Origin of the sequence: Microbacterium luticocti DSM 19459 (assembly GCF_000422405.1) — a bacterium.
Lineage (GTDB): Bacteria > Actinomycetota > Actinomycetes > Actinomycetales > Microbacteriaceae > Microbacterium > Microbacterium luticocti.
This window is the reverse complement of the sequence record NZ_AULS01000014.1, coordinates 1-57,671: the sequence shown is the minus strand read 5'-3', so window position 1 is coordinate 57,671 and position 57,671 is coordinate 1. Positions and strand designations below refer to the sequence as shown.

Annotated in this window: 44 protein-coding genes (1 of these 44 running past the window's edge); 18 read left to right on the top strand and 26 right to left on the bottom strand. The window is 72.7% G+C overall.

Going from position 1 to position 57,671, the window contains the following annotated elements:
* Positions 1–722: the 5' portion of a Gfo/Idh/MocA family protein gene (locus H577_RS0110995; RefSeq protein ID WP_029145987.1), read on the bottom strand. The gene continues 481 nt to the left of window position 1, outside the view; only the first 722 of its 1,203 coding nucleotides appear in the window; it begins with the start codon at positions 720–722; its stop codon lies beyond the left edge, outside the window.
* Between the two features lie 202 nt (positions 723–924).
* Between H577_RS0110995 and H577_RS16245 the strand changes: the two genes are divergently transcribed.
* The 4 genes from H577_RS16245 (at position 925) to H577_RS0110975 (ending at position 5,379) form a co-directional block, all read left to right on the top strand.
* The gene (locus tag H577_RS16245; RefSeq protein WP_051191974.1) at positions 925–2,178 is read left to right on the top strand and encodes an ABC transporter substrate-binding protein; all 1,254 of its coding nucleotides are present in this window, start codon (positions 925–927) and stop codon (positions 2,176–2,178) included.
* A 175-nt stretch (positions 2,179–2,353) separates the two neighbouring features.
* On the top strand, positions 2,354–3,223 hold the full coding sequence (locus tag H577_RS0110985; protein ID WP_029145986.1) for a carbohydrate ABC transporter permease: 870 nt from the start codon (positions 2,354–2,356) through the stop codon (positions 3,221–3,223).
* Positions 3,220–4,050 carry a carbohydrate ABC transporter permease gene (locus H577_RS0110980; protein WP_029145985.1) on the top strand — a complete coding sequence of 277 codons (831 nt, stop codon included), beginning with the start codon at positions 3,220–3,222 and terminating at the stop codon, positions 4,048–4,050. Before H577_RS0110985 ends, H577_RS0110980 begins: the two co-directional genes overlap by 4 nt.
* 81 nt (positions 4,051–4,131) lie before the next feature.
* The gene (locus H577_RS0110975; RefSeq protein ID WP_029145984.1) at positions 4,132–5,379 is read left to right on the top strand and encodes an alpha/beta fold hydrolase; all 1,248 of its coding nucleotides are present in this window, start codon (positions 4,132–4,134) and stop codon (positions 5,377–5,379) included.
* A gap of 15 nt (positions 5,380–5,394) precedes the next feature.
* Here the strand turns inward: H577_RS0110975 and H577_RS0110970 are convergent, their stop codons facing one another.
* The 4 genes from H577_RS0110970 to H577_RS0110955 are packed head-to-tail and all read right to left on the bottom strand — an operon-like array spanning position 5,395 to position 12,138.
* Positions 5,395–6,570: a MalY/PatB family protein gene (locus H577_RS0110970; RefSeq protein WP_029145983.1), complete on the bottom strand. Its 1,176-nt coding sequence runs from the start codon at positions 6,568–6,570 to the stop codon at positions 5,395–5,397.
* 53 nt (positions 6,571–6,623) lie between these two features.
* Entirely contained in the window at positions 6,624–7,646 is a 1,023-nt protein-coding gene (locus H577_RS0110965; protein ID WP_029145982.1) for a zinc-binding dehydrogenase, read from the bottom strand.
* A gap of 1 nt (position 7,647) precedes the next feature.
* Positions 7,648–8,268, bottom strand: a complete 621-nt coding sequence (locus H577_RS16240) for an NAD-dependent epimerase/dehydratase family protein (RefSeq protein WP_051191973.1) — start codon at positions 8,266–8,268, stop codon at positions 7,648–7,650.
* Between the two features lie 9 nt (positions 8,269–8,277).
* Positions 8,278–12,138, bottom strand: coding sequence for an FUSC family protein (locus tag H577_RS0110955; protein ID WP_029145981.1), 3,861 nt, complete (start codon positions 12,136–12,138; stop codon positions 8,278–8,280).
* 123 nt (positions 12,139–12,261) lie between these two features.
* Here H577_RS0110955 and H577_RS0110950 point away from each other — a divergent pair, with 123 nt between their 5' ends.
* The 3 genes from H577_RS0110950 to H577_RS17965 all read left to right on the top strand — a co-directional run bounded on the left by H577_RS0110950 (position 12,262) and on the right by H577_RS17965 (position 14,656).
* Positions 12,262–13,431 (top strand): trans-sulfuration enzyme family protein, encoded by a 1,170-nt coding sequence (locus H577_RS0110950; protein WP_029145980.1) that lies wholly within the window; start codon positions 12,262–12,264, stop codon positions 13,429–13,431.
* 86 nt (positions 13,432–13,517) lie between these two features.
* Positions 13,518–14,204 carry a hypothetical protein gene (locus H577_RS0110945; RefSeq protein WP_036284780.1) on the top strand — a complete coding sequence of 229 codons (687 nt, stop codon included), beginning with the start codon at positions 13,518–13,520 and terminating at the stop codon, positions 14,202–14,204.
* Positions 14,201–14,656 (top strand): amino acid transporter, encoded by a 456-nt coding sequence (locus H577_RS17965; protein ID WP_211217924.1) that lies wholly within the window; start codon positions 14,201–14,203, stop codon positions 14,654–14,656. The genes H577_RS0110945 and H577_RS17965 overlap by 4 nt, the downstream gene beginning before the upstream one ends.
* A 115-nt stretch (positions 14,657–14,771) precedes the next feature.
* Here H577_RS17965 and H577_RS0110935 read toward each other — a convergent pair whose 3' ends face one another.
* Positions 14,772–16,394 carry an AMP-binding protein gene (locus H577_RS0110935; protein ID WP_036284775.1) on the bottom strand — a complete coding sequence of 541 codons (1,623 nt, stop codon included), beginning with the start codon at positions 16,392–16,394 and terminating at the stop codon, positions 14,772–14,774.
* A 102-nt stretch (positions 16,395–16,496) separates the two neighbouring features.
* On the opposite strand from H577_RS0110935, the gene H577_RS0110930 reads away from it, so the two are divergent.
* Together H577_RS0110930 and H577_RS0110925 are read left to right on the top strand one after the other, a co-directional pair.
* Complete coding sequence (locus H577_RS0110930) at positions 16,497–17,321, top strand: LuxR C-terminal-related transcriptional regulator (protein ID WP_029145977.1); 825 nt, start codon at positions 16,497–16,499, stop codon at positions 17,319–17,321.
* A 101-nt stretch (positions 17,322–17,422) separates the two neighbouring features.
* Positions 17,423–18,196, top strand: coding sequence for a thioesterase family protein (locus H577_RS0110925; RefSeq protein WP_029145976.1), 774 nt, complete (start codon positions 17,423–17,425; stop codon positions 18,194–18,196).
* Between the two features lie 169 nt (positions 18,197–18,365).
* Here the strand turns inward: H577_RS0110925 and purB are convergent, their stop codons facing one another.
* Complete coding sequence (gene purB, locus H577_RS0110920) at positions 18,366–19,739, bottom strand: adenylosuccinate lyase (RefSeq protein ID WP_029145975.1); 1,374 nt, start codon at positions 19,737–19,739, stop codon at positions 18,366–18,368.
* 98 nt (positions 19,740–19,837) lie between these two features.
* Positions 19,838–20,341, bottom strand: a complete 504-nt coding sequence (locus H577_RS0110915; protein ID WP_029145974.1) for a low molecular weight protein-tyrosine-phosphatase — start codon at positions 20,339–20,341, stop codon at positions 19,838–19,840.
* 315 nt (positions 20,342–20,656) lie between these two features.
* Between H577_RS0110915 and H577_RS0110910 the strand changes: the two genes are divergently transcribed.
* Together H577_RS0110910 and H577_RS0110905 are read left to right on the top strand one after the other, a co-directional pair.
* Complete coding sequence (locus H577_RS0110910; RefSeq protein WP_029145973.1) at positions 20,657–20,920, top strand: hypothetical protein; 264 nt, start codon at positions 20,657–20,659, stop codon at positions 20,918–20,920.
* A 186-nt stretch (positions 20,921–21,106) separates the two neighbouring features.
* Positions 21,107–22,603, top strand: coding sequence for a hypothetical protein (locus H577_RS0110905; RefSeq protein WP_029145972.1), 1,497 nt, complete (start codon positions 21,107–21,109; stop codon positions 22,601–22,603).
* Between the two features lie 292 nt (positions 22,604–22,895).
* On the opposite strand, the gene H577_RS0110900 is transcribed toward H577_RS0110905, so the two are convergent.
* Positions 22,896–23,363: a bifunctional nuclease family protein gene (locus H577_RS0110900; protein WP_245570387.1), complete on the bottom strand. Its 468-nt coding sequence runs from the start codon at positions 23,361–23,363 to the stop codon at positions 22,896–22,898.
* A 372-nt stretch (positions 23,364–23,735) separates the two neighbouring features.
* Positions 23,736–25,013, bottom strand: coding sequence for a M18 family aminopeptidase (locus H577_RS0110895; protein WP_029145970.1), 1,278 nt, complete (start codon positions 25,011–25,013; stop codon positions 23,736–23,738).
* A gap of 490 nt (positions 25,014–25,503) precedes the next feature.
* Between H577_RS0110895 and H577_RS17960 the strand changes: the two genes are divergently transcribed.
* Complete coding sequence (locus H577_RS17960) at positions 25,504–27,693, top strand: protein kinase domain-containing protein (protein WP_211217923.1); 2,190 nt, start codon at positions 25,504–25,506, stop codon at positions 27,691–27,693.
* A 296-nt stretch (positions 27,694–27,989) separates the two neighbouring features.
* Here the strand turns inward: H577_RS17960 and H577_RS0110885 are convergent, their stop codons facing one another.
* From H577_RS0110885 to H577_RS17850, 13 genes are all read right to left on the bottom strand, one after another.
* Positions 27,990–30,452 (bottom strand): transglutaminase-like domain-containing protein, encoded by a 2,463-nt coding sequence (locus H577_RS0110885; RefSeq protein WP_156876632.1) that lies wholly within the window; start codon positions 30,450–30,452, stop codon positions 27,990–27,992.
* 34 nt (positions 30,453–30,486) lie between these two features.
* Positions 30,487–31,653, bottom strand: a complete 1,167-nt coding sequence (locus H577_RS16220) for a DUF58 domain-containing protein (protein ID WP_211217922.1) — start codon at positions 31,651–31,653, stop codon at positions 30,487–30,489.
* 724 nt (positions 31,654–32,377) lie between these two features.
* Positions 32,378–33,370, bottom strand: a complete 993-nt coding sequence (locus tag H577_RS0110875; RefSeq protein WP_051191972.1) for an AAA family ATPase — start codon at positions 33,368–33,370, stop codon at positions 32,378–32,380.
* On the bottom strand, positions 33,367–36,798 hold the full coding sequence (locus H577_RS0110870; RefSeq protein ID WP_029145966.1) for a fibronectin type III domain-containing protein: 3,432 nt from the start codon (positions 36,796–36,798) through the stop codon (positions 33,367–33,369). Before H577_RS0110870 ends, H577_RS0110875 begins: the two co-directional genes overlap by 4 nt.
* A gap of 23 nt (positions 36,799–36,821) precedes the next feature.
* The gene (locus H577_RS0110865; RefSeq protein WP_029145965.1) at positions 36,822–41,165 is read right to left on the bottom strand and encodes a type VII secretion EssC family protein; all 4,344 of its coding nucleotides are present in this window, start codon (positions 41,163–41,165) and stop codon (positions 36,822–36,824) included.
* 283 nt (positions 41,166–41,448) lie between these two features.
* Positions 41,449–41,718: a hypothetical protein gene (locus tag H577_RS0110860; RefSeq protein ID WP_084516143.1), complete on the bottom strand. Its 270-nt coding sequence runs from the start codon at positions 41,716–41,718 to the stop codon at positions 41,449–41,451.
* A 57-nt stretch (positions 41,719–41,775) separates the two neighbouring features.
* Positions 41,776–43,242 carry a TrbL/VirB6 family protein gene (locus tag H577_RS17070; protein WP_051191971.1) on the bottom strand — a complete coding sequence of 489 codons (1,467 nt, stop codon included), beginning with the start codon at positions 43,240–43,242 and terminating at the stop codon, positions 41,776–41,778.
* 161 nt (positions 43,243–43,403) lie between these two features.
* Positions 43,404–43,682: a hypothetical protein gene (locus H577_RS0110850; protein ID WP_029145963.1), complete on the bottom strand. Its 279-nt coding sequence runs from the start codon at positions 43,680–43,682 to the stop codon at positions 43,404–43,406.
* A 1,014-nt stretch (positions 43,683–44,696) separates the two neighbouring features.
* Positions 44,697–45,536: a hypothetical protein gene (locus H577_RS0110845; RefSeq protein WP_245570386.1), complete on the bottom strand. Its 840-nt coding sequence runs from the start codon at positions 45,534–45,536 to the stop codon at positions 44,697–44,699.
* A 282-nt stretch (positions 45,537–45,818) separates the two neighbouring features.
* Positions 45,819–47,477 carry an alpha/beta hydrolase gene (locus H577_RS17065; protein ID WP_051191970.1) on the bottom strand — a complete coding sequence of 553 codons (1,659 nt, stop codon included), beginning with the start codon at positions 47,475–47,477 and terminating at the stop codon, positions 45,819–45,821.
* 413 nt (positions 47,478–47,890) lie between these two features.
* Positions 47,891–49,018 (bottom strand): hypothetical protein, encoded by a 1,128-nt coding sequence (locus H577_RS0110830; protein ID WP_029145961.1) that lies wholly within the window; start codon positions 49,016–49,018, stop codon positions 47,891–47,893.
* Between the two features lie 71 nt (positions 49,019–49,089).
* Positions 49,090–49,386, bottom strand: coding sequence for a DUF503 domain-containing protein (locus H577_RS0110825; protein ID WP_029145960.1), 297 nt, complete (start codon positions 49,384–49,386; stop codon positions 49,090–49,092).
* Between the two features lie 4 nt (positions 49,387–49,390).
* Complete coding sequence (locus H577_RS17850; protein ID WP_169566294.1) at positions 49,391–49,558, bottom strand: hypothetical protein; 168 nt, start codon at positions 49,556–49,558, stop codon at positions 49,391–49,393.
* Positions 49,559–50,024: 466 nt separating this feature from the next.
* Between H577_RS17850 and H577_RS17845 the strand changes: the two genes are divergently transcribed.
* The 5 genes from H577_RS17845 to H577_RS16200 all read left to right on the top strand — a co-directional run bounded on the left by H577_RS17845 (position 50,025) and on the right by H577_RS16200 (position 53,289).
* Positions 50,025–50,603, top strand: a complete 579-nt coding sequence (locus H577_RS17845; RefSeq protein ID WP_169566292.1) for a hypothetical protein — start codon at positions 50,025–50,027, stop codon at positions 50,601–50,603.
* The gene (locus tag H577_RS16205; protein WP_156876631.1) at positions 50,597–51,430 is read left to right on the top strand and encodes a hypothetical protein; all 834 of its coding nucleotides are present in this window, start codon (positions 50,597–50,599) and stop codon (positions 51,428–51,430) included. Before H577_RS17845 ends, H577_RS16205 begins: the two co-directional genes overlap by 7 nt.
* A 40-nt stretch (positions 51,431–51,470) precedes the next feature.
* A complete protein-coding gene (locus tag H577_RS17665; RefSeq protein ID WP_156876630.1) occupies positions 51,471–51,992 on the top strand; it encodes a P-loop NTPase family protein in 522 nt (173 codons plus the stop codon).
* A gap of 82 nt (positions 51,993–52,074) precedes the next feature.
* Positions 52,075–52,617, top strand: coding sequence for a hypothetical protein (locus tag H577_RS17660; RefSeq protein WP_156876629.1), 543 nt, complete (start codon positions 52,075–52,077; stop codon positions 52,615–52,617).
* Between the two features lie 123 nt (positions 52,618–52,740).
* Positions 52,741–53,289: a hypothetical protein gene (locus H577_RS16200; RefSeq protein ID WP_156876628.1), complete on the top strand. Its 549-nt coding sequence runs from the start codon at positions 52,741–52,743 to the stop codon at positions 53,287–53,289.
* A gap of 215 nt (positions 53,290–53,504) precedes the next feature.
* On the opposite strand, the gene H577_RS0110795 is transcribed toward H577_RS16200, so the two are convergent.
* From H577_RS0110795 to H577_RS0110780, 3 genes are all read right to left on the bottom strand, one after another.
* The gene (locus H577_RS0110795; protein ID WP_029145957.1) at positions 53,505–54,713 is read right to left on the bottom strand and encodes a M20 metallopeptidase family protein; all 1,209 of its coding nucleotides are present in this window, start codon (positions 54,711–54,713) and stop codon (positions 53,505–53,507) included.
* A gap of 2 nt (positions 54,714–54,715) precedes the next feature.
* A complete protein-coding gene (locus H577_RS16195) occupies positions 54,716–56,173 on the bottom strand; it encodes an MFS transporter (RefSeq protein ID WP_051191967.1) in 1,458 nt (485 codons plus the stop codon).
* Positions 56,174–56,555: 382 nt separating this feature from the next.
* Positions 56,556–57,149: a TetR/AcrR family transcriptional regulator gene (locus H577_RS0110780; protein ID WP_029145956.1), complete on the bottom strand. Its 594-nt coding sequence runs from the start codon at positions 57,147–57,149 to the stop codon at positions 56,556–56,558.
* A 332-nt stretch (positions 57,150–57,481) separates the two neighbouring features.
* Here H577_RS0110780 and H577_RS0110775 point away from each other — a divergent pair.
* Positions 57,482–57,671, top strand: a 190-nt coding sequence (locus tag H577_RS0110775; protein ID WP_029145955.1) for a transposase, incomplete at its 3' end; no start/stop codon positions are given.

Genomic DNA, 57,671 nt, shown 5'->3' with positions numbered 1-57,671 from the left:
GATCCGCCGGCGGCCACCTCGAACAGGGCGGTCGCGTTCGAGACGTCGTTGTCGAACATGCTCACCGCACGGTCGAACACCCCGTCGCCGCGGGTGTCGCGCACGCCGACGCCGACGGCCTTGGTGACGTGGGTGTCCCACGCGCCGAGCACGCCGCCGATCGAATGCGTCGGGTACAGCAGCGGCGGGTAGCTGGCGGTGCGCTTCCAGTCCTCGCCGCCACTGAACCGGTAGGCGTCGTAGAAGCCGAGGTCCATGTCGTGGATGTAGTCGCCCTCGGCGTAGAACAGGTCGCCGAACGCCCCCGCGGCGACCTTGTCGCGGGCCAGCACCGTCGCCGGGTTGTAGTAGCTGGTCTCGCCCATCATGTAGGTCAGGCCGGTCTCGGCCACCGCCTGCACGATCGCGCCGATCTCGTCGACGGTGATGCCCATCGGCACCGTGCAGTACACGTGCTTGCCGGCGCGCAGCGCCCGCAGCGCGAGCGGGCCGTGCGTCCAGCGCTGCGTGAAGATCGCCACCGCGTCGATGCGACAGTCATCGAGCATGTCGTCGAATGAGCGGATGGTGCCGTCCAGCCCGTGCACCGCCACCAACCGGTCGGCCCGGGCCGGTATCGTGTCGGTGACCCACACCCCCGATACGAGCGGATGACGCCGGAACAGGGGCGCGAAGGAGTCGGCGAACTGCCCGGCCCCGACGAGCCCGATCGTGAACGGCATCTGCGCTCCTTCCGGCGGTCCTCCGCGACCGTCACTCCAGCATCCCGCCCCCGGTCTACGCGCGTCAAGCGTCGTCGCTGATCGGTAAGATCACGATTCGGTCGCAGGACGGGTCGGGGCCTTGTGAGGAACATGTTACGCGGGTAGATTCCTGCTCACAGGCAGACACGAGCACGAGCTCACGATCACGAGGGAGTGGGACATGAGCGCACGCGGGCCGGTGACGGCGCTGGGCGCCGCGGCTGTGGTGGCCGTGGCCGGGCTGGCGTTGGCGGGATGCTCGTCGGGTACGACGCCCGGCGGCACGGCGAAGCTCGAGATGCAGACCGGGCTGGGGTCGGCCGATCCCACGCTGAAGGTGCTCACCGACATCACCAAGACGTGCACGCCGGACGGTGTCACCATCGACCTGGTGCCGATGACCAACACCTACGAGGCCGACATGAAGACGCGGATGGCCTCGGGGGACCTGCCCGACATCTGGTCGACGCACGGCTGGTCGCTGCTGCGCTACAGCCGGTTCCTCGAACCGCTGAACACGCAGCCGTGGGCCAAGAACGTGAATCCGGCGCTGAAGCCGGCCATGTTCGACAAGGACGGCAAGTTCTTCGCCTTGCCGCTGAACACCGACCTGGCCGGCATCCTGTACAACAAGCAGACCCTCCAACAGGCCGGGGTCGACCCCACGACGCTGACCACGTGGGATGCCTTCACCGATGCGCTGGCGACCCTGGGGAAGGCGGGGGTCACCCCGATCTCGTCGTCGTCGAAGGACTCGTGGATGGCCGGCAACATCGCCGACTTCATGGCCTCGGGCGCGTTCACCGACAGCGACCTGACCCAGTTCACCAAGGGCACCTTCGTCGCCGGCGGGTACACCACGATGCTCGACCGCATCTCGACGTGGGCGAAGGCGGGCGATTTCAACCCCGACTTCAGCTCGATCACCATGGACGAGATCGGCAAGTCCCTCGGCACGGGCAAGACCGGCTTCGTGTTCGTGCAGAATTCGCTTGTGAACACCGCACTGCAGCAGAACCCCGATGCGAAGATCGGGTTCATCCCGATCCCCGCCTTCGTCGGCGACCCGTACTTCGTCGGCGGTGAGGGCACCGCGTACGGCGTGTGGAACAAGAGCCCGCACAAGAAGCAGGCGCTCGAGTACATCGACTGCCTTGCCAAGCCCGACAACATCTCGAAGCTCGCGCAGGCGCTGGGCGCCATTCCGGGTCTGACCGACGCGACCAGCGACCTGGGGGTGCTGCAAGACAGCTATGACACCCTCGTCAAGCCGAACACCTACCCGCTCAAGCCCTACTTCGACCGGGTGTACCTGCCCAACGGCATGTGGGACACCATGGTCACGACCACCGGAGCGGTCATCTCGGGACAGTCCACGCCGAAGCAGGCGACGAGCCAGATGGGGCAGCAGTTCTCGTCGCTGTTCGGCCAGTGACCGCTGGGGGCGGTGACGTGTGGCGGGGCATCGGGGGGCGCCCCGCCACACATCCGGCGAGGGCGGGACGGTGACGGCGGTCCCGCCCCGCATGCTGCGCGCGGCGGGGGGCACGGGTGCGTCCCGTGGCGCGGGCGGCGGTCGCCGGCGTCGGGGGCGGGATGCCGCGGGCCCGGTGTTCGTCAGGCGTCGCGCGAACCTGCTCTACCTGCCGGCGGTGGCCGTGTTCGCGGTGTTCACCGTGTACCCGTTGGTCAACGGCATCCTCATCTCGTTCACGAAGTGGGACGGCTACAGTCCGACCCGCACCTTCGTCGGGGTCGACAACTACCTGCACATGCTGTCGGACCCGCTGGTGGGCTCGGCCCTGGCGAACACGTTCGTGTACGGATTCGGGTCGACGATCCTGCAGCAGGTGATCGGGCTCGCGTTGGCGCTCGCACTCGACCGGGCGATGCGCGGGCGCAACCTGGCGCGGGCGATCATCTACCTGCCGGTGCTGGTGTCGCCGGTGGTGATGGGCACGATGTACTACCTGCTGTTCTCGTACTCGTACGGCGGGCTGAACGACATCGTGGTGGGGCTGGGCGGCCAGCGGGTGGCCTGGCTGAGCTCGGCGCCGGCGGCGGTCACGATCATCGTGCTGGTGAACTCGCTGCAGTTCGTCGGCATCTCGATGGTGATCTACCTGGCGGGGCTGCAGTCCATCCCGGTCGCGTACTACGAGGCCGCGCGCCTCGACGGCGCCGGAGCGTGGCGGCAGTTCACCGGCATCACCGTGCCGCTGCTGCAGCCGGCCTTCGCGACAAGCGTGGTGCTGAACCTGATCGGCGGGCTCAAGCTGTTCGACGTCATCCGGGTGATGACCGGCGGCGGCCCGGGCTATGCCACCGACTCGATGTCGACCCTGATCTCGAAGTTCTACTTCGACAACCAGAACGCCGGGTACGCGTCGGCGGTGGGCGTGGTGCTGTTCTTGATCATCGCCGTGTTCACGCTCGCACTGAACGCGTACTTCAACCGCCGGCGGCTGGAGATCGCATGAGCCGGCCGGCACGTCACCTGGGAACCGTCGGCATCGTCGCCGGCCTCGTCGTCGCGTGCGCGCTGCAGCTGATTCCGTTCTACATCACCCTCACCACGGCGCTGAAACCCCGTACCGACCTGTCGTCGCAGTGGCTGTTCCCCACCCGGGGCGTGTACTGGCAGAACTTCCAGACCGCGATCGAGGACGGCGGCATCCTGCGCGCCATCGGCAACAGCGCGATCGTCACCGTGGCATCCACGGTGCTCATCTGCCTGCTCGGCGCGCTCGCCGCCTACCCGCTGGCGCGGCGGGCGACCCTGGGCAACCGCCTGGTGCTGGGCGGGATCATCGGGCTGATCATGATCCCGCCGCTGAGCATCCTGGTGCCGGTGTACACGCTGATGGCCGACCTGCACTGGGTCAACACCTACTGGGGCGCGACCGCGCTGATGGTGGCGGCGCAGCTGCCGCTGAGCATCTTCTTGTACGCGAACTTCATGCGCAACCTGCCGCTGTCGATCGAGGAGGCCGCCGTCGTCGACGGGGCCGGCGTGCTGCAGGTGCTGTTCCGGGTGGTGTTCCCGATGCTCAAGCCGGTGACGGCGACCGTCATCATCCTGACCAGCGTGTCGGTGTGGAACGAGTACGCGCTGAGCGTGTTCATCCTGCGCGACCCCGACGTGCGCACCACCGCCCCGGCGATCGGCACGTTCTTCGCCAGTCAGGGCAGCGACCCGAACGCCGCCGCGGCGGCGGCGCTACTCACCGTCATCCCGGTGCTGGTGGCCTATCTGGTGCTGCAGCGGTACTTCATCAAGGGCATGGTCGCCGGCTACGAGAAGTGAGGGCCACCCCGGGCCCGGGGCCCGGCTCGGGGCGGCTCAGCGCGCGGCTCGGGGCGCGGGGCGGCTCATAGACTCGAGGGCATGGCCGTCACCACCCGTCGCATGCAGGACCTGACCGTCGAAGACCACACCCTGACCGTGCCGCTGGTCTGGGGCGACGACGCCGATCCGCGCACCCTCGAGGTGTACGCGGCCGTGGTCGCGCGTTCCGGTGGCCAGGACCTGCCGTACCTGGTGTTCCTGCAGGGCGGGCCGGGCTTCGAGGCGCCGCGCCCGTACCACGCGCCGGCGGCGCCGTCGTGGCTCGACGCCGCCCTCGAGCACTACCGCGTCGTGCTGATCGACCAGCGCGGCACCGGCCGGTCCACGCCGATCGGCGACGCGGACCTGGCCCGTGGCACCGACGAGCTCGTCGAGTACATCACCCATCTGCGGGCCGACGCGATCGTGCGCGACTGCGAGGCGGTGCGCGAGCACCTGGGCGCATCCACGTGGAGCGTGCTCGGGCAGTCGTTCGGCGGGTTCACGACGCTGGCCTATCTGACGACGGATGCCGCATCCCTGCGCGAGGTGTTCTTCACCGGCGGCCTGTCGGCCGTCGGCCGCCATCCCGACGAGGTCTATGCACTGACGTACGACAAGCTGCGGGACGCCTCGACCCGCTACTACCGGCGGTTTCCGCACCACCGTGACACGGTGCGGCAGCTGGCCGACCTCGCCGCCGACGGCCGGATCATCCTGCCCGACGGTGAGGTCGTGTCGGTGTCACGGCTGCGGTCGCTGGGCATGCTGCTGGGCAGCAACGACGGCTGGCAGAAGCTGCACGCGCTGCTGGAGACCTCGCCGCACACGAACGCGTTCCGATACGACCTGGCCGACGCGCTGCCGTTCAGCCCGCGCAACCCGCTGTACTACGTGTTCCACGAGACCAGCTACGCCGACGGGTTCGCGACGCGCTGGTCGGCCGACCGGGTCGAACCCGACGACTTCCGCGACGACGTCACGCTGTTGACCGGTGAGCATGTGCGGCGGGAGTGGCTCGACACCGTGCCCGGATTCGGTCCGTGGCGCGACGTCGTGCTGGCGCTCGCCGAGCACGACTGGCCGAAGCTGTACGACGCCGACCGGATCGCGGCATCCGATGCCCACGGAGCGGCGGCCGTGTACGTGAACGATCTGTACGTGCCGGTGGAGTTCTCGCTTGAGACCGCGGCGCTCATGCCCGGCGTGACGCCGTGGGTGACCAGCGAGCACGAGCACTCCGGGCTGCGCGAGGGCGACGTGCTGCCGCACCTGTTCGACCTCGCGCGCGGCGCGCGGGTGCGCTGACCGGCGCAGCCGGGCTCAGCGCGCGGCCAGGGCCTGGCCCATCCGTTCCACGGCGCGGCGCAGGATCGGCCGCGGCGTGGCGAGGTTGAATCGCACGCAGCCGGCGCCGACGTCGCCGCACAGTGCCCCATCGGTCGCGGCGACCCGTGCCTGCTCGAGGAAGAACTGCGTCGGATGGTCGCCGAGTCCCAGTTCCCGGCAGTCGAGCCAGGCCAGGTAGGTGCCCTCCGGGGGCAGATACACGGCGCCGGGCAGGTGCTCGGCGACCAGGTCGGCGAACATGCGCCGGTTGCCGTCGAGGTAGCCGATGACGTCGGCCAGCCAGCCGCGCGCGTCGTCATAGGCGGCGACGTTCGCGACCAGGCCGGGGTTGCTCGCCCCGTGCTCGGCGCTCTGCGCGCGCCGGCTGGCCGACCACACCTCGGCATCGGATTCCGAGCTCAGGATCAGCTGTGCGCACTTGAGTCCGGGCAGGTTCCACGCCTTCGACGCCGACGTGGCCGTGATGGTGTGGGATGCCGCGGCGTCCGACACCGACGCATACGGCACGTGCGATGCCCCGGGGTAGACCAGCGGCGAGTGGATCTCGTCCGAGAACACGCGCGCGCCGTGGCGGGCGACGACCTCGGCCACGGCGAGCATCTCGTCGCGGGTGTAGACCTTGCCGATCGGGTTGTGCGGGTTGCAGAACACGAGCAGGCCGCCGCCGGCCGCGAACGCCCGGTCGATGCCGTCGAGGTCGAGGTGCCAGCCGGCGTCGTCGCGCAGCATCGGAACCTGGATCACCTCGCGGTCGTGCGCGGCCGGAATGGTCAGGAACGGCATGTAGGCGGGTGTGGGCAGCACGATCGCGCTGCCGGGCGCGGTGAACAGGTCGATCGTGGCCGACAGCCCCGACAGCACGTCCGCCAGCGGGCGCACCCGTTCTGTGGGCAGATCCCACCCGTACGCGTCACGCTGCCAGTCGGCGCAGGCCTGCGTCATCCGGCCGGTCAGCCCCGCCGGGGGATACCCGAACAGGCCGTCGTCGACCCAGGTGTGCAGGGCGTCGCGGATCTCGGGCGCGACGCCGAAGTCCATCTCGGCCACGAACGCGCCGGTCGCTTCGGGGTAGGCCGTCCACTTCAGGCCGCCGGCGCGGCGCAGGTCGTCTTCGGTGATGGCGTCGAACGCCGTTGCCAGGGAGGTCACCTCCCTATGATCGCCGGTCGGACCGTGTTCTGTCGCGTTGCCGTCGTCGCGCGTCACGGCTGCAGCAGCACCTTGATCGCGCGGCGCTCGTCCATGGCGCGATAGCCGGCGGCCACCTCCGACAGCGGCAGGGTCATGTCGAACACCTGGCCTGGGTCGATCTCGCGCCGCTGGATGCGACCGATCAGATCGGGCAGGTAGCGACGCACCGGCGCGGGGCCGCCGAACAGGTGCACCTCGCCGTGGAACAGCATGTCGCCGGGCAGCGACACCCCGTGCGAGACCCCCACGAAACCGACGTGTCCGCCCGGTCGGGTCGATCGGATCGCCTGCAGCATCGACTCCTGCGTGCCCACCGCCTCGATCGTCGAATGGGCGCCCAGCCCGCCGGTGAGCTCCTTGATCCGTTCCACGCCCTCGTCGCCGCGTTCGGTCACGATGTCGGTCGCCCCGAACCCGCCCGCCAGCCGTTGCCGGTCGGCGTGCCGGCTCATCGCGATGATCCGCTCGGCACCGCGCACCTTCGCCGCCAGCACGCCCAGCAGCCCCACGGCGCCGTCGCCGACCACGACCACGGTCTTGCCGGGGCCCGCCTCGGCCGCCTCGGCGGCGAACCACCCGGTGCCCAGCACGTCCGACGCCGCCAGCAGCGACGGCAGCAGCTCGGGCTCGGCGCCGCCGGGCACGACCACCAGCGTGCCGTCGGCCAACGGCACCCGCAGCCGCTCGGCCTGCGCGCCCAGTGCGCCCATCGGCACGGCGTGCACGCAGCGGGACGGGTATCCCTCCCGGCAGATCTCGCACGTGCCGTCCGACGCGAAGAACGAACCGACGACCAGATCGCCCGGTGCCACCGTGCGCACGTCCTGGCCGACCTCTTCGACGACCCCGACGTACTCGTGCCCGATCGGGCTCGGCCGCCGGATCGTGTTCGCCCCGCGGTACGGCCACAGGTCCGACCCGCACACGCACGTCGCGCTCGTGCGGATCACGGCATCCGTCGGCTGCTCGATGCGCGGATCGTCGCGTTGCTCGTAACGCACGTCCCCGGGTGCATGGATCACGGCACCGTACATGTCAGTCCTCCGTCCCCGCGGCATCCACCCGCCGCGTGCCGTCGTCGGTGATCTCGAGAATTCCGGATGCCTCATCCAGCGCTGCGACCGTCGCCTGCGCCGCCGCGTCGATGTGCACCGCCGGCCCGTCCGGCGCGGCATCGGGATGATAGGTACCCGGGCCGTAGAACTGGCCGTAGCGCAGCACCACCCCGCCGGCGGCCAGCACTGCGCGTTCGAGTTCGTCCACGGCATCCTGCGCCGCGCCCGGCGCCATCGGCCAAGCCACGCTCTGCGCGAGCAGCCGGGTCGCACCGGCTTCGGCCGCGGCGGCGACGAGGTTGTGCGTGCCCTCGACCCGGATGCGTGCATGCCGTTCACGGAATGCGTCGATCCGGGCGGGGTCGTCGGGCAGGTCGGTGAGCTCGTGCACCACCACGTCGGGGGCCAGCTGCACCACCGCGGCCGTGAGCGCGTCGGCGTCGAACGCATCGCACACCACCGGTGTGGCGCCGGCCGCACGCAGCCCCTCGGCGTGGGCGGGGGTGCGGGTCAGTCCCGCCACCTCATGCCCGGCGGCGATCAACAGAGGCACGAGGCGCCGACCGATCACTCCGGTCGCACCGGCGACGAACACGCGCATATGCCGAGGCTACGCCCGTGTCGGCGTCGGCGTCGCTCCGGCCATCGCGGCGACCGTGCCCGGCGCCACCGCGTCGATCAGCGCGAGCAGCGACTGGTTCACCCGGGCGACGAGCACGAGCACCGCCTGCAGCGCTCGCGGGGCATCGGGTGTCGCGGGCGGCACGACCGCGGCATGCAGCCGCACCGGCAGGCCGCCGCCGAGCACCGCCAGCGCCGCGTCGAAGTTCTCGAGCGTCGCCGTCTGGATCGCGGCCCAGTCCGCCCCCGAGCGCTGGTCGGCTGGCAGTGCCGCCAGCGCGCGCACCAACTGCCGGCCGTGGCCAATGAGGCCCCACAGCGCGGCCAGTTGCGCCTCGATGCCCGAGCTCTGCAGCGACCCGGGGTTGTGCCGCAGCGGCCGCGCCAGCCGTTCCAGCGCGGTCAGCCGCTGGGAGAGGTCGCGCTCCTGTGCCGCCAGATCGGGAGGCGAGGCCGCCGGTGCGGGGGTGCCGTCGGGGGTGTCGGCCTTGTCGGAGGTCGAGGGGACCGCCATGCTGGGGTGGTCGGCCGGTGTCACGGTGTCGGCGCGGTGAACCGGTGTGGCGGCCGTCGTACCGGGGTGGTCGACCGGTGCGGCAGTGTCGGCGCGGTGAGCCGATGCGGCGGTGTCGGCGCGGTGAGCCGATGCGGCGGTGTCGGGGCGGTGAACCGGTGCGGCGCCGGGGTCGGTCACCGGCGCCACGGTGTCGGCCGGGGGTTCGGCTGCCGCATCCGGCGTCGTGCCGGGCAGGCCGGCGAAGGATGCCGCGGCCACCTCCCGCGCGCGGGCCACGATGCCCGCCATGCCCTGCAGCACCCGCGCGCGGGTGCGGGTGGGCAGCACCAGCGTCGACACCAGCACCGCCACGATCGATCCGATCGCGGTCTCGACCACGCGCACCTGCACGGTCTCGGTGGTCAGTGTGCCCAGCAGGTCGTACAGCGTCGCCAGCAGCAGCGTCATCCAGAACGCCGTCCACGCCGGCGACGACGCCCGCAGATACGACATGAAGAACACGCTGACCACCATCAGCGGCAGCGCGACGGCCGGCTCGTGACCGGCGTAGATCGCCAGCCCGAACGCGAACGCCGACCCGACGATCGTCGCGCCGATGCGCTGCCACGCCTTCACCCGGGTCTCGCCGTCCGATCCGCTCAGCACCTGGAACGCCGGCATCGCCGCCCAGTACTGGTGGCTCGACGACACGAACCCGCCCAGCCACAGCGCCAGGCCCGTCGACAGCATCGCCTGCACGGCCTGCCGGTACCCGCCGAGTGCGCGGGGGGTGGATGCCACCGGCCCGCGCGACGCGGTGCCGGCCGAGCCGGTCTCGTGCCCGGCGGCGGCGTCACCCGGCATCGCGGACGCGGTGGGGGCATCCGCCGGAGTCTGCTCGTGCCCGTCGGCCGCGTGCCCGCCGACGTGCGCCGATGCGGCTGCGCGGCCCGTGGCATCCGCCGCCGCACCCGAACCCGCCACACCCGAACCGGTAACACCCGAACCTGCCACACCAGAACCCGCGGCACCCGAACCCGCGGCACCCAAACCCGCGGCACCGGAGGCCGCGGCGCCCGATGCGGTCGTGAGAGCCGGCGAACCCGCGGCCGCGTGGCGTGCCGCCAGGGCCGCCTCGTCGGCGGTCTGAGCGCGGTGCAGGCTGTCGGCGGCCGCGCGCAGCTCGGCGATGGCCACGAGGACGCGACGGGCCTCGCTCGACCAGCCCTGTGTCGCCGGCACCGCGTGTGCGGCGGGCGCGTCCCGTCCCGACAGCGTCCGCAGATGCTGCTGCACCTCGAGCAGCTCGGCGGCCAGCCGCGCCCGATGCTCGACCGTGATCGAGATGCTCGCCGCGGCCGGCACGAGGCCGGCGAGCGTCTCCATCGCCAACTGCAGGTCGACCACCCGCACCCGCAGCGTGAAGCCTCGCGCCGACGACAGGTCGGTGGCATCCGCGGTGTCGATGTCGGCGCTGAGCGCACCGATGACCCGTCCGATCGCCCCCAGCTCGGCGCGCAGCACCCGCACCAGGCGGCGGTCTTGGCGACCGGTCGAGACCAGGTCGATGAGTGTGTCGAGTGTGATCGCGACCCGCTCGTACAGCGACGAGATGCCCGCGGTGATGCGCCGCCCGGCCGACGGCCCCGGGATGAAGCCGGCCAGCCACGAGCAGACCACACCGACGCCGATCGCCAACAGCGCCCCCGGCGGGTGCGGCGCGCCGAGCCCCAGCAGCAGGGTGAAGTAGTACGACACGAACGCCAGCTGACCCAGCCCGCCGACCCAGGCTCCGAACCGGCGCACCCACACCGCGAGCCCTGCCGCCACCGCGAGCAGCAGCAGCGACGAGATCGGGTCGCGGGGCAGCAGGATGCCGCAGAGCACGCCGATGGCGGCCGGCACCGCGGCGATCAGCCCGCGCCAGCGCGGACCACCGCCCACGCCGTGCGTCACCGGTGCCGAGAACAGTGCCACCACGGCGGCGAACGAGGCGACGTGCGCGGGGTTCGCGCCGATCAGCGGCGCCAGCCCCAGCGCGGCGCCGATCGCGACGGCCACCGCCGCGAGCGTGGTGAGCGCGCCGGCCAGGCGCTGCCCGCCCGGGTCGAGGAACAGGCTGCGCCGGCGCAGCCACCCGGCCAGGCGGCGGACGGGTCCGCGCAGCGCGGTGCGCATGGTCGGGGTGGGCGTGGCGAGCGCGGTGGCGGCGTCGTCGCGGGCGATCGGCTGGTAGTCGAGGTCACGGCTGACCGCGACCAGGAACGCCTGTGCGCGGTACGCGAACGGCAGCCAGGCGCGGTACCGGTCGTAGGCCGCCGCCTCGCCGTCGGGCTCGGCGTGAAGCAGTTCGCCCATGCGGTGCTGCACGGTGAGAAACCGCACCACCCACGGGTCGGTGCCGACCGTCGGCACGGCAGTCGGCCCGGGTGCGGCGAACCGCGCCGCCGCGGCGGCGAACGCATCGGCGTCGACCGGATCGGGGACGGCCGGGCTCGCCCACCCCAGCTCGCCCTGCAGGTGGTCGCGGAACGCGTCGAACGCCTGCACCAGGCGCACCAGTGCCGGTTCGCGGGTGACGTCGGCGCTGCCCGGCACGCACCAGCGCAGCGCCCCGATCGTACCGGCGGTCATCGACACCGCGTACGGCAGCGAGAACTGGTCGCGTCCGCTCTGGAAGTAGTACGCCGACCGGTTCTGGGCCAGCCCGTCGTCGTAGGCGTTCAACGCGTCGAGGATCGCGCCCAGGTGTGCGTCGAGCCCGCGCGCGGCGCCGTCGGGAAAGTAGGGCAGCAGCGTGTCGACCGGGTCGCCCACCCCGTGCCCGGGGGTGAAGAAGTTCGCCACGAGCGCGCGCAGCGACCCGATCACGCCGAACACGTTCCACAGGAACGTGATGATGATCGACATCAGTGCGATCGAGGTGAGTGCCTGGAACACCATGACCAGCCGCACCGGCACCGAACCGGGGCTGACCCCGTCGACGCCGACGGTGGCGAACTGACCGACGCTGATGTAGAACGCGCCCCAGAAATCGTGCGGCACGGTCGTGCCGCGCGCGAAGGCGCCGGGGGTGTCGAGCAGCCCCAGGTATACGAAGGTGAAGCCGACCACGATGCCGGCCACCCACCAGGCGATCGAGACCAGCAACAGGATGCCGGTGACCTGGCGCAGCACGACGGGTCGCCATCGCCGCCCCACCCGGCGGGTGAACGCGCGCAGTCCGATCCACACGCCGCGGATCAGCCCGTGCGCGGCCAGCCCCGCCTCGTCGTAGTTGAGGACCGTCAGGAACATGTCCACAAGCGTGAACAGCAGGAGGGCGACCCCCAGCGTGATCCAGACGAGATCCATGGCGCCACACTATCCAGCGACACGCCCGCACCCACCGGGCGCGCGCCGCCGGCGGCACAGATCCGACGCGGCATCCCACACCCCTGCTTTGCGCGGCACCCGCTTCAGGGGCAGAGTAGCCACATGCCCCTGCCCGAGCCACATCTGGACACCATCGCCGTGCACGCCGGTCGTGCAGACCTCGCCGACCTGGGCGTGCACGCCCTGCCGATCGACCTGTCCACCACCAACCCGCTGCCCGACGTCGACTCCGGCGGTGACTCGTACGAGTCGATGGCCACCGGCGGCCATCCGCTGCCCGCCGGCGGCATGGTGTACGCACGGCTGTGGAACCCGACGGTCGCACGGTTCGAGTCCGCGCTCGCCGAGCTCGAGCACGCCGAGGCGGCGGTGGCGTTCGCCAGCGGCATGGCGGCGACCACCGCGGCGATCCTCGCGCACACCGGAACCACCGGCAAACGGCACATCGTCGCCGTGCGGCCGCTGTACGGCGGCACCGACCACCTGCTCGACATGGGTCTGCTGGGCACCGAGACCACCTACTGCGACGAAGCCGGGGTGGCCGATGCCGTGCGGGACGACACCGCCCTGGTCATCATCGAGACGCCCGCCAACCCCACCCTCGACCTCGTCGACATCGCCGGCATCGTCGCCGCGGCCGGCGACGTGCCGGTGCTGGTCGACAACACGTTCGCGACCCCGGTGCTGCAGAACCCGATCGCACACGGTGCGCGCATGTCGCTGCACAGCGCGACCAAGTACATCGGCGGTCACGGCGACGTCATCGCCGGCGTGATCGCCTGCGACGAGCAGACCGCGGTCGCGCTGCGGTCGGTGCGCGCGATCACGGGTGCGCTGCTGCATCCGCTCGCCGCGTACCTGCTGCACCGCGGGCTGCAGACCCTGCCGCTGCGGATGCGCGCCCAGCAAGCGTCGGCGGCGCGCATCGCCGCGTGGCTGGCCGAACACCCTGCGGTGCAGCGGGTGTACTACCCCGGCATCGACGGCGACGAACGCGGCATCGTGGCGCGACAGATGCGCGGCCCCGGGGCGATGCTCGCGGTGTCGCTGCACGGCGGCTACCCCGCCGCCGAGGCGTTGACCTCACGGGTGCGACTGTTCACGCATGCGGTGTCGCTGGGCGGTGTCGATTCGCTCGTGCAGCTGCCCGCCGCGCTCACCCACCGGCCCGTGCCGCCCGAGGCGCGGCCGGGGGCGGATGTGGTGCGCATCTCGGTCGGTCTCGAAGACGTCGACGACCTCATCGCCGATCTCGACCAGGCCCTGAGCTGAGGCCCCGGCGCCCGGGCCGGGCGGCACGACCTAGACTGGAGGCATCCGTCTCGCAGTGTGCGAGCCTGTCTGTCGAGGATTCCGCCGTGTCGACCGCCCCTGTCGCGCGCCCGTTCGAGGCGCGTCATCTGCAGCTTGCGCGCGCCGTCGTCGCCGCGATCGCCGCGGCGATGATCACGTTCAGCTCGGACCACTCCGCCGCGCTCGGCCTCGCCGTCTTCAGCGGTTTCGCCATCACCACCGCGCTGTTCCTGTTCGTCGCCGCATGGTTGGCGTTCCCGGCCGGGGCGCGCTGGCCGGTGCTGCTGCTCGGGGCCATCGACGTGGTCGCGGGCATGGTCGCCGGCGTCGGTCCGCTGCGCACCGATGGCATGTTCTTCGGTCTCGTGATCGCGTGGGCCGTGGCATCCGGCATCGCCGAACTCGCGATCGGGCTGCACGCCCGCCGCCGCGCGGTCACCGCGCAGGACCGCTCCGACGCCCGCGACGCGCTGAGCGCCGGTGTGCTCGGCCTGGTGCTCGCCGTGGCGCTGCTGCTGGTGCCCGCCGGGTTCGCGTGGACGTACACGATCGCCGAGGCCCACCGCACCTTCACCCTGACCGGGATCACCATCGGCGTCGGCATCTTCGGCGGGTACGCCGCCATCGTCGCCGTCTACCTCGGCATCGCCGGATTCTCGCCGCGCAAGGCCGAGGCATCCGCACCCGCCGCAAACCCCGCGGTCGCAGCCGACGCTGCCGCATCCGATGAGAAAGCCGGAGGTGCCGCATGACCGAGAAGCGCCCCACCACTCGCCGCGACCTGATGAAGCCCGCCCAGCTGCTGGGCCTCGCCCTGATCGCCGCGCTGTTCGCTGGGGTGGTGACGCTCGTGTCGATGGGGTTCTTCCAGAACCGCTTTCCCGGCGAGAGCGTGCACGCGCTCGTGGTCGGCCTGATCGTCGCCGGCATCACCTTCATCGTCACGATCGTGGTGATCTCGCTGCTGCTGCTCATGGTGCAGCCCGAACAGATCACGCACCCCGTCGACAAGCCCGTGCTCATCGCGCGCGATCAGGCCGTCGCCGCCGAGAAGGCGAAGCGGGCGGATGCCGCCGGCCCCGCCGGCGCGGGTTCCACCGCCGCCGGCACCGTCGGTCAGACCGGCAGCACGGCCCCGGCCGGCGGTACGGATGCCGCGGGCCGCACGCCCGCGCCCGGTGCCGACGACGACCCTCAGGTCTGAGGCATCCGACGGTCGCATGCCCGCGCCCGGCGCGCCCGGTGCCGACGACGACCCTCGGGCCTGAGGCATCCGGCGATCGCACCGGCGGGCCGCACCCACCTCGCCCCCGCGCGCCTCAGCTCGCGCGCATCGCGGCGAGCAGCTCGATCGCCCGCTCGCGCATCTCGACCTTGCGCACCTTCCCGGTCACCGTCATCGGGAACGCGTCGACCACGTGCACGTACCGCGGGATCTTGAAGTGGGTGAGCCGCCCGGTCGCGAACGCGCGCACGTCGTCGGCGCCCAGCGGCTCGGCACCGGGACGCATCACCACCCACGCCATGATCTCTTCGCCGTAGACCTCGTCGGGAACGCCGATCACCTGCACGTCCGAGATGTCGGGGTGCCGGTACAGGAACTCCTCGATCTCGCGCGGGTAGATGTTCTCACCGCCGCGGATGATCATGTCTTTGATGCGGCCGACGATGTTCAGCCGGCCGTCCTGGTCCATCGTGGCGATGTCGCCGGTGTGCATCCACCGGGCCTCATCGATCGCCTCGGCGGTCTTGTCGGGTTCGTCCCAGTAGCCGAGCATCACCGAGTACCCGCGGGTGCACAGCTCGCCGGGCACCCCGCGGGGCACGACCAGGCCGTTCTCGTCGACGATCTTGACCTCCAGGTGCGGCATCACGGTGCCGATCGTCTGCGTGCGCGCGGCCACGTCGTCGTCGCGTGAGGTCATCGTCGACACCGGCGAGGTCTCGGTCATGCCGTAGCAGATGGCCACTTCGGGCATGTGCATCTCGGTCATCACCCGCTCCATCACCTCCACCGGGCAGGGCGAACCGGCCATGATCCCGGTGCGCAGCGACGAGCAGTCGAACTCGGCGAACCGCGGGTGGCCGAGTTCGGCGATGAACATCGTGGGCACCCCGTACAGCGCGGTGCAGGCCTCGTCCTGGACCGACTGCAGCGTCGCCTCGGCGTCGAACACCGGCGCCGGCAGCACGACGCACGCGCCGTGCGAGTGCGCGCCGAGCACCCCCATCACCATGCCGAAGCAGTGGTACAGCGGCACCGGCACGCACACCCGGTCGGCCTCGGTGTAGCCGACGCCCTCACCCACGAAGAAGCCGTTGTTGAGGATGTTGTGGTGCGACAGCGTCGCGCCCTTCGGGAACCCGGTCGTGCCCGACGTGTACTGGATGTTGATGGGCTGGTCGAACGTCAGCGCGGCTGCGGCATCCGTCAACGCCGCCCGGTCGGTGGCGGCGCCGCGGGCCATGAGGTCGTCCCAGTCGGGCGTGCCGATGAACACGGTGTTCGAGGCGCCGAGCTCGGCGAGCATGCCGGCGTAGTCGGTGGTGCGGAACCGGGTCGCGCTGACCACCAGCCGCATGCCCGACTGCCGCAGCACGTAGTCGAGTTCGTGCGTGCGGTAGGCGGGGTTGACGTTCACGAGGATCGCGCCGATCTTCGCCGTCGCGTACTGGGTGAAGATCCACTCGGCGCAGTTGGGCGACCAGATGCCGACCCGGTCGCCCTGCCGCACGCCGAGTTCGAGCAGGCCGAGGGCCAGGGTGTCGGCCTGTTCTTTGAGCTGGGCGAAGGTCCAGCGACGGTTCGTGGATGCCTCGACCAGCGCCTCGCGGTCGCCGAAAGCGGCGGCGGCGTCGTCGAGCATCTGCCCGATGGTCTGGCCGAGCAGGGGAGCCGTGGCGGCCCCGGACACGTAGGAGGTCTGTGCTTCGTTGCGCATGTCGCTCATCCTGGGGCAGGCCACCGCGGGTCACCACCCCCGTTCGGGGGTGGACTTCGGCGCGCCCAGGTGGCACAGTGAACCAGGCCGGAGGGAGTCGTCGTGGAATCCTCACTGACGCGGGCGCTCGCCGCGATGCGGCAGGCGACGCGGCTTCCGGTCGCGTTCGGCGGCGCGGTGACCGCGCCCGGCAGCTTCACGATCGCACAGACCTCGGGTGCCGACACCACAGCGCTGCGCGGGCTGGTCATCCGGTCCGGGCACGGGCTGGGCGGGCGGGTGCTCGCCGAAGCCCGCATCGCGACGGTCACCGACTACCTGTCGGACGCGCGCATCACCCACCAGTACGACCCGGCGGTCTCGGCCGAGGGGCTGCGGTCGATCGTCGGCGTGCCGGTCGTGGCCGACGGGCGGGTGCGGGCCGTGCTGTACGGGGCGTCGCGCACCTCGACCGGGTTCGGCCAGGCCGTCGTCGACGCGATGCGCGAGACCGCGCGGCACGTGGCGTTCGAGGTCGCGGTCGCTGAGGCGACCGAAAGACGGATGCGGTCGCTGGAGACCACGGCACTGCTGCGCGCCGTCGACCAGGCGCCGACGGCGCCGGAGTGGGAGGAGGTGCGCCTGGCGCACGCCGAGCTGCGGGCGCTGGCCCGCGGCATCCAGGACGACGCGCTGCGCGACCGGCTCGACGCCATCGTCGCGCGCCTGGCCGGAGGCGGAGTGCCTGGCGCGGTGAGGCTGTCGGGGCGCGAGACCGACGTGCTGGCGCTGGTGGCGATCGGCTGCACGAACATCGAGATCGCCGAGCGGCTGGGGCTGGAGCGCGAGACGGTGAAGGGGTATCTGCGTGGCGCCATGCGCAAGCTCGGCGCGCACCGGCGCACCGAGGCCGTCGCGCAGGCCCGCCGGTTCGGGCTGCTGCCGTAGGGGCGCAGGCTCGGCCAGCCGCGGCTGCGGCTTCCCGGGGCGAGGTGCGGCCGTGGCATCCGGATTCGAGCCCGCACGCGCCCCCGGCATACGATGCGAGGGTGTCTGCGTACTTCGAACGACTGGATCAGACGCGCTTTCGCGCCAACGACGGAGTGGGTGGGGCATGGGACCCCGACGAGCAGCACATCGCGCCGGCCCTTGGCCTGATCGCGCACGAGGTTGAGCGCGAGCATCACGCGCGGCGTAAGGCGCCGCTGCAGCTGGCCCGCATCTCGTACGACATCCTCGGCGTGATGCCGATCGACGAGGTCGAGGTGACGGTGCGGATGCTGCGGCCCGGGCGCACGATCGAGCTGGTCGAGGCGCAGCTCAGCCATGACGGCCGGCCGGCGGTGTCGGCGCGGGCGTGGTGGATGCAGCAGGCCGACACGGCGGCGCTGGCCGGATCGGGGTTCGCGCCGATGCCGCCGCGCGCCGAGCTCGCGCCGTGGAGCGGGGCCGAGGTGTGGCCGGGCGAGTTCGTCACCACGGTCGAGGCGCGCCGGCGTCAGGCGGAACCGGGCCGTGCGTGGACGTGGCTACGGCCGCGTGTGGCGCTGCTGGGCGACGAACCGGTCAGCGCGACCGCACGGCTGCTGGGCATGATCGACTTCGTCAACGGGGTGACGGTGCGGGTGGGGCCCGAGGCCGCGGTCTTTCCGAACATCGACCTGACCGCGCACCTGTTCCGCGTGCCGGGCGATGACTGGATCGGCTGCGACACCACCGTGAGCTTCGGGCCCACCGGCATGGGCCTGACCCACACGATCCTGCACGACGAGCGCGGCCCGCTCGGCGCGGTCGAGCAGTCGCTGACCGTCCGCCCGCGATAGCGGGGGGTCTGCACGACCCGCCGCAGGGCGGAGGGCACGGGCCGCGGCAGGGCGTACGGCAGGAGTCCCGGCGGGGCCTCTGTACGGGCCGCGACGGGTGCTACGGCACGAGCCGCGGCAGGCCTACGGCGAGCCCGGCAGGGCGGACGGCACGAGCCCGCGACGGGTGCTACGGCACGAGCGTCGCGGCCAGCCCGGTGTAGGTGGCGGGGGTCAGCGCGAGCAGGCGCTGCTTCGCGGCATCCGAGATGTCGAGCCCTTCGACGAACGCGGCCAGTCCCGCGGCCCCCACGCGGTGGCCGCGGGTGAGGTCCTTCAGCAGCGCGTACGGGTCGCTGATCTGCGAGTCGCCGGCGGCGATCTCGGCGCGCACCACGGTCTGGATCGCCTCGGCGAGCACCTCCCAGTTCGCGTCGAGGTCGGCCGCCAGCGCCTCGCGCGACAGCGCGATGGAGTCCAGGCCCTTCAGCAGGTTCTCGAGCGCGAGCAGCGAGTGCCCGAACGCGACGCCGATGTTGCGCTGCGTGGTCGAGTCGGTGAGGTCGCGCTGCATGCGCGAGGTCACCAGCGTCTGCGCGAGCGTCGCGAACAGCCCGCCGGCGATCTCGAGGTTCGCCTCGGCGTTCTCGAACCGGATCGGGTTGATCTTGTGCGGCATCGTCGACGACCCGGTGGCGCCCGCGACCGGGATCTGCGTGAAGTATCCGAGTGAGATGTAGGTCCAGGCATCCGTCGCCAGATTGTGCAGGATGCCGCCGGCATGACGCGCGCGATCGTAGAGCTCGACCTGCCAGTCGTGCGACTCGATCTGCGTGGTCAGCGGGTTGAAGCCGATGCCCAGGCCCTCGATGAACTGCCGGCACAGCGCCGGCCAGTCGACCTCGGGATCGGCCGCGACGTGCGCCGACCAGGTTCCGGTCGCGCCCGAGAACTTCGCAAGGAACTCGGATGCCGCGACCTGATCGGCCACCCGGCGCAGCCGGGCCGCGAACACCGCCAGTTCCTTGCCCATCGTGGTGGGCGTCGCCGGTTGCCCGTGGGTGCGGGCGAGCATGGGCGCGTCGGCGTGCTGCCGGGCAAGCGTGTCGATCTTCGCGATCACCTCGTGCAGCTTCGGCAGCCACACCTCGGTGACGGCCCGCTTGACGGTCAGCGCGTACGACGCGGAGTTCACGTCCTCACTGGTGCACGCGAAGTGGGTGAGCTCGGCGATACGGCCGAGGCCCAGGGTGTCGAGTCGGTCGCGCACCAGGTATTCGACGGCCTTCACATCGTGGTGGGTGACGGCTTCTTTGGCGGCGAGCCAGTCGATCTCGGCCTGCCCGAACTCGCGGTACAGGTCGCGCAGGCGGTTCTTGTCGGCGTCCGACAACGGCTGCGTGCCGAACAGGCCGCGATCGGTGAGGGCGATGAGCCACTCCACCTCGACCTCGACGCGGGCGCGGTTCAGTCCGGCCTCGGACAGGTACTCGCCGAGCGGTGCGACCGCGTCCCGGTATCGACCGTCGAGGGGGCTCAGAGGCTGCGGGGCAAGAGTGGTCACGGGGCTCCCTTTCGCGGGGATCCGCGGCGGATGCCACCGGTGCGGCGGCGCGGATCGCGGGTCAGGCGGACCGGAGACCGGGCCGCGCGGATCGCGGGTCAGGCCGCGCGGATCGCGGGTTCGAGCTGCCGGAAAAGCGCCCGGCACGCGCTCTCGATCATACCGAGCACGTCGTCGAACATCGCGGGCTCGGCATAGTAGGGGTCGGGCACGTCGAGCCCGCCGCCGGCGCGCTGGTCGAACGACAGCAGCAGGGCGATCTTCGACTCGTCCTCCTCGCTGCGCGCCCACTCGTGCAGTACCCGCTCGTGGCCGGTGTCGAGGGCGACGACAAGGTCGTTCTCGTCGAAGTCGCGGTAGCCGAACTGGCGGGCACGGTGCGTGGACCCGTCGTAGCCGTGCCGCTCGAGCGCGGCGAGCGTGCGCCGGTCGGCGCGTTCGCCGACATGCCAGTCGCCGGTGCCGGCGCTCGTCGAAACCACCCGGTCGCCCAGGCCCACCGATTCGGCGAACCAGCGGAACGTGACCTCGGCCATCGGTGAGCGGCAGATGTTGCCGGTGCACACGAACACGACCCGGAAGGGCGGGGGTGCATCGGCCATGGCTCTATTCTGCGGGCTGCGCGCCGGCGCGCAACAGCCGGTGCGCAACGGCGGGCGCGCAGCGGCGGGTGTCGCTCTGCCGGGGTGACCCCATCCTCACCGGTCGTCGTCGCGCACGGTCGGAAAGGTCGCGACCGTGACGACTATGTGCGGCGACGACTCCAGGCGAGAGCAGAAGCGCGGCGCACATGCGGCGCACTCGATGCTCTGCCGGACAGCTGCATCGCCGCCTCCCCAGGTGGCGCCGGGCGCGGGTTGTCCACGGATCGACCGGTTCGAGGCATCCTGCCCCCGCCGACGTGCCAGCGTGGAGTCATGTTCGCCGTGACCGACACGCTGCAGGCGCTGGATGCCGTCGCCTGGGCGCTCGGCGGCTGTGTGCGTGAGATCGACCAGGTGAGGGCGGATGCTGCCGGGATCGCCGCCGACACGCAATGGCGGGCGCGTGCGGTGGCCCGTTACCACGCACAATCCGAGGCGCTCGCCGACCGGCTGGCTCGCCTGGCCGACGACGTGGCGGACCAGCAGGAACGGGTGCGGGCACTGCGGGCGGCTGCGGCGGCCGCGGGGGTGACGTGAGGGGGCCGATGACGGAGGTGAAGGCGGGGGTGACGTGAGGGGGCGGCGTGGCGTGTGGGGGCGGGACACGTGACGGCCGCCGGGGGCGGATGACGGAGGTGAGGGTGACCCGGGGGCGGGGGCGACCTGTGGGGGCGCGACACGTGACGGCCGCCGGGGGCGGCATGACGGCGACCGACGACGGAGGTGAGGGCGACGGGCAGCGACGATGACATCGACATCCGCTCCGGCGGGGTGGTGGCGGTCGACACCGGCTCACTGCGGGACGCGGCCGCCCGGTTCGCGGTGCTCGACGACCGGCTGTGCGCCGTCGCGCACGACCTGCTGACGCAGAGCCGCGCCGTGGTGGCCGCGGTGCCCGCCCCGGCGTACGCGGCGGCGATCCCCGACCTGCTGACGCGGGCGTCGACGGATGCCGCAGCCACCGCCGACGAGCTCGCCCAGATCGTCCACGACCTGCGCGAGCTCGCCGACACCTACGACGTGGTCGAGGCCCGGGCGCGGGCGATGATGGCGCTGTGGCCGGGCGCCGGTCCCGGTGAGGTGATCGGTGCGGTGTACGGACTGCGGGCCGTGGAACAGCGGCATCCTGACGCCGTCGCGCGGGCCGACGCGGCGGTGACCGCCCGCGACCTGTCGATCGGGGCGCAGCTGAGCTCACCGGCCAACGCCGGAGGGTACCTGTACCTGCCGTTGGCGTTCGTGGTCTCGCCGGCGCTCGGGATCGTGCTGCTGGCCGCGGCGAGCCGGTTGCCGGAGGCCGCGCAGGGCGCACAGGCGCTGATCCGCATGCTCGGTGCCGGCACCATCGCGCAGGGCAGTCGGCTCGTCGGCGCGGGCGAGCCGGTCGAGGTGACGCAGGTCGGTGCGAGTTCGACCGCCGTGCCGCCCGACGGCCTCGCCGACGCGCTGGGGCGGATCCCCGACGACGCCCGGGTGCGGGTCGAGACGTACACGATGCCCGACGGCAGCACCCGGTATGCGGTGTATGTCGCGGGCACGCGTGACTTCTCACCGGTGCCGGGAACGGACCCGTTCGACCTGCACTCCGACACGCAGCTGTACCTGGGGCAGGATGCGTCGGCGTACGACGCCGTCGTCCAGGCGCTGTACGATGCGGGCGTGCCGGAGGGGGCGACCGTGTATCTGTTCGGGCACTCGTTGGGCGGCATGATCGTCGACCGGCTCGCGATACAGGGCGGGTACGACACGCGGATGCTGGTCACCGCCGGTTCGCCCACCGAGGCGGAGGTCGGTCCCGAGACGCTGAGCGTGCAGCTGCGGCACACCGATGATGTGGTCCAGTCGCTGGCGGCGGGCGGGTCACCCGGGCAGGTGGGAGCATCCGGCTCGCTCGTCGTCGAGCGCGTCGGCGACCCCATGCCGCGGCCGGGCGACCTCACGCTCGCGCCGCATCATCTCTCGGTCTACGTCGGCACGGCGCGCCTGGTGGATGCCGCGACCGACCCACGCACCCAGCGCATGCAGCAGGTGCTCGGCCAGCTGCGCGGTGCCACCGCCGTGACCGCGGTCGAGTACGACGCGACGCGGGTCGCACCGCCGGCGAATCCGAAGCCGGCATCGCAGCCCAGTCCTCGTCCCGGGCCTGCGCCGGTGGCGCCGACCCCGCCGTCCGGGCAGCCGAGCCCGCACCCGGCGCCTTCGCCCGGTTCGCCGCGGTAGGTCGTGTCTCCGCAGTCGGTGCTGGGGCTCAAGGCAATCTGGCCGGCGTGCATGCTCCCGCGAGACCTGCGTCGCCGGGCATGTCTCAGAACGTGTGGCTTGCTGGCACCCGGGGTCGCAGTTTCTGGGACATGGTCAGGGCGCGTGTCTCAGAACGTGTGGGTTCCTGGCATCCGGGGTCGCAGTTTCTGGGACATGCTGGGCGGGCATGTCTCAGAAGGTGCGATGTGTCGGCGCCGGCGGCTGCCTCGGGGAGGAAGGGCCCGCGATCATGTCCGGTGCAGACGAGGGTCTACTCGCGGAAGTCGTCGGGATCGACCTGTTCGAGGAACTTGGAGAACTCGGCCACGTCGGCCTCGGCTTCGGCCTCACTGATGACGTCCTCGACGCCGGCCTCGGCGAGCACCTCGTCGGCCACGAACATGGGGGCGCCGGTGCGCGCGGCCAGGGCGACGGCATCCGATGGACGGGCGTCGATGCGGTGGACGGCGTCGCCGGATCGCACCGTAATCTCGGCGTAGAACGTGCCGTCGTCGATGCGGGTCACCTCGACGCGGTCGACCGTGGCGCCCAGGGTCCCGAGCATGGTGCGCAGCAGGTCGTGCGTGAGCGGGCGCGGGGTGGGCGCACCCTCGATCGCGACCATGATGGCGGTCGCCTCCATCGCCCCGATCCAGATGGGAAGCAGTTTGCTGCCCTCCGGGCCGACCTCGACCGGCTGCAGCAGGATCACATGCTGACCAGACGTGTCGAGGGCCACGCCCGCAACCCGAACCTCGACCATCATTCCTCCCGGTGCCCGTTCCGACATCGTACGCACGCTCGGCCATCGGTGGGGTCGGGTGTTGGGCGGAGAGCCCATGCCGGGCGGTGGGGAGGTGTGGATGGTCCGCGCCGGAGCCGGTGGGGAGGGGCGGACGGCCCGTTCCTGGACCGTGGCGAGGCGCGGAGGGCCCGCGCCCAAGCCGGCGGGGAGGCGCGGAGGGGCCGCGCCTGAGAAGGTGGCGAGCGGCAGATCGCCCGGGCGGGTGGGGCGGGCAGACGGCCCGCGCTGGGTCGGTGGGTGCGGCGACGGCGGCCCCGCCGCTACGCGGTGAAGAACGCCGTGGCTACGCGGTGAAGAAGCCCGCGGCTACGCGGTGAAGAACGCCGCGGCGACGCGGGTGAGATCGTGCAGGTCCGACACCCCGGCCAGCTCGCGCGCGGAGTGCATCGACAGGATGGGGATGCCCACATCGACCGTGCGGATGCCGAGCCGCGTCGCGGTGATCGGGCCGATCGTCGACCCGCACGGCACCGCATTGTTCGACACGAACTCCTGGCTTCTCACCCCGGCCCGATCGCACCATCCGTGCCACGCGGCGGCACCCGTGGCATCCGTCGCGTACCGCTGGTTCGCGTTGATCTTCAGGATCGGCCCCGACCCGAGCACGGGCTGCACCACCGGGTCGTGCCGGCCGGCGTAGTTCGGATGCACCGAATGCCCGACATCGCTCGACACGCACCACGACTGCGCCAGCGCGCGCAACTGCTGCTCGCGATCGGCGCCGAGCCCCGACCACACCCGCTCGAGCACCTCGGCCAGGAACGGCCCGGCAGCCCCCGACCGGGTCGCCGACCCGACCTCCTCGTGATCGAACACGGCCAGCATCGCGATCCGCTCGCCGGGCTCGTCGAGCGCGGCCAGGGCGGCCACGCCGGCGTGCACCGAGGCCAGGTCGTCCAGCCGCCCCGCGGCGAAGAACACGTCGTCCTGCCCGAACACCCGCCCGCGGGCGGCGTCCGCCGTCACCAGGTCGTATCCGCGGATGCGGGAGGCATCCACCCCCGCCGCCGCGGCCACCTCGCCGAGCAGGTCGGCCGACTCGGCGGAACCCAGCCCCCACACCGGCTGGGTCTGGGTCTGCTTGTCGAGCGCCAGGCCGTCGTTCACCTGCCGGTCGAGATGAATCGCCAGCTGCGGCAGTCGCAACAGCGGGCCGGTGGATGCCAGCACCTGAGTGCCGTCGTCGAGCACCACGCGTCCCGCCAGGGTCAACTCGCGGTCGAGCCACGAGTTCAGCAGCGGACCGCCGTAGACCTCAACCCCGGCCTGCAACCAGCCGTGAGATCCGGTGGTCGGCTGCGGCTTGAGCTTGAAACCGGGCGAGTCACTGTGCGCCCCGAACACGTGTATTCCGGTTTCGGCATGCGCCTGTTCCGGCACGATCCAGGCGATGATGGCGCCGTCGCGCAGCACGAAGAAGCGCCCGCCGCGCGGATCGGGCCACGCCGCGGTCTCGTCGAGCGCGGTAAAACCGGCATCCGTCAGCCGCCGAGCGACCTCGGCTGCGGCGTGAAAGCTCGACGGCGACGCCGCGACGAAGTCGGCGAGGTCTGCGGCGTGGGCGAGGGCGTCGGGCGTGGGCACGGGTGGGCCTTTCTGGCTGAACGGATGCGGTGGTTCGATCGTACGCGGGCGTGCCGCGCGGCGAGGGCGGCCGGGCCGATCGGCCGCGCGGGCAGGGCGGCCGGGCCGATCGGCCGCGCGGGCCGCCGACAGGCTGGATCGCGCGTCAAGGCCCTGCCGGAGCGGAGAACGGCCGGCTCAGCCTGTTGACGGGCCGCTCCGACGGACGGCCGCGACGGGCCGGGTCGGCGACAGGTCTGGCCGCGGCCGGCGCCCCGGCGTGTGCCGGAGCCACCCCGTGTCTCAACTTGAGACGGCCGCGCCGCGCCACCAGACCCTGCAGGTGCGGGAGCCCACCCCGTGTCTCAAGTTGAGACAGCCGCGCCAGGCCACGAGCCCCGGCGGATGCCGGAGCCATCGCCGCCGGGTGCCGGAGCCATCGGCCCGGGCGCCGGCGCCGCGGCCCGGGCACAGGCGCGGCTTTGGGCATATCCTCGTGTACGGACCATCGGTGGACAGGGGGGATGTCGTGCCGGACGAGGAATGGGCCCCGCCCGAGCCCGCGCGCCCGCGCGCCGCGCAGGCTCCCGGCCCCACGCCGACGACGCCGGCCGCGGTCGTGTCCGGCTACACCGACCTCGTCGAGATCGCGCGCGGCGGCGACTCCATCGTCTACCGGGCGCGCCAGGTCTCACTCGACCGCGACGTCGCGATCAAGGTCGTGCAGCTGTCGGACCCCTCCGCCGTGGCCCGGTTCCAGCGCGAGCTGGCCATCACCGTGCGCCTCGGGCGCGCGCATCCGCACATCGTCACGGTGCTCGACACCACCACGACCGCCGCCGGCGAGCCCTGCCTGATCATGGACTTCCACGACCTCGGTTCACTGCACGACCGGCTCGTCGCCCAGGGGCCGCTGTCGGCGTCCGAGGTGGTCGAGGCGGGCACCGCCGTCGCCGACGCGCTGGCCTTCGCGCATGCCGCCGGTGTGCTGCACCGGGACGTGAAACCGCAGAACATCCTGGTGCTGCCGACCTCGTATGTGCTGAGCGATTTCGGCATCGCGCGGGGCATGGATGCCGACCGCACGGCGTCGCTCGAGCGTTTCTCGTACCGGCACGCCTCGCCGCAGGTGCTCGACGGCTTGGCGCCGACGGCCGCCGACGACGTCTGGTCACTCGGGTCGACCCTGTTCACGCTGCTCGAGGGGCGTGCCCCGTTCGCCGCGGACGATCCCGACGACGACACCGCCCTCGCCTATCTGCGACGCGTGCGCCTGAACGAGCGCCGCCCGATGCGCCGCACCGACCTGCCTGCCGGGCTGCGCGAGGTCGTCGACGGATGCCTCGCCCCCGACCGCGCGGACCGCATCCCCGCCGCCGAGCAGGCGCTGGCCATGCTGCGCGGCATCCGCACCGAGGGTCGCAGTTGGCAGCCGACGGATGCCTCAGCCCCGGCCCGCGGCGTCGCGCCGGTCGCCGTCGCGCCGGTGACCGAGGACGTGGGGGTGGCCGAGCGGCCGGTGGTGGTGGCCGGCGGGCCCGAAGCCGGGCGCGCGCCGGTTCCCGGTGCGTCCGGGACGGGCGAGGGGCCGGCGGCGGCCACACGTGGAGGCGTGGCGGATACGGCAACCGACGAGCGCGCGCGAACCGGGCCGTCGGTCGGTGCGCCCGGCGGGAGTACGGGACCCCATGTCGCAGCCGGCACGGACTCATCGACACCGGTACCCGTGGCGGATGCGGCGACCGGGATGCAGCGTCCCGCATCTGCCGAGCCGGTGCCCGCCTCTGCCGACTCGGCGCTCGCAGCCGTCGGACCGGCCGCGACCGCCGCCGCCACCCCCGGCGCCCCCGGTGACCCGGCGCGCGGTCCCGCTGGGCAGGCGCCCGCACCCGCCACCGCCGCCGAGCCGGCGCCCACGTCCCCCTCCACTGAACCACCGCCGCTGTCGTCGCAGGCCCCCGCCACCGCCGCCGAGCCGGCTGCCGCGCCCGGCGACCCCACCGTCGCCCTCGCACCCGTAGCCCCCGCCCCCAACTCGTCGCAGCCCGGGCCGGCTGAGCCGGCATCGCCGCCCGCACCCGCACCCGCGGGGCCTCCGGCAACGGTTGCGCGGTCGGCACTCGCCGATCTCGCGCCGGCCCCCGCATCCGTGCGCCCGGCCGCCGACGACGAGGCCACCGGCACGCTCGCCGCACTGACCCGCGACGAGCCGGCGACCCCTTCCGACCGTCGGCGGGGCGGTGCGTGGCGCCGCGTCGCGTTCTTCCTCGGTGGGATGCTGCTGGCCGGAGCGGCGATCGGCGTGGCCACCGCGCTGCTGCAGAGTCACCCCACGGCGCCGCACACCCCGGCCGCGGTCGACACCACGGTGCCGAGCGCGCCGGCGTCCCCGCCCGCCGATGACGGACAGCCGACCGTGTCGAACCCGGCGTTCGCACCGCGCAACCTGGTCGTCACCGACCGTGGCACCTCGGCCCTGCTGACCTGGGCGGCGCCGCAGCGCGATGTCGAGTTCCTCGTGGTGGTGCAGGTGGATGCCGGGTCCTCACCCGTCGTCGTCGCCCACCTGCCGGCGACCGCCACCGACTACACCGTCGAAGGGCTGAACCCCGACGTCCCGAACTGCTTCGCCGTCGCGGGATACGGCACCCAGGACGGTGCGGCTGCGGCCGGATCCAGCCTCAAGGTCTGCACGCACTGACCCCGCCGGTCCCAGTCCCCGGTTACCGTCGCCCGTGGCGCAGCACCCCGACCCGGGTGCGCTTACCGCCGCCCGTCGCGCAACACGCCGACCCGGGTGCGGCTACCGCCGCCGGTCGCGCAGCACCGCGGCCGTGGGGCCCGGCTACCGCCGCCGGTCGCCCAGCACCCCGAGCCGGGTGCGCCTACCGCCACCGGTCGTTCAGTACCCGCGGCCCTGGGCACGGCTACCGTCGCCGGTCGCGCAACACGCCGACCCGGATGCGGCTACGCCCAGCACCCGCACCTGCGACCTGGCTACCGCCGCCCGTCGCCCAGCACCCGCGGCGACACGTGCCATACGAGCCTGCGCCACCACCCGGCCCGCCGTCGCAACGCGCGTTCGATCCGCAGTGCTGCGGCCCAGTCGGCGGATGCCTCGTCCTGCTCCCTCGCGTCGAGCACCGCGACTGCGGCGTGACCCGGCGCCGGACCTGCCAGGGGGTCGGGAGCCGCGCCCTCCCGACGCGGATCACCGATGCCGGCCGCCGGAGCATAGGCGTCGCGCTGGGCGCGCGCGGCCAGGGCCAGCGCATCCGCGGCGAGCGTGGACTCGCCCGCGTGTCGCTCGCCCGCGACCCCTGCCCCGCCGGTCACCGCACCCGCGGTATCCCCGGCCCGGCCGCCACGGCCCACCGCATCCGCATCGCGATCATCGACCACGCCGCCACCACCACCGCCACCACCGCCGATACGCGCAGCACCAGCGCCCGCACCCGCCACATCCGCACCCGCGCTATCACCGGCCCGACCCCCGCGGCCCACCGCATCCGCATCGCGATCATCGACCCCGCCGCCACCCGCGGCCGCCTCGGCCACGCGCCGGGCCACCTGCTCGGGCGTCATGCCGGGCTCGATCCGCACGCCGGCCAGCGCCGCGGCGTCGAGCACCTGCGCCCAGGCGCCCGGCGCCCCGGCCGACCGCCAGCGCAACCGGCGCCGCACGCGCAGCCACACCAGCATCCCGATGCCGACGATCAGCAGCACCAGCACGCACGCCGCGACGACCGCGAGCACCGCCCCCGTCGACCCCGACCGCGCCCCGACCGGGGCGGCCGCGGGGGGCGCGGCATCCGGAACCGCGCCACTGGGCGCGGGCGTGGGCGTCGGCGCCGCCGCGACATCGCCAGCCGGCGGCGTGTGCCGGGTGAGGATCGCCGAATCCGGACTCGGATCGACCGTCACCCAGCCCGCCCGCGACAGGTACACCTCCGCCCACACCCGCGCATCGGCGCCGGTGAACACCGTGCGCGCACCGGCGGGCCGATCCGACCCGGTGTCGAACCCGACGACCAACCGGGTCGGGATGCCGATGGCCCGGGCGAGCACCGCGAACGACGCGGCGAACTGCTCGGTCGTGCCCACCTGCCCGCCGTCGGCCTTCGACGCGAACAAGAACTCCGTCAGCCGCCCGTACGACGCCCCCGACGGCGCCCCCTGGTCGAGGGTGCGGTCGCCGCGCACGAAATCCGACAGCGCCGTCACCTGCGCCCACGGCGTGTCGGCACCGGCGGTCAGCGCCTGCGCCTGGTCGACCAGGTCGGTCGGCACGCGCGGCAGCTGCAGATACCGGGATGCCTCGGACTCGGGCGGCACGCCCGCCCGGGTCACGGCATCCTCACTGGGCGCATCGACCGACGCCGTCACCGTGACCGGCGCGTCGGCGCGGCCGTCGGATGCCACCAGGGACCCGGTGTCGGCGTCCATCAGCACCCCGCCCGTGGCCTGTTCGGCCAGGCCCAGGCTCGGCACCCACGCACCGGTGAGCGCGCCGGGCTCGAACCGGTAGGTCACCGTGTGCCGCCACGTGCTCGCCGGCAGGTCGGGCTTATCGACCACGCCCACCTGCCGCAGCCGGCCCTCGAGCGTCCACGCGGCGCCGTCGAAGTCAGGCAGCACCGCCAGCCGCACCCGTTGCGGCGCCGGTGAAGCCGCGATCGTGAACAGCGTCTCGTCGGCGCGGGTGTTCCACAGCGCCACGTCGGGCAGCGGGTTCGTCGCCTGCGCCGGCAGCTGTGGCGGCGGCACCAGTGCGCGCGGCTCGAACCGGTCGCCGGCGGTCAGCGCCGCGCCGGTCAGCGCCAGCGCCCCGACCACGACGGCGGCGATCGCCGCGGCCGCCCACGCCGCCCGAGTCGGGCGCGCCGACCGGCGGGGGTCGGCGTCCGCCGCCGGGATCGCCACCCAGCCCAGCAGCAGCAGGGCGATGGATGCCGCGGCCACCAGTCCGTGCGCGTCGGCCTCGCCGGCCGTCAGCAGCGCCCCGGCGGTCTGCAGCAGCACCAGACCGATCAACGGCGCCATGCGCGCTCGCCCGCGGGCGGTCACCGCCAGCGCGACGCCGAGGGCGACCAGCCACACCAGCATCCCCGCCGGAACGAGGTAGCCGATCGCGTCGGGAGCCGGCCGCGGAGCGGTCAGCAGCCGTGGGATCGCGTCGACCAACGGTGCCAGCACCCCCGGCCCGGCCCAGTGCGGGTCGTCGCCGACGCCCACCCCGCCCAGTGCGATGCCGGCGATCACGGCCAGCGCTCCCACGCCCAGGGCGATCCAGCCCGCGCCGATGCGCAGCGCCCGCCCGAGCACGACCAGCAGCGTCGGCACGAGAACGCAGCCGATCAGCACCGGTAGCGCCCACCATGCGGCATACCCCGCGGCGATCGGCACCGTCGACAGCGCCAGCACGCAGCCGGCCCACACCACCGCGATCGCCCGGTTCACCGTGCCACCACCCACGCGACGGTCGTGATCGGCGTCATCGGCCCGCCCCGGTCCCGGCGGCGGCGGTGCGCCAGCCGTAGGCGAGGTCTTCGGCGCGCGGCCCGCGCAGCACCAGCACCCCGCCCGACGCCGACACCATCCGGTCGGGGGCCTCGTCGACCAGCGCCACCACCCCTACCGGGGCGGCGGCCGCGGTGACCAGCAGGTCGGACTGCGCCGCATCCGCCCCCGACACCACGGCGACCACATCGGGCGAGCTGAGGTAGGCGTGCACCCCGACCGCGTCGTGTTGCACGGTCAGCGTCGCCAGTCGCGCCAGCGCCTCAGGCGCCACGCGGCCGGGATCGACCTGCCCGACCGGCACCGGAAGCTCGAGATCGAGCGACCCCGACAGCGTCGCCACCCGGGCCGGCGACCGCGACGCGGCCGCAGCGTCGAGCAGGCTGGCCGCCACATCGACCGCCTCATCGAACCCGCCGTCGCGGTACGAACCCGCCCGGTCATCGAGCAGCACCGTCAAGAACGGCATCGCCGGATCGGCGTCCTCGCGCACCATCAGCACGCCACGCCGCGCGCTGGTCGCCCAGTGCAACCGGCGCAGGTCGTCGCCGGGCACGTACTCGCGCAGCCCCACCAGATCGGTGCCGCCGTGCGCGATGCGCTCATCGGCCCCGACGTGGCTGCGGCGCAACCCGGGCGGCAGGCCGGCGGCATCCAGCAGTCGCGGCTCGACCAGCACCGACGCCGACTGTCCGTAGGCGCGGCGCACCCGCACCAGGTCGGCGAACGACCGCCGATCCAGGCTGAGCGGGCCGAACGTGATGACCCCGCGCCGCTCGGTGGGGATGCGCACCGTCGTCTCGGCGCTTTGCCCGCCGCGCAGGGTCGGAAACTCGAACGCCACCGGCGCGCCGTCGACCCGATCGGTGCCGGCCAAGGTCACCGGCCACCGCCGCGCCGTGTTCACCACCCGGATCGTCGCCCGGCACTCATCGAATCGCGACACCCGCTCGGGCCGCACGGTGCGGCTGATCGTCACCGGCGTCGGCACCGCCACGCTGACCACCGCGACGACAAGGGCCGCGGTCAGCGCCACGGCCAGGCCGACCAGGGCGGGATACCCCGTCCACACCCCGCCGACCCACGCGATCACGGCGACCACCAGGCTCGCCCAGCCGCGCGCGGTCGGTCGGATGCTCACGCTGCCGCCCCGATCGGCGCGATCGGTGAGGGTCGCAGAACACGCCCTTGGGCGTCCTCTGAGGCGGCCGCTTCTGCGACCCGTCGCAAGCCCTGTCGCAGAAGTGGCCGGGTAGCGGTGGCGGGGTGGGTGTCTTCTGCGACCTGCACGGACCGGCCGCGGCGCGCGGATGCCGCATCCGGCGCCGTCGCGCGCGGGGATGCATCGACCCCGGCCGGCTCTGGGCGGTATGTTCTCGGCGCCGGTCGCAGAAAGCGCCCTCGGGCGTCCTCTGAGGCGGCCGCTTCTGCGACCTCACGTGCGCGCGGTCGCAGAAGTGGCCGGGTAGCGGCGGCGGAGTGGGCGTCTTCTGCGACCTGCACGAGCCGCCCGCGGCGCGCGGATGCCGCGGCCGGCGCGGTCGCGTGGGGGGATGCAGCCGTCCCGGTCGGCGCGACGCGGCGCGTTGTCGACGCGGGTCGCAGAAAACGCCTTCCGGCGTCCTCTGGGGCGGCAGCTTCTGCGACCTCACGTGCGCGCGGTCGCAGAAGTGGCCGGGTAGCGGTGGCGGGGTGGGCGTCTTCTGCGACCTGCACGAGCCGGCCGCGGCGTGTGGATGCCGCATCCCACACGACCCGCAGGAGCCGAGCGCGGCGTGCGGATACCGCACCCGACGCGACCTGCACGGGCCGGCCGCGGCGTGCGGATGCCGCATCCGACGCGACCTGCGCCGGCACCCGCCCGCTCATGCCGGTGTGGGCCGCGGCGCCTCGACGCGGGCGATCACGTCAGCCAGCACGTCTTCGGCGCCGGTGCCGGCCAGCAGCGCCTCGCGCGTGGGCACCAGTCGGTGTGCGAGCACCGGAACCGCCAGCTGCTGCACGTCCGAGGGCACCACATAGTGCCGACCCTGGGTGGCCGCCCGCACCTGCGCGGCGCCCACCAGCGCACGCAGCGCCCGGGTCGACGCACCCAGCCGCAGCCGTTCGTCGGCGCGGGTGGCGGCGCCCAGGGCGCGCACATACCCGAGGATCGGGTCGGCCACGTGCAGTCCGGCGAGCATCCGGGTCGTGGATGCCACCGCCTCGGGGCTCGTCACCTGCCGCACCCGATCCACCCGGCCGGCGCTGCTGCCCGGCCGCAGCACCGCGATCTCATGGTCGACATCGGGGTAGCCGATGTGCACCCGCACCAGGAACCGGTCCAACTGCGCCTCGGGCAGCCGATAGGTGCCGTCCAGGTCGACCGGGTTCTGCGTGGCGATCACCAGGAACGGGTCGGGCACCGGCTGCGCCACCCCGTCGGCGGTGACGGTGTGCTCGGCCATCACCTCGAGCAGTGCCGACTGGGTCTTCGCGGCGGCCCGGTTGATCTCGTCGGCCAGCAGCACGTTCGCGAACACCGGCCCGGGCCGGAACGAGATCTGCCCGGTCGCCGGGTCGAACACGCTCGTGCCGGTGACATCGGCCGGCAGCAGGTCGGGCGTGAACTGGATGCGCCGCGAGATGCCGCCCACCGCCGCCGAGAATGCACGGGCCAGCGTCGTCTTGCCGGTGCCGGGCACATCTTCCAGAAGCACATGCCCGCCCGCGAACAACGCCACAGCCACCAGCTCCACGACGGTGCGCTTTCCGTGCAGCGCCTCGCACACCGCATCCACCACCGCGTCGTGCAGCAGCCGGAACCGTGCGACGTCCGCCTCGCTGGGTGGCGCGTCCTGCCGGATGTCGTCGGTCATGCGGTCTCTCCGTTCGAAGCGGCGGTGGTCTCAGCTGCCCCGGGGTACCAAGTGGTGCTCTCGATCACCTCGGCGCGGCAAGCGGCAGCGGTCTCACGTACCTCGGTGTGCGAGCCGGCGGTGGTCTCGATCACCTCGGCGCGCGGACCGGTGGTGGTCTCGATCACCTCGGCGCGCGGACCGGTGGTGGTCTCGATCACCTCGGCGCGGGACGGGGCGGTGGTCCCGGCGCACGAACCGGCGGCGGTCTCGGTCACCCCAGCGCGCGAAGCGGCGGCGGTCTCGGCCCGCCCGCCGCGTGCGCCGGCCCGGCGACGGCGCACCAGTCCACCGGTGCGCAGGGCGCCGGCGCACCCGAGCATCAGCACGCCCGCAGCCATCACCGGCGGGTTCGGCACGTCGGGCAGATGCCACGGGGCCGGGATGACACTCACGTCGGGGTCGCCGGTGCGCAGCGATGCCGGCGCCTCGCACACGCGCTTGTTCGGGTCGCAGTACGGCCAGTTGTCGCGCGGCAGCACGACCCGGGACTTGGTCGCCGACGTCACGTTCACTCCGCCGCCGGATGCGGTCACGTTCGCGGTGATCGTCGTGCCGTCGGTGGTGTTGAGGTTCGACGTGAAGACCACGCCGTTCGCCCCGCACGAGATCTGCGGGTTCCCCGCGGGCTTCCCGCCCATGGTGACGTGCAGCGTGCAGGTGCCGGTGAACGACGCCCACGACGCCGGCGCCTTGGCGCGGATCGTGTAGCTCACATACTCCTGGTGCGGGTCGGGCACGGTCGCCAGGATCGAGGTGACCACGGTGTCGCCGTTCTTCGGCGCCGGCGGCGGCGGTGGTGCCGGCTGGCCGGGGTTGACCTCCTTGCTGCCGCTGCCGGTCGCGCTGGGCCCGGTGCCGGCACTGTTGACGGGGGTGACGGTGACGGTCACCGAGATCGTGCCGGGCTCATCGCCCGGCCCGTCGCCGCACAGGAACTCCTTGCCCGGGTTGCACACCAGCGTGTCGTGCACCGACGTCGCCGTCGTGGTGACGGTCTTCGACCGGCCCGCGCCGGTGTACTTCACGGTGTAGGTCACCGGCGCGCCGTTGGCCGGTGCCGCCGCCCAGTGCGCGCTGAAGTCGACCGCGTGCCCGTCACCGTCCAGGCTGTCGACCACGGGCGTACCGGGTGCGCCGGGCGCGGCGACGAGCGTCACGCTGTTGCTGGCGGCCGAGTTCGCGCTCGAGGCGCCCAGCTGGGTCTGCACCGTGAACGTGTAGCTGCCGTAACCGAGCCCGGTGAAGGTGAGCGAGGTCTTCGTGCCGGCCGAGGTCCACGACCCGCCCGAGCGCTTGACCAGGTACTCGTCGGCGCCCGAGCTCGCCGCGTTCCAGGTGACGGTGACGCTGGTTCCGGATGCTGTGGCCACGACGTTCGTGGCCGCCGTCGCCGTCGGCGTGACCGGGCATGCCGGAGTGGTCACGTCGGCGCCGGCGCTGCCGGCGGGCAGGCCGGAGTGCGCGGCGGTCACCGTGACGGTCGCGGTGGTGCCGCACGCGATGCCCGACAGCGTGGCCGAGGTGGCGCCGGCCGGCGCGGTCGTGCTCACCCCACCGCCCGAGATCGTGTACCCGGTGGCGGCCACGGTCGGCGCGCTCCACGACACGGTCACCGCGCCGCCGGTGGCCGATGCGGTCACATCACGCGGGTTCAGGTCGGCGGGGTCGACCGGGCAGTCCGCGGTGCGCACGTCGGTGCGCGCGGCCGCGGCGCCGCCGTCGTAGCGGGCGGTGACGGTGAGCGTGACGGTGCGGCCGCAGGCCAGGCCGGATGCCACGGCCTCGGTGGCATCCCCGGGCACGGTCAGCGACGTGGTGCCGTCGGAACTGGTCACCAGGTAGTCGGTCGGGGCCACGTCGGGTGCCGTCCAGGTCAGGTCGACGTCGCCGTCCGGCTGCACCGACGCGGCCAGGTCGCGCACCGGGTCGGCGCTCGGGGTGGGATCGTCGGTGGGCGTACCCGGTCCGTCGGTGGGATCGTCGGTCGGCGTGCCCGGTCCGTCGGTCGGTCCGTCGGTGGGCGCGTCCGTCGGGGCATCTGTCGGCGTGCCGGGACCGCCGTCGTCGGGGGGAGTGGTGGGCTCGGTGACCGGGCCGGTCACCGGCGGCGTCGGGTCGGGCGTGGCCTGGTCGTCGCCGCGGTGAGGACGGCCGTGGTCGCCGTCGCGGTCGCCCTGGTCATGCCGGTCGCCCTGGTCATGCCGGTGGTCGCGTCGGTCGACCTGGTCGTGCCGGTCGGTCCACGGCGAGGTCACCTTCGGGATCGTCACCGGTGCAGGGGCGTCGACGCGGGTCTCGGGCACGCTCGGCTGGTCGAGGTCGACGACCCCGGTCGAGCCGTCCGGCTGCACCACCACGGTGCGTCCGTCGTTCGCCGTCGTGACGAACAGGCGGCCCTCGTCGGCGGTGAACTGCGGGTCGCCGCCACCGGGCACGACGATGTCGGCACCGGCACGGTGCCCGTTGTGGTCGAGCACCATGACCCGGCCCTTGCCCAGGCACGGCACGTACACGCGCTGGTCGAACACCTGCGGCCCGCCGGGCCGGTCGCATCCCAGACCCGCGACGTCCACCTGCAGCAGATCACGGTCCGACAGCAGGAACACCCGGCCCGAGTCGGTCGCCGACGCGGGCACGAGACTGGCCGGCGACCGCGGTGCGGCCGCGACCGTGCCGTCCAGATCGGGCACCGTCACCGCGACATCCGACCCCGCCCCCACCTGCACCACGGCACCGCCGTCGGCGGCGAACACGGTGACGCCCTTCTCATGCGGCACCAGGCGGCTGCGTGCGCCGGCGCCCGCGACCGGGCGGTGCTGGCCGGTGTGGAACGCGCCGGCGGTGGTCGAGTAGTCCAGCTGGGTGAGCGTGCCGCTGTCGGTGAGCACCCACACGTCGCCGTCGCCGTCGACCGCGGCATCGGCGATCTTCTGGTCGGTGCGGAACGGGGTGCCGAGGTCTGCGAGCGTGAGCGGGTCGACCGCGCGCACCGTGCCCGGGTCGGTGTCGACGAGCACCACGCGGCCGCCACCGACCAGCACCCGCTCGTCGGTACCCGCGCTGCGGCTGCCGCTGGCGACCAGTGCGGTCAGGTCCACGGCGGTGAGCGTTCCGGTGGTCTCGTCGTTGACGATGAGGTCGCCGGCGTTCTGCGCGATCGTCAGCCGGCTGCCGTCGGCGCCGACGATGAGTCTGCGCTCGGCGGTGCCGGTGGCCGGGTTCACCTGCACGATGCGGCCGTGCTGCCCGGGCAGCCAGGTCTGCCCGTCCGACATGTCGACCACGGTCGCGGCCACGCCGTTTCCGGCGAGCGCTCCGATCACCAGCAATGCGCCCCCGGCGGCCACGCCCACTTCGACGAGCCCCCGATCGCGCCCCCGAGACATACGGGACCACCATCCGGACATGATCAGTCCTCCCCCGACGCACATAGTAGTTGCACGACCTGCGCAGCCCCACCCGCGATCAGCAGCCCGCGGCCGATGCCCGACAGCGATTCGTGCGCGCTCATCGGCACCTGCGCACCCACCAGGGTGCCGTCGCCCATCTCGGGCGAGATCAGCATCGCCCGTCGCGCGCGGCGGACGGCGGCCACCAGCCCCGGGATGTGCTGGCGCGACCGCGCCTCGTCGGGATCGGTCGCGACGACCAGCGCCAGGTTGGGCCGCCCGACCAGCGCGGTCAGCGCCTCGAGCGCACGGCGCTCGTCGCCGGCCGCCTCCCACGCCCGCTCCCACACGTGCACGTCGTCGACGAGCACGAGCGTCCAGCCGGTGTCGGTGCGGGATGCCTCGGCCTGCGCCCAGGCGGCGGCTGAGGCCGGGTCGGTGAGCACGGTGACCGGCATGTCGGCCGGCAGCGGCCCCGCGGCATCCGCCCCCGGCCCGATCAGCACGACACGGGCCGGTTCTTCGGCGCGGTGCGCCAGTTGCGCCAGACCGACCAGCGCCGAGGTGCGGCCCGACCGGGCGCGGCCGGTCACAAGCACCGGACCGTCGCACATCCGCAGCGAGACGGGGGCGACGACGTCCTCTTCGACGCCGACGACGAGCTCGTCGCGGGCCGGGCGCGGCAGCAGCCGCTGCGGCAACCGGGTCGGCATGACCGGCACCGGGGTCGGCGAGACCTCGTCGTAGCGGCCGGGCAGGTGCGCCATCAGCTCGTCGAGGTGCTCGGCCTGCTGCGGGGTTCCCGCACCGCCCAGGGTCGCCACGTGCACCTCGTGGTGGCCGACCAGGCCCCGGCCGGCGGGGGAGTCGGCGTCGAGCACGCCGGTCGCCACGCCGAGCATGCCGTAGTCGTCGGCGACGCTCATGCGCAACACCACCCGGCCGCCGAACGCCGCCTGCACCTGGCTGGGAAGCCCGGTGCGCTGCGGGGCGGTCGCGGTCACGTGCACCCCGGCGCGGCGGCCCTCCTGCAGCACGGTCAGCAGCTGGTCGGCGTGCTGACGGCGCAGCGCCCCGCCGCCCTCGAGTGCGTCGAGCACCGCCGGCAGGTTGTCGATCAGCAGGTGGATGCGCTGCGTGTGCACCCCGGTCGCCGCCAGCGCATCGAGGTCGGCCACACCGCGGGCGGCCAGCATCGCGTTGCGGTCGATCACGGTGCGGTGCACCATGCGGATCAGCCGCAGCATCCGTTCGGTCGCCTGCTCGACGACGATCGAGCCGACCGACCCCAGCCGCTCGAGCACAGTGAGTCCGCCGCCGCCCGCGTCGATGCCGTACACGCACGCGGGTGCGGCGTCACCGGCGGCGGTGACGGATGCCGCGACCGTGCGCAGCAGTTCGGTCTTGCCCGATCCCGACGCCCCGTACACGAGCAGGTGGCCGGTGCGGGCGTAGTCGACCAGCCACGGCTCCTGCCGCTGCTCGGCGGGGATGTCACGCACCCCGAGCAGCACCTGGCCCGGACGCTGCTCGACCACGGTGACGTCGGTGCCCGATCCGGCGATCGCGGCCTCGTCGCGGGCGTCGGCGCCGATCGCCAGACGCCCCGGCTCGATGGCCGCGATCGGCAACTCGTCGGGCAGCGGGGGGATCCACGGACGCTTGGGCGCGGCCGCGCCGCTGCGCAGGAACGCCGTGGTGACGGTGGCGACGATGCGCTCCAGGTCGGAGTGCTCGTGCAGCCGCTCGCCGGTGCCGCCGTCGGATTCGGGCAGGGCGCGGGCGGTGAACGGGCGCACCTGCACGCGCTCGCCGCTTTCGCGCAGCCGCTCGGTGCCGCCCACATAGGCCACCTGCACCAGCTCGCGGGTGCCGTGCCCGGTGCGGCGCAGCAGCGCCCGCCCGGGAGTGCGACGCGACAGGTTCGCGGCATCCGGAGCATCGACCACATCGCTGGAATCGTCGGGCGAGGCGACCCGCAGCGCGATGCGCAGGTCGGTGTTCGCCTTGATCTGCGGGGTCACCACGCCCGCCGGGCGCTGCGTCGCGAGGATCATGTGCATACCCAGCGACCGGCCCCGCTGCGCGATCGAGACCATGCCGTCGATGAAGTCGGGCACCTCGGCCAGCAGCGCGGCGAACTCGTCGACGCAGATGAGCATGCTCGGCGGGGCGGCCTCGGGGTGGGTGCGCTCCAGGGCGACGAGGTCTTTCGCGCCGTACTGCGCGAGCAGGTGTTCGCGCGAGGTGAGCTCGGCGTGCAGCGAGGTGAGCGCACGCTGCACCAGCGCCGGGGTGAGGTCGGTGATGTAGCCGACGGTGTGCGGCAACTGCGCGCACTCGCGGAACGCGGCGCCGCCCTTGTAGTCCACGAGCAGGAACGTGATGCGGCGGGGCGGATTGTTGACCGCGAGCGAGCACAGCAGCGACTGCAGCAGCTCGCTCTTGCCGGCGCCGGTGGTGCCGGCCACCAACCCGTGCGGACCGTCCTCGCGCAGGTCGATCGAGCACACCCCGTCGGCGCCCATGCCCAGCTGGGCGCGCAGCCCGGTGCTCGCCGCCCACCGCTGGCCGATCGCGTCGGGATCGTCGAGGTTCGTCAGGTCGGTGCTCAGCTCGGGCAGCCGCACCCGGTCGGGCAGGGCCGACTCGCCGGCGAGCACGGCGGCCTCGTCGCGATAGCCGCCCAGGGCCCGGGCGGCGCGCCAGGCCGAACCGAGGTCGAGCCGGTCGGGCGAGGTCAGCTCGTCGACGCCGCCGCGGTCGGCGCGACGGATGCCACGACCCGGCAGATCGACGGCGACCTCGGTGGCGGCGGGCACGCGGGCCAGGTCGCCTCCGACCCAGAGCAGGTGCAGGCGCTTGTCGTCGGCGACGGATGCCACCCCCTCGACGAGCCGGCGGGGCAGCCCCGCGGCGGAGTCGATGACGCAGACGATGTGCTCGGTGCCGCCGTCGCTGCGGGCCAGCTCTTCGAGCAGGGCCTGACCGTCACCGGCACCGACCGCGACCGAGGCGAGGCCTCCCGCCAGCGGCGCGGCATGAGGCATCCATCGCAGCCACGATTCGATGCGGGCGCGCTCGTGCGAGAGCACGGCGACGATGCGCACGTCGTTGGGGGAGTGCGTGGCGGCGAGGCGGATGAGGGCCGCCTGCAGCCACTCGTCGAGCTCGTCGCCGTCGCCGACGACCGCGGTGAGCGTGCCGAGCGGCACCGTGACCGGCATGTCGGCGAGGGTGTGGCGGCGGGCGAGCTCGGTGCGCACCTCGGCCCGCAGCGCGCGGTCGCCCTGGTCTGAGAGTTTTCCGGTGACCAGGGCAGGGCGCGGGCCGAGCCCGGCGCGGATGTGCAGGAAGTCGGGGTCGTCGGCCTGCCGCACCCAGATGTGCCGGTCGGCGCTGGTGGCCCGGTCGCGCACGATGGCCGGGTCGGGGTCGTCGTCGACGGCGTTGGCCCGTTGCGCGACCGCGGCGGCGTCGATCGCGGCGAGGCCGTCGGCGAGGTCGGCGCGCCAGGTGCGGGTCTGCTCGGCGAACTCCTTCTTCGCCGCGCGGCGCTGGATGAGGTGGGTGATCACCATCATGGACGGAAAGCCGAGCATGAAGATCAGCGAGTACGCGTTGCGCATGGTCGCGAACAGGGCGCCGCCCATGATCACCGGCATGAGGATCATCGGCCACGGGAACGGCTGCCGGCGCGGCGCGCTGGGAGCGGTGGGCAGGTCGACCTCGGCGGGGGCGACCGTGGTGCCGAAACGGGGCGAGCGCCAGATGCTGCGGTCGGCGGCGGTGTCGGCGCCGCGGCCGGGCTGCAGGGTCAGCACGGTGGAGCCGATGCTGATGCGTTCGCCCCAGGCGACCGGTTGGGGGCGGCCGACCGGGCGGTCGGCGACGCGGGTGCCGTGCGCGGATCCCTCGTCGCTGAGCACCGGCTCGCGGCCGAGCAGCAGGCGGGCGTGGGTGCGTGAGACGAGCGGGTCGCTCAGCCGCACGGTGGCGTCGGCGCCGCGGCCGATGGTGGCGACCTCGCCGGTGAGCGGGATGCGGGCGCCCGCATCGGGTCCGGTGAGGATGTGCACGATCGCCCGGGGCGGTCGTGCCGGGGCGGGCCGGTCGAGCCAGTCGTCGGCGACGGATGCCACATCCAGCACGTCGCCGTCATGCAGCGGTGCCTCGGCCAGCGGGGTCTGCGCCGGCCACGGCACACCCGCGGTGGTGGGGGCGAGCAGCACCTGTGAGCCGGCGAGGTGACGGCCCAGGCTCGCGGCGAGGTCGGCGACCGAGCCGCCCTGCTCGGCCGTGACCACGACGTCGACCGGCTCGAGGCTGCTCTCCGGCGTGGGCCGGACGCTCACTCGCCACATGGATGCTGCCGTCCTCTCGGTCTGGTCTCGGGTTCGGGGTCTGTGCTTCGAGCTGGGCTCGGGCTCGGGCTTGCTTCCGACGGTAGGACGGGCGGGGGCCCGCGGCCACCCGCGCGGGGGTGGAAACTTCCGCTTCGTGCCGGCTCGGCCGCGGGCCCACGCACGACCGAAACCCCCGCCCCAGGCACGCCGGAAGGCCGGCTCCCGTGGGGGAACCGGCCCTCCGTGCGACCCGCGCGACCCGCGCGACCCAGGCGACCCAGGCCACCCGCGCGACCCGGCGTCAGCTCGAGGCGCGCTCCTGGTCGTCGGCCTGCTGGGCGATGATCGTCGCGTTCTCTTGCAGCGCGTTGACCACGTTCTGCAGCGCGGGCACGTACTGGCCGTGCCAGTCGCTGGTGAACCGCTGCGCGTCGGGGCCGTACCAGGGCGTGTTCTCGAGGCGCTGGGTCAACTGCGCGGTCAGCTGGTTGATCGTGTCGGCGTCGCTGTTCATGACCCGCGAGAGGTCGCGTCCGGCGGCGATGTCCATTCCATAGACGGTGGTGCTCATTTTCTTTTCCTTTCAGTGGTGTGTGGCGATATGAAGTTGTGGGGTGGATGCCGCGGACTAGAGCGTCCGTGGCGCGTCGAGGTCGACCGCCTCGTCGGTCGTGTCGGAGTTCTTTCCCGAGCGGCGCAGGCCGCCGAGCGCGGCGGCACCCGCACCGGCCAGGCCGAGCGGACCGGCGATCATCGCCGCCCGCGCGGCCGCCGGCATCCCGCCGATCGAGTCGGGCGCCGCGTCGAGGCGGAACGCATCCGATCCGGTGGCGGCAGAGCCGAGGGATGCCGGGCGTGCCGCGACCGCGGCGTGTACGACGTGCGGGTCGCCGGCCGCGAGGGCATGCGGATCGGTGCCGGTCGCGCCGCCCGTGCCGGAGCCGCCTGAGCCGAGGCTGCCCGAGCCGAGGCCGCCCGAACCGATCGCGCCGGAGCCGCCTGAGCCGATCGCGCCGGACGAGCCGAGGCCGCTCGAGCCCGACCCCGAGTCGGAACCCGAGCCGGAGCCGAGGCCGCCGGAGCCGCCCGCTCCCAAACCGGCGCTGCCGCCGGAGCCGGAGCCAGAGCCGCCAAGACCGGACGCGTGCGAGCCGGAGCCGCCCGTGTTGCCGCCGACGGCGCCGCCACCGAGCGACCCGGACCCGATTGACCCGGACCCGATCGACCCGCCGCCGATCGACCCGGAGCCACTGGCATCCGTGCCATGCAGCGCCGAGCCGGCGTCGTATGTGCCGTGCGCATCGGGCGCCCCGGCCCCGACCGCGCCCGAGCTGTACCCCGAACCGACCGCGCCCGAACCGAACCCGGACCCGAGAGCCCCCGAGCCGTACCCCGACCCGATCGCCGCGGAGCCGAAACTGGAGCCGGGCAGGCTGCCCGCCGGCGCGACGGCCGAGGCTCCCCCGCCGGTCGCCCGGCCGAGGGCCGCGGCCGCGCTGGCGATGGTGCCGATCAGCCCCGGCACCGAGGCGGCGGCCGAACCGCCGTTCGCGGCCTGGCCGAACCCGCTCGCCCCGCTGCCGACGGTGGCCGGCGTCGTGACCTGCGATCCGCCGCCGACGGCGCCGGTCTGGCCGAGCCCGCTGGCGGTGGCGCCCACCCCGGTCGGGGTGGCGACGGCGCCGCCGGCCCCGGTCGCGGTGGTCGGCATGGTGGACGGGGAGATCGCGTACTCCGGCGCCCGCAGCGACGGCGGGTTGGCGCAGGTGCTCGCCGGCATCGAGATCGGCGTGTAGGCCGAGGCCGGCACCGACACGTGCGGTGAGTCCTCGCTGACCGACTTCTGCAGCGCAGAGGCCGTCTCGAGCACCTTCGCGAAGCGTTCGAGCGCCTGCTGGGTCTTTTCGACCCACGGGATGACGGTGCTCTCGAGGTACGCGGCGTACGCGGCGGCCCAGCCGGTCCACGACATCGCCTTCAGTGCGGCGACGAGGATCTTCAGCGCCATCGCGACGGTGCGGGCGTAGTTCGCGCCCTCGTGGGCCTTCTGCGCCAGCTTGTCGAGTTCGCCGACGTCTGCTCCTTGGAATGACATCTTCCCCTCCTCTCGGTGTGTCTCGGTGCGGTGGATGCCGCGTGGTGGTCTGTCTCGCCCGGTGGGCGGTGCGGCGAAGGTGCCGCGGTGGACCCGACGCTACGGACCGGGTCCGGCGGAAATCCACCTCGACGGGGGTGGAAACTTCCGCCGCGTCGGCGCTAACTGTTGCTGACTTCGTCCTGCAGATCGGCGCGCCGGCGCAGCTCGGCGGCGTTCTCGCGCAGCGAGTCGGCGGCCTGCGCGAGCTCGGGGCGCAGCGCCCCGTCCCAGTCCTGCTTGAAGCGGTCGGCGGCCGGACCGATCCACAACACCTGGTCGACGAGCGCCGACACGCTGTCGACGACGCCCTTCAGCTCGGTGGCGTGGGAGTCCATGCGCTGCGACTGGTCGCGCGTGTACTGGGTGTCGATGCCGTAGAAGCGTGAGCGGTCGTACATCTCGGGTTCCTCCTCGGTGTGGAATCGCCCCTGACGCTAGGCGCGCACGCGGGGCTCAATCCAGCGCCGCGGGGGTGGAAACTTCCGCCGCGTCGGCCCGGATCCGCGCGGTTCGGGTGGTGATCCGGATGCCTCACCCGGCCCGTCATCAGCTCCACACGGCGACGCCCACCGCGCCCAGGTCGCAGAACACGCCCACCACGCCCATCTGAGCGGGCCTGTTCTGCGACCCCGAGCGACGCGGGTCGCAGAAGACGCCGTCTGGGCCGACTTCAAGGGACCACTTCTGCGACCCGCGTCCTGCGACCTGCGAGCCGCGTCCTGCGACCTGCCGACTCGGTCCGCGGCCACAGCGCACAGGTCGCAGAAGTCGCCCACCCGGGGCTTCTGACTGGGCATGTTCTGCGACCCCGAGCGACGCAGGTCGCAGAAGACGCCGCATGGCTCGACCCCGAGGGGCCACTTCTGCGACCTGCGCCTGGCGACCTGCGGCCTGCGGACTGGGTCCGTGGCTGTCCCGTACAGGTCGCAGAAGTCGCCCACCACGCCCGCCTGAGCGGGCTTGTTCTGCGACCCCGGGGCGACGCAGGTCGCAGAAGACGCCGTCTGGGCCGACTTCAAGGGGCCACTTCTGCGACCCGCGTCCTGTGACCTGCGAGCCGCGTCCTGCGACCTGCCGACTGGGTCCGCGGCCGCCGCGCAAAGGTCGCAGAAGTCGCCCAGCCCGGGCTTCTGACTGGGCATGTTCTGCGACCTCGAGCGACGCAGGTCGCAGAAGACGCCGCCTGGGCCGACCCCGAGGGGCCACTTCTGCGACCCGCGCCCGGTGACCTGCGACCCGCGCCTGGCGGGGGCCCGCGATGCGCGCCTTGCGTACAGGTCGCAGAAGTCGCCACCCCGGACTTCTGACTGGGCATGTTCTGCGACCCCGAGCGACGCAGGTCGCAGAAGATGCCGCCTGGGCCGACCCCGAGGGGCCACTTCTGCGACCCGCGCCGCGCCCGCGGCCGCCGCCTACGCGTCGGGGCGGATGCCGTTGCCCCGAGCCTGCGCGATGAGCACGGCCTGCAGGTCGGCCGGGGTCACCAGGCCGGTCTCGGCGATGCGCCGGCCGACGGCGAAGCGCACGTTCTGCACGCGCCCGGCCGAGGCGGTGAACAGGTCGTCCGCGGGGCCGAACGCGAGGCGCGCCACCGACCGGATCGCGTCGTCGACCCGCTGCGCGCGCTCCAGGTTCCAGGCGTGGCCGCGCCACGCGAGGATGCGCTCGTAGATCTCCCGGTTCGACGGCGGCCGCGGATAGTCATCGGCACCGCTCAGCCATGGTTCGGTCAGCGCGAGCGCGACGTACCACTCGCGCGACCAGCGTTCCAGGTGCGGCGCGGCGGCGGTGGCGTCGCCATCGGATGCCGCGGGCACATCGCTCCACGGATGGCTCGGGGCCGCGGCATCCACTTCTTCGACGTCGAGGGTGACGACCAGGTCGGTGTACCGGTTCGGGCCGGTCTGTCGGCCGCGGTAGATGAGCAGCTGGTTCTCGCCTTCGTCCAGCAGTGCCGACATCCCCTCCGACAGGCTGACGCGCCGAGCGCCGCCGGGCGCGTCGAACAGGCTGGACAGCTGCGCCGGGGTCGACCCGCGCCAGCGCAGCCGCACCACTTCGTCGCCGACCTGCACCTCGCCGCCGACCCGCGACACATGAGGGGCGACATGGGGCAGCGCGAGTGCGGTGATGTTCACCTGGGCGTCGCCGGGCGGCAGCGCGGCATCCGGTGACCGGCCCATCAGCAGCGTGTCACCCGATCCGAGCACGACCGTGGGCACCCCCGGTCCGCGCAGCGTCACTCTCAGCACGTCGTTCCCCCCGACCGTTCCCCTCCCGACACAGGGTAGCGGCACGCCCGCGCCACGGGGCGAGGCCCGGGGGTGGTGCGCCCGCCGCTCGCAGGCGCGGTGCCCCCGCCGATGGTTGCCGCAAATGGTCGGAAAGACAGCGGTCATAACGACCATCTACCGCACCTACCCGAGGCGGTGGGGTTGAGGTCGGGCAGGTGGATGCCGCGGCCCGCGCCCGCGGTCCACGTCGGGCGCGCGCTCAATCAGGCGTCAGGCACGTCGGGCGCGCCCGCTCGTGCCTCACCTCCCCCCGCCCGGCACCATGACCGGAGGCAGGCGCAGGCGCAGCAGGTCGAGTCCGACGCGGGCGGCGTCGCCCGGGCCGAAGTTTCGGCCGTGCGCGGCGGCGTCGGGCAGCCCGGCCGCGACGGCGGCCATGTTGTGCAGGCTCGTCGAACCGGGGTCGAAGTAGTGGGTGTGTCCGTGCACGGCCGCATACGACTGCCCGTCCATGACGGTCGCGCTCGTGCTCAGGTGGGTGACCCCGTCGACCACGCTCGGGTCGGGGCCGAACCGGCCGAGCGCCGCGACGCCGTCGCCGGAGGCCTCCATCACGAACGCGTGACCGGTCGGCACGTGCAAGGTCGAGGCATCCGGTGTCGTGATGCCGGGCGAACCGGCGAACACCGCATCGTCCACGCCGGTGACGGTGTGGAACGCGTAGGCGGCGGTGGTCGACCCGTACGAGTGCGCGATCACCGTCAGGTGCGGGTCGGTGGCGCGCGCCGCGCCGATTCCCGAGAGGAGCCCGCTCAACTGCACGCCGCCGCGCTCGGCCAGGGTGGCTCCCGCGACGCTGTGCCCCCAGCTGACGACGTTGCTCACCTGGGGGGCCTCGTATCCGAGCCACGCGACGGTGGCGACCGTGCCGGTGCGGCCGGCGGTCTGCAGTTGGGCCTCGGTGGCGACCCGCAGGCGGTCCATCGTGGCGGTGGCCGGCGCCAGGTCGTCGGCGACGGTCGTGGTGAACCCGGGCACGTACACGGCGACGTGGTCGGCGGTGTCGACGTCGCCGACCGCGACTGCGGCGAGCGGCTGCCCGGGCGCGGCGAGGTCGAGCGTGAGCAGGTGCCGGTCGGGGCCGGCCGCCAGCGCCTGCTGCACCGCGTGCGCGGCTGCGAGCTGCCGGCTGTCGTCGGCGAGCGCGTGCTCGAGCGCGAACCGGCGCACCGTGACGGCGTATGTGCCCTCGGTCGCCTCGCGCGCGTCGAGCCCCGCCAGCTCGCCCCGGATCGTCGTGGTCTCATGCTCGAGTGCGGTGGTCCGCGTGTGCAGGATGCTGCGGTTCGCGAGGTCGCGGTCATGGGCCGGGATGCCGTCGGTGTTGCCGATCCAGTCCGGATGCGCCGCGATCACCTGCTGCCGTTGCGCGTCGGTGAGGTGCCGCCACCAGTCCGCGACGGCCGTCGGTCCGGTGGTGGGAGGAGGCGCGAGACTGCCGGCGTCGCGCGCCGCGCCTGCTGTTCCGGCGGCCGTGGCCGGCCCGGGCGCTGCGGTGCTCCCGCCCGCACCCGCCGGGCCCGGAACGCCGCCCGCGCCCGCCATGGCGGTGACACCCGCCGCGCCCGCACCCGCCGCGGTCGCCCCGGACTCGCCCGCGCCCGCTCCCGCCGCGGTCGCCCCGGACGCGCTGGCCTGCTCCTGCTGTGCGGCTTCATGCACGATGAGCTCGGCGGCGGTGCGCAGCGCGGTCACCGTCGTCCCGAGGCCGGGTGCGACGGCGTCGAGCCACTGCGCACGGTGGGCATCGGCATCCCGCCCCACCCAGGTGAACTGTGAGCACAGTGCCTCGGTAGTGCGGGCGCGCACGGTGTCGAGCCGGTCGGCGCCCTGCGCGCACTGGCGGGCGAAGGCGCGCAGCGCCTCGATGTCGGCGCCCGAGAGCGTGGTCGGTGACATGGCGTCATCCTGGCGCCGGACCGGCCGCGGGCGCCAGCCCGCGAACGGAGGAAACTTCCGGCTCGTGGGTGCGCGGGCGGTTCGTGGGGCGACGCGCGGACGGCCGCGGGCGGGTTGTGGGGCATTGCGTCCTCGCCCGCGCCTCGGGCGGCGCGCCGGCCAGGTCAGACGCCGGCAGTTGGTCAGAACGGCAGCGACTGCTCCGGCACGGTCAGGCCGGGTCGGCGGGCGACGAGGTGGTCGAGCAGCTGCGCATAGCCGAGCACGGTCGGCAGCGTCCCCATGTCCGTCCTCGCCCGCGCTCCGGGCGGGCGCGCCGAACGGAAGTCTAGGTCGCCGGTCCGACACGCGCGGACGCGCCGCGGCGTCACGGGTCGGCCGGGCTGCGGCATCCACCCCCTACCGCGCGATGCTCACGTGCCCGGCGGCGGGTCTTCGGTGAAGTACTCGTAGGCTGCGAAACCGAGGATGCCGGGCACCTGCAGCATCCCCCATGCGCCGTGTTCGGTGAACGCGTCGTCGGTCATGCTCTGCACGATGTCGCCGTAGCGGGTGCCCTGCATGTCGTTGTACGCGTCGGTGCCGATCTGGTAGCCGACGCCCCAGGCGGTGCCGAGGGTGGCGTCGATTTCGGGCCCGGCGGCGGTGAACAGCAAGGGCACGCCGTGTTCGACCATGCCGCCGACGTCGTTCTCGGTGGCGGCGGTGCCGAAGCCCCATCCGTTCGTGGCGGCGCTGTAGACGCCGAGCGCGCCGCCGCCGTATTTGGCGATCGCACCGCCGCCGGCCTCGGCGCGTTCGATCGCGGCGGGCAGGTTCGCCCACTTGTCGCCGGTCGCGGGCATCTCGGCGAGAATCCGCCCGAGGGTCGCGGTCCCTGGCAGCAGGGTGAGGTGGTCGCGCAGGTCGGCGAGCCGTTCGGCCAGGCTCGGTGAGGGGGTGGATGCCTCCGGCCCCGCGCCGCGCGCGGTTCCTGTGCCGGCGGGGCCGGTGGCGGCGGCTGGGTTCGGGCCCGCGGCCGTGCCGCTTGCGCCGACGCTCGCGGGCCCGGTGCCTGCGCCGGTGGTGCCGCTCGTGCCGGTGGTGCCGCTCGCACCGGCCGTGCCGCTCGCACCCATGGTCGCGGGCCCGGTGCCCTCTCCGCCCGCGGACCCGGTGCTCGCGTCTGCCGTTCCGCCCGCGCCGACGCTCGCGGGTCCGGCGCCCGCGCTTACCGTTCCCCCCGCGCTTACCGTTCCGCCGGCGCTTGCCGTTCCTCGCGCGCCCGCCTCACCGCTGGCGTCGAGCTGCTGCTGCGCCTCGCGCACGAGCGTGAGCCCGGCGTCGCGCAGCCGTCCGGCGACGGCGCCGACTGCGGGTACGGCGTCGTCCTGCCACTGCGCGCGCATGGCCGTGGCATCCGGCCCGCTCCAGGGCAGCTGGGTCGTGAGCTCGACGGTGGTGCGTCGGGTGATGGCGATGAGTTGCTCGGCGCCGGCCGCGCACGCGGCGGCGAGGTCGAGCAGTCGCTGCGCATCCGCGCCCAAGAAGGAGGTCGACATGCAGCCATGGTCGCGGCATCCCGCCTCTCGGGCCAGCCGAGCCGGGGTGGAAACTTCCGCCTCGTGGCGCGTCAGTCCTCGCTGGAGTGCAGGCCGCGCCGGGTCGAGAGCAGCGTGATCTCGGGGTGCTCGTCGGCGAGCAGCCGCTCGGCGCGGTCCAGCACATCGCGCACGTGGGTCGCGTCGGACGCGACGACGGCGACGCCGACGGCCGCGCGGCGGTGCAGATCGTGCGCGCCCACCTCGGCGGCCGAGGCCTCGGTGCGCCGGCTGAGGTCGGCGATGAGGGGGCGAAGGATGCTGCGCTTCTGCTTCAGCGAGTGCACGTCCCCGAGCAGCAGGTCGAACTCGATCCAGCCGATCCACATGGCGTCAGTCGGGGGCGTGCGGCCCCGGGGTCCCGGCGGCGTCGGTTGCCGGCGCGCGGCCGGCGGCATCCCGGATCCCCGCCGCCACGGCGCGGCGCACGACGACGTAGAGGACGTAGAAGAACACCGCGGCGAGCACCACCGCGAGCACGAGCCCCGTGAGCGGATCCATCCCTCGAGTGTGGCATCAGCGGCGCGGTTGGTCGAGGGGTGTGCGCTCCGCCTACCTGCTGCCGCGCGCCTTCGCCCGCGCGCGATCACCCGCGTCAGGCGACAGCTGCCTGGATGGTCGTGACGTACGCGTGGCCCAGAAGGGTTCGCCCGCGTCAGGCGCAGGTCGCACATCGGTCGCGCGGGGCACGCGCCGCACCCGTCGCCTGCATAAGCGTCGCGCGAGGTGCGCCTGCGCGGGGCGCGGGGGGGGGGGGGGGGGGGGGCGTCTGCGCGGGGCGCGGGGGGGTGCGTCTGCGCCGGGCGCGCGGGGTGCACGTGCGCCGGGCACGAGTTATAGCTGCGCAGGCGCGAATCGGACCTGACCCGCGCACGGGCGAGCAGCCGCCGCCCGGTCATCCTTTCGCCTCGGGGCTCTCCCGAGGGTTCCAACGACAAGTGGCAGTCGCGGCCGGGGTGGCGGGGCTGTGGATAACTTCTGCGGCGGATCGGCGGATCTGGGTACGGTGATGTGCATGTCTCGTCGTACGATCGTGGCCGCCGCGGTGCTGGTGCTCGCGGTGCTGACCGGCTGCACCCCACAGCCGGCACCGAGCCCGACCCCGAGTCCGCGGTTCACCAGCGAAGCCGACGCGTACAAGGCCGCGGAGGCCACGTACCGGGCGTACATCGCCGTACTCAACAAGGTGGATCTCAGCAGACCCGCAACATTTGAGGACGTGTATCGCTGGGAGACGGGGACGGCGTTAGACGCGGACAAGAAGAACCTGACTGCGTATCACGCGGACGGGGACACGGTCGAAGGCAGCACCGTGATCACCCTCCTCGAACCCGGCACAGTGTCGGCGGACCTGAGTGATGTGACATTGCACGGATGCCTCGACGTGTCGGATGTCGTCCTACGGGACAAGAACGGCGAATCGCTCGTCAGTGCGGATCGTCGACCGGTTCAAGCGATCAGGGTGCACGTGACCACCAGCGATGATTCACCTACGGGCCTGCTTGTGGACAAGGTATCGGGACGAAGCGACGGGCCCAAATGTTGATCGCCGCTGTCGCCGTCGTAGCATCACTCCTCATCACGCCGATTGCAGACACACCGCCATCTGACGACGGCGGGACAACGAGAACGTGGTCGACTAACACATTCGATGGCGTGGATGTACGAGCGGAGAAGACCACGGGCGGCGGCAATGAGACAAACCGCACAGACGCATCGCAGTATCGCAGCAACGGCAATGGCGGGAACTCCACCCCGGTCCCGCATCCGAATCCTGATGCGTTGCCGGCGGTGCCGGGTGCGGTGACGCCGGTGGACTGCAAGACCGTGTCGGTGCCGTGTCGGCTGACCCCGTCGGCCACTCCGACACCGGCGGCCGAGGCGATCCCGACGGTCACGCTCACCGACTTGGCCAGGTTCCGGCCGACACCACCGGTGCTGGCCACGGAGCCTGCCGGGGTCGGGATCGTGGGACTGCCGGTGAACCTGGTGGCCACCGCCCCGGCCCAGACGTTGCATGGGGAGTTGTTCGATCATGCGGTGACTGTCCGGTTCACCCCACACCACTTCACCTGGGCCCCCGGCGACGGCACCAGCCTGAGAACCGGCACCGCCGGCACCCTGTGGTCCCGCGCCAGGGAACCGCAGTTCACCGAGACCCCCACCAGTCACGTGTACACCGCCCGCGGCAGGTACACCGTCCGGGTCACCGTCGCCTACAGCCCGGTCGTGACCTTCGACACTGGCTGGACACAGGCCGTCTCCGGGTTCGTGTCCGCCACCAGCAGCACCCAGAGCATCCGCATCTACGAAGCCCACACCATGCTGGTCGCCCACACCTGCACCGAAGACCCCACCGGCCCCGGCTGCTGACCATCTGGGTCCGGTGGTATGCATGTCCCGCCGTGCGATCGTGGTCGCCACGGTCGTCGTGCTTGCGATGGTGACTGGCTGCAGCCCGCAGCCGCCGCATCCGGCACCGAGCCCGACGCCGAGTCCGCGGTTCACGAGCGAAGCCGACGCTTACAAGGCCGCGGAAGACACGTACCGGGCGTACGTAGATGCGCTCAATGCCGTCGATATCTCAGATCCAGCGACGTTCGAAGACGTCTACCGGTGGGCTACTGAGGGCCGCCAATCCGCGGACAAGAAGACGTTGACCGCGTATCACGCGGAGAACGTCTCGATGTTGGGTAGTACGCGGATCCTCTCCCTGACTGCAACTGAGGCGACACCACCTCTTGACGAGGTCGTGCTGGCGGCATGCGTCGACGTGTCCTCTGTCGACATTCGAAGCGAGGATGGTGCATCGCTTGTTTCACCAGACCGTCCGGATGTCCAGAGTGTCGCAGTGGAGGTCCATGGCTCCGACGGGTCTCCCACCGGCTTCGTGGTGGCGGCTATCGGGGGACGAACGGAGGGACCAGCGTGCTGATCAACTCGGCTGCGGCGACCTGGTCGACGGACGTCATTCACCGCAGGGTGATGGGGCGGCGAATCTCGGTACGGTGGGGTGCATGTCTCCCCGTGTGATCGTGGCCACCGCGGTGCTCGTGCTCGCGGTGTTGACCGGCTGCGCACCGCGGCCCCCGCATCCCGCGCCGAGCCCGACCCCGAGTCCGCGGTTCACCAGCGAAGCCGACGGGTACACGGCCGCGGAGGCCACGTACCGGGCGTATGTCGACGCGAGCAACCAGGTCGAACTCGTCTCCCCCGCGACATTCGAGCCGGTATACAAGCTCGAGGTCGGAGATGCGCTCGACGCCGACAAGAAGTCGTTGACGCACATGTATTCCGAAGGCTGGACATTGGATGGTGACACCAAGCCAGGGTCTATCGTGCGTCGATCCTTTACGCCCGAACACGAGGCGGTTGTTGCATTGGATGTCTGCATGGACATCAGCGGTGTGAACCTGCTCGATAAGTCCGGACATTCTCTGGTCAGACCAGAACGACCAGACCTGCAGCCGTTGACCTTCACCTTCATTCCAGACTCCACTTCAGCCACAGGTCTCCTCGTCAGTAGCATCTCTGGGAGTTCCACACCGTGTGAAGGCTGATCATCCTCGCCCTCTTGAGTTTCGAAGCTCCCTTGGCGAGAGAGGCAGCCACGTTCCCCCCCCCCGCGTGGCGGCAACAACACGAACGACAGGTGATAGCCGGGGCGGAGGTGGACGAGGTCTGTGGATGATTTCGACGGCGGTTCGGGGGATCTCGGTACGGTGGGGTGCATGTCTCGCCGTGCCATCGTGACCGCCGCGGTGCTCGTGCTCGCGGTGTTGACCGGCTGCACACCGCAGCCCCCGCAGCTGGCGCCGAGCGCGACCCCGAGTCCACGGTTCACCAGCGAAGCCGACGCGTACAAGGCGGCGGAGGCCACGTACCGGGCGTACACGCAAGCGTTGAACAAGGTCGATCTGTCGGACCCCGCGACGTTTGAAGAGGCGTATCGATGGTCGACAGGGACTGCACTCGACGCGGACAAGAAGAATCTCACCCGCTATCACGCAGAGGGCGTCGTGAAGAGCGGCGAAACGCTTGTGACGGTCGTTGAACCACGGTCTGTTGAGGGTGACTTCTCTGTCGTGATGTTGAACGTGTGCGACGACGTCTCATCCGTCGACCTGCGGGCACCCGATGGCAAGAGCCTCGTGAAGTCCACAAGATCTCCGGTCCAGGCGCTCGCTGTCGAGCTGGAGAAGAGCGAGACTCTGCGACCGGCCTTCTCGTGAGCGAGATCTTGGGAAGGAAAGACGGTCCCTCATGCTGAAGCCGCTGTTCGCGGGCGAAGTCATTTCGTCACCGACCCGACCGTGCCGGTAGTTGCCGCAAATGGTCGCTATGATCGCGATCTTTTCGACCATTTGCGGCAACCATCACCAAAGGGTGGGGCTGGGGGCTGGGGGCCGGGCGCCGGCTGGGTGGGATGTCCCGGCGTCCGGACCAGTCAGCCGGCGTCGCCGAGCTGAGTCCGGCGGAACGCGAGCGTCGCCAGCGCGGCGGCCTGGTCGCCGAGCACCGCGTCGTCGAACAGCACCCGCGGCGAGTGGTTCCACTCCGCAGTGGCGAGGTCGACCTCGGGCGGCGAGGTCAGCAGCGCGAGGAACACGCCCGGCACCTCATCCAGCACGAACGCGAAGTCCTCCGACCCCATCATCGGCGAGGGCATCTGCTGCACCCGCTGCTCGCCGAACACGTCGCGCAGCACGGCCACCGCATCCTGCGTCTCGTCGGCCGCGTTCACGGTCACCGGGTACATCACCTCGAACGACACGTCGGCGTCGAGGCCGTGCGCCTGCGCGATGCCGCGAACCAGGCGCGGCAGTTCCTGCTGCAGCCGCGCCAGCGACGCGGCCGACATCGTGCGCACCGTCGCCGCCAGCCGCGCCTGTTCGGGGATGACGTTCACCGCCCCGGCGCCGGTGTCAAGACGGGTGACCGACAGCACGATCGGATCGAACGCGTCGAACCGCCGCGTGACGAAGCTCTGCAGCGCCAGCACGATCTCGGCCGCGACCGGCACCGGGTCGAGGGTCTGATGCGGCTGCGACCCGTGCCCGCCGCGACCGCGCACGGTCACGGTGAGCTGGTTCGAGCCCGCCGCCACCGCACCAGGCCGGGTCGCGAACACGCCACGTGGACCGGGCGCCACGTGGACGGCGTACGCGGCCACGGCGCGCGAGCCCGCGGCATCCAGCACCCCCTCGTCGATCATGACCTTGGCGCCGCCGTGTCCCTCTTCGCCGGGCTGGAACATGAACACGACCGAGCCGTGCAACCGGTCGCGGTGCGCCGCCAGCAGCCGGGCGGCGCCGACCAGGCCCGCGGTGTGCAGGTCGTGCCCGCACGCGTGCATCGCGCCGTTCGACGACGCGAACTCGAGCCCGGTGGCCTCGTCGATCGGCAGCGCATCCATGTCGCCGCGCAGGATGACGGCGGGCCCGGGCAGCTGGCCACGCAGCACCGCGACCACCGAGGTCGTGCGGGTGCCGGTCGTGATCTGAAGCGGCAGGCCCTCGAGGGCGGCGAGCACCTTCTGCTGGGTGCGCGGCAGCTCGAGCCCGAGCTCGGGATCGGCGTGCAGGGCCCGCCGCAGCGTGACCAGGTCGGGCATCAGCGCAGCGGCCTCGCCGCGGAAATCGGGGATCTCAGACATGGTCAGCCTTCCGTGAGAGGGGTGGAGTCGCCGGGCGCGCCCGAGTCGCCGGTCGCGCCGGAGTCGTCGTCGGCGTCGCCGGTCGCGCCGGGCATCTTCATGAGCGTCAGCGCGACCGCGGCGACGACGAACGCGCCGGCGCAGATCGCCCAGACGGTGACGTACCCGCCGATCGACGAGGTGAGGGTGCCGGATGCGGTGAACCCGGCGAGCACGAGGGCGAAGACGGCGCCGGCGGCAGCGCCTCCGAGGGTGCGCAGCGAGTTGTAGACGCCCGTCGCGATGCCGGTGGCGTCGTGCGGCGCCCGCTCGGCCAGCAGTGCCGGCAGGGCGCCGAGCAGCAGCCCCATGCCGGCGCCCGAGATGGCGTTGGCGACGAAGATCTGCCACAGCTGCTCGTGCAACGCGATCTGGAACAGCGAGCCGGCCGCGGCCGCGCACGCGCCGACGACGAGCACGGTGCGGATGCCGATGCGCCGCGCGATCGGTGCGAACACGGCGGCGCCGATCGTGGCGAGGATCGTGACGACCGCGATCACCGCCGAGGCCAGGCCCGGTCCGGCCGCGAACCCGTAGCCGGTGGCATCCGGGTCGGCCGACAGGAACGTCGTGATCGGCGCCTGCGACCCGAACATCACCATGCCGAACAGGAATGCGACGAGATAGATCGGACCGAGTCGCGGCGAGACGGTGAGCCGGATGTCGATCGCCGGGTGCGCGACGCGCAGCTCCCAGATCACCCAGAGCACGAACACGACCAGCGCGACGCCGAGCGCGATCAGGGTGCCCGGCGCGGCGAAGCCCGCCTCGCCGGCCAGGCGCAGCCCGGCCAGCAGCGCCACCATGGCGACGGCGAGTCCGGCGAACCCGACGACGTCGACCTTCGCGGCCGCGCGGCTGCTGGATTCGGGCACCTTGACGAACACCGCGAACGCGGCGACCGCGACGAAGACGACCGGCACCAGCAGGGTGACGGTCAGCGACGGCGAGACGCTGCCGACGGCGCCCGAGGCGATGGTGCCGAGGATCGCTCCACCGGTCAGGCACGAGACGAGCAGGCCGATCGCGGTGCGGGCGCTCTCGCCGCGGATGCGACTGTGCACGAGCGCGACCTCGAGCGGCAGCCACACCGCGAGCGGACCGACCAGCACCCGCGCGACGAGCACGAAGGGGTAAGGCGGCAGCAGCGCGGTGACGATCGTGCCGATGAGCACCGAGACCACCGCGATCCGCAGCATCCGTCGATGGCCGAAGATGTCGCCGAGTTTGGCCAGCAACGGCACGCAGACCGCCGCCGCGAGGGTCTGCACGGTCAGAAACCAGGTGATGTCGGCGTCGCTGACCTGCAGGTGGGCGGCGATGGCGCCCAGCAGCGGCGGGTAGTACCCCTGCACGAAACCGCTGGCCAGCTCGCAGAACACGAGAAAGCCGACCACCGTGCGGGCTGTGACGGTGGGCATGGATGCGGTGAGTATCTCCCGGTTCGCCGTGCCGCTGCGGGCGGTGCCCGGGGTGCTGCCCGGGGCCCCGTTCGGGACCCGGTTCGAGGCGGTGCCCGGGGTGCTGTTCGGGGTGCTGCTCGAGGGCGCGCCCGGGGCGCTGTGCGGTGCGCTGCTCGAGGGCGTGCTCGGGCTGCTGCTCGGGACGGTGCTCGGGGCTCCGTTCGGGCTGCTGCTCGAGGGCGTGCTCGGTGCCCTGTTCGGGCCTCGGTTCGGTCGGGGGCTCATCGGTGGACCTCTTCTTCGGGGTCTTGGGCGCGTCGTGGCGCGGTTGGGGGGATGCGGCGGCTGCCGCGGCGGGGCCGGTCGAGCTGTGTCGGGGCCGGTCGCGCTGCGTCAGCGGTCAGTCAGGCAGCGGTGGGGTGTCGGCGCGCAGCGGCGGGGTCTGCAGCAGTGCGGCGATGACGGCACGGTAGTGGTCGGCCGTGAGGCGGATGCCTTTGACCGACTGTCGGTAGAGGGTGAGCCCGGCGATCGTGTCGAGGATGAGGTCGGCGTCGACGTCTGCCGGCAGCTCGCCGCGGGCGATGCCACGCTCGATGATCGCGACGCCCTGGTCGCGGCGGGCGCGGAAGAAGTCGTCCCACAGCCGAGGAAAGACGTCGGGCTCGAACATCGCGCGCAGCCCGTTGCCGGTGTCGCCGGTGTCGGTCTGGTTGCGCTGGTTCTGCAGCGCGTGCTCGAACAGGTCGTCGGCGACGCTGCCGGTGTCGGGCATGTCGCCGAGGCTGATGTGCTCGCGGATGATCGCAGCCACCAGGGTCGCCTTGTCGGGGTAGCGCCGATAGATCGCGGTCTTGCCGCAGCCGGCTTCGCGTGCGATGTGCTCCACCCGCAGGCGGGCGTAGCCGTCGGCGATGAGCATGGCGCCGCCCACATCGAGGATGCGCGCGGTCAGCTCTTCGTCGGTGGGTCGTCCGACGGCGGGGGAGGTCATGGGCGTAATGATACGCAACGGTGCGTTTCATAACAAGAGAGGCGTGGATGCCGCGGAGCGGACCGCGTGCAGAACTCCTCCAATCCGAACACCACGGTGCCGAGCATCCGCGGGATCATGGGATGTTTCGGAGCGGACTGCGTGCAGAACTCCTCCAATCCGAATGCCACGGTGCCGAGCATCCGCGGAATCACGCGGACTTGAAGACCGGCCCGGGGGTGAGTCCCATAGCGTGGTGTCAATTCCTGCGGGGTCCTCGTCGTCGTTGACGATGGAGGGCCACCGTGGGATGACCAGTTGTTTCCGGCAAGAAGCAAAGGAGAGATCCCACGATGACCCACTACCAGTCTGCCCTGACGACCCTGATCGGCGAAGTCCTCGCCGACCCCGAGCTTGCCCACTCGGACGTGTTCCGTCGGATGCTGCAAGCCGGCCTGCAGGATCTCGTTGACGCGGAAGCGACGGCGAAGATCGGCGCGGCTCGTTACGAGCGCACCCCGGAACGGATCACGCGCCGCAACG

Coding starts and splice junctions, on each gene's coding strand:
- H577_RS0110965 (WP_029145982.1), bottom strand. CDS start 7,646: ATGTACGGTGCCGTGATCCATGCACCCGGGGACGTGCGTTACGAGCAA.
- H577_RS17850 (WP_169566294.1), bottom strand. CDS start 49,558: ATGGATCCGCTCACGGGGCTCGTGCTCGCGGTGGTGCTCGCCGCGGTG.
- H577_RS17070 (WP_051191971.1), bottom strand. CDS start 43,242: ATGTCATTCCAAGGAGCAGACGTCGGCGAACTCGACAAGCTGGCGCAG.
- H577_RS0110795 (WP_029145957.1), bottom strand. CDS start 54,713: ATGTCTGAGATCCCCGATTTCCGCGGCGAGGCCGCTGCGCTGATGCCC.
- H577_RS0110850 (WP_029145963.1), bottom strand. CDS start 43,682: ATGTACGACCGCTCACGCTTCTACGGCATCGACACCCAGTACACGCGC.
- H577_RS16245 (WP_051191974.1), top strand. CDS start 925: ATGAGCGCACGCGGGCCGGTGACGGCGCTGGGCGCCGCGGCTGTGGTG.
- H577_RS0110955 (WP_029145981.1), bottom strand. CDS start 12,138: ATGGATCTCGTCTGGATCACGCTGGGGGTCGCCCTCCTGCTGTTCACG.
- H577_RS0110875 (WP_051191972.1), bottom strand. CDS start 33,370: ATGACCGACGACATCCGGCAGGACGCGCCACCCAGCGAGGCGGACGTC.
- H577_RS0110915 (WP_029145974.1), bottom strand. CDS start 20,341: ATGGCCGATGCACCCCCGCCCTTCCGGGTCGTGTTCGTGTGCACCGGC.
- H577_RS17965 (WP_211217924.1), top strand. CDS start 14,201: ATGACCGAGAAGCGCCCCACCACTCGCCGCGACCTGATGAAGCCCGCC.
- H577_RS0110865 (WP_029145965.1), bottom strand. CDS start 41,165: ATGTGGCGAGTGAGCGTCCGGCCCACGCCGGAGAGCAGCCTCGAGCCG.
- H577_RS17660 (WP_156876629.1), top strand. CDS start 52,075: ATGTCTCCCCGTGTGATCGTGGCCACCGCGGTGCTCGTGCTCGCGGTG.
- H577_RS0110780 (WP_029145956.1), bottom strand. CDS start 57,149: ATGACCTCCCCCGCCGTCGGACGACCCACCGACGAAGAGCTGACCGCG.
- H577_RS0110975 (WP_029145984.1), top strand. CDS start 4,132: ATGGCCGTCACCACCCGTCGCATGCAGGACCTGACCGTCGAAGACCAC.
- H577_RS0110830 (WP_029145961.1), bottom strand. CDS start 49,018: ATGTCGACCTCCTTCTTGGGCGCGGATGCGCAGCGACTGCTCGACCTC.
- H577_RS0110980 (WP_029145985.1), top strand. CDS start 3,220: ATGAGCCGGCCGGCACGTCACCTGGGAACCGTCGGCATCGTCGCCGGC.
- H577_RS16205 (WP_156876631.1), top strand. CDS start 50,597: ATGTTGATCGCCGCTGTCGCCGTCGTAGCATCACTCCTCATCACGCCG.
- H577_RS16240 (WP_051191973.1), bottom strand. CDS start 8,268: ATGCGCGTGTTCGTCGCCGGTGCGACCGGAGTGATCGGTCGGCGCCTC.
- H577_RS0110860 (WP_084516143.1), bottom strand. CDS start 41,718: ATGAGCACCACCGTCTATGGAATGGACATCGCCGCCGGACGCGACCTC.
- H577_RS0110950 (WP_029145980.1), top strand. CDS start 12,262: ATGCCCCTGCCCGAGCCACATCTGGACACCATCGCCGTGCACGCCGGT.
- H577_RS0110825 (WP_029145960.1), bottom strand. CDS start 49,386: ATGTGGATCGGCTGGATCGAGTTCGACCTGCTGCTCGGGGACGTGCAC.
- H577_RS0110910 (WP_029145973.1), top strand. CDS start 20,657: ATGTTCGCCGTGACCGACACGCTGCAGGCGCTGGATGCCGTCGCCTGG.
- H577_RS17065 (WP_051191970.1), bottom strand. CDS start 47,477: ATGTCACCGACCACGCTCTCGGGCGCCGACATCGAGGCGCTGCGCGCC.
- H577_RS16195 (WP_051191967.1), bottom strand. CDS start 56,173: ATGCCCACCGTCACAGCCCGCACGGTGGTCGGCTTTCTCGTGTTCTGC.
- H577_RS0110870 (WP_029145966.1), bottom strand. CDS start 36,798: ATGTCTCGGGGGCGCGATCGGGGGCTCGTCGAAGTGGGCGTGGCCGCC.
- H577_RS0110935 (WP_036284775.1), bottom strand. CDS start 16,394: ATGCGCAACGAAGCACAGACCTCCTACGTGTCCGGGGCCGCCACGGCT.